Origin of the sequence: Zunongwangia pacifica (genome assembly GCF_023499215.1) — a bacterium.
Classification (GTDB): domain Bacteria; phylum Bacteroidota; class Bacteroidia; order Flavobacteriales; family Flavobacteriaceae; genus Zunongwangia; species Zunongwangia pacifica.
Genome location: NZ_JAKHSK010000002.1, coordinates 173014 through 230684, shown reverse-complemented (window position 1 = coordinate 230684; position 57671 = coordinate 173014). Strand labels below are relative to the sequence as shown.

48 protein-coding genes and 1 tRNA gene (2 of these 49 only partly in view) are annotated in these 57671 nt (G+C 35.7%); 18 read left to right on the top strand and 31 right to left on the bottom strand.

Going from position 1 to position 57671, the window contains the following annotated elements; genetic code table 11:
* On the bottom strand, positions 1–707 hold the 5' portion of the coding sequence (gene purD, locus L1967_RS02310; protein ID WP_249600099.1) for a phosphoribosylamine--glycine ligase. It extends 568 nt beyond the left edge of the window; only the first 707 of its 1275 coding nucleotides appear in the window; its start codon is at positions 705–707; its stop codon lies off the left edge, out of view.
* 89 nt (positions 708–796) lie between these two features.
* Here purD and L1967_RS02305 point away from each other — a divergent pair, with 89 nt between their 5' ends.
* Entirely contained in the window at positions 797–2107 is a 1311-nt protein-coding gene (locus L1967_RS02305; RefSeq protein ID WP_249600098.1) for a phenylacetate--CoA ligase family protein, read from the top strand.
* Here L1967_RS02305 and L1967_RS02300 read toward each other — a convergent pair.
* The 5 genes from L1967_RS02300 to L1967_RS02280 form a co-directional block, all read right to left on the bottom strand.
* Positions 2096–2869, bottom strand: coding sequence for a glycosyltransferase family 2 protein (locus tag L1967_RS02300; protein WP_249600097.1), 774 nt, complete (start codon positions 2867–2869; stop codon positions 2096–2098). The two genes, L1967_RS02305 and L1967_RS02300, sit on opposite strands and share 12 nt — an antisense overlap.
* Before the next feature lie 2 nt (positions 2870–2871).
* A complete protein-coding gene (locus L1967_RS02295) occupies positions 2872–3861 on the bottom strand; it encodes a UDP-glucuronic acid decarboxylase family protein (RefSeq protein WP_249600096.1) in 990 nt (329 codons plus the stop codon).
* A 68-nt stretch (positions 3862–3929) separates the two neighbouring features.
* Positions 3930–5618: a DUF6909 family protein gene (locus L1967_RS02290; RefSeq protein WP_420856392.1), complete on the bottom strand. Its 1689-nt coding sequence runs from the start codon at positions 5616–5618 to the stop codon at positions 3930–3932.
* A gap of 2 nt (positions 5619–5620) precedes the next feature.
* A complete protein-coding gene (locus tag L1967_RS02285) occupies positions 5621–7120 on the bottom strand; it encodes a GH3 auxin-responsive promoter family protein (protein ID WP_249600095.1) in 1500 nt (499 codons plus the stop codon).
* 3 nt (positions 7121–7123) lie between these two features.
* Complete coding sequence (locus tag L1967_RS02280; protein ID WP_249600094.1) at positions 7124–7993, bottom strand: M23 family metallopeptidase; 870 nt, start codon at positions 7991–7993, stop codon at positions 7124–7126.
* Positions 7994–8264: 271 nt separating this feature from the next.
* Between L1967_RS02280 and tatA the strand changes: the two genes are divergently transcribed.
* On the top strand, positions 8265–8477 hold the full coding sequence (tatA, locus tag L1967_RS02275; protein ID WP_249600093.1) for a twin-arginine translocase TatA/TatE family subunit: 213 nt from the start codon (positions 8265–8267) through the stop codon (positions 8475–8477).
* A 79-nt stretch (positions 8478–8556) separates the two neighbouring features.
* Here tatA and L1967_RS02270 read toward each other — a convergent pair whose 3' ends face one another.
* The 3 genes from L1967_RS02270 to L1967_RS02260 form a co-directional block, all read right to left on the bottom strand.
* Entirely contained in the window at positions 8557–9540 is a 984-nt protein-coding gene (locus tag L1967_RS02270) for a DUF4837 family protein (RefSeq protein WP_249600092.1), read from the bottom strand.
* A gap of 28 nt (positions 9541–9568) precedes the next feature.
* Complete coding sequence (locus L1967_RS02265; protein WP_249600091.1) at positions 9569–11167, bottom strand: lytic transglycosylase domain-containing protein; 1599 nt, start codon at positions 11165–11167, stop codon at positions 9569–9571.
* Positions 11168–11441: 274 nt separating this feature from the next.
* The gene (locus L1967_RS02260) at positions 11442–12626 is read right to left on the bottom strand and encodes a phosphoglycerate kinase (protein ID WP_249600090.1); all 1185 of its coding nucleotides are present in this window, start codon (positions 12624–12626) and stop codon (positions 11442–11444) included.
* Positions 12627–12701: 75 nt separating this feature from the next.
* Between L1967_RS02260 and L1967_RS02255 the strand changes: the two genes are divergently transcribed.
* Both L1967_RS02255 and L1967_RS02250 read left to right on the top strand, forming a co-directional pair.
* Complete coding sequence (locus L1967_RS02255) at positions 12702–13856, top strand: DNA polymerase III subunit (protein WP_249600089.1); 1155 nt, start codon at positions 12702–12704, stop codon at positions 13854–13856.
* Between the two features lie 67 nt (positions 13857–13923).
* Positions 13924–14259 (top strand): hypothetical protein, encoded by a 336-nt coding sequence (locus L1967_RS02250; RefSeq protein WP_249600088.1) that lies wholly within the window; start codon positions 13924–13926, stop codon positions 14257–14259.
* 71 nt (positions 14260–14330) lie between these two features.
* Here the strand turns inward: L1967_RS02250 and L1967_RS02245 are convergent, their stop codons facing one another.
* The 6 genes from L1967_RS02245 to L1967_RS02220 all read right to left on the bottom strand — a co-directional run bounded on the left by L1967_RS02245 (position 14331) and on the right by L1967_RS02220 (position 22073).
* Entirely contained in the window at positions 14331–14894 is a 564-nt protein-coding gene (locus tag L1967_RS02245; RefSeq protein WP_249600087.1) for an OmpH/Skp family outer membrane protein, read from the bottom strand.
* A gap of 279 nt (positions 14895–15173) precedes the next feature.
* Positions 15174–16001 (bottom strand): class I SAM-dependent methyltransferase, encoded by an 828-nt coding sequence (locus L1967_RS02240; RefSeq protein WP_249600086.1) that lies wholly within the window; start codon positions 15999–16001, stop codon positions 15174–15176.
* Positions 16002–16547, bottom strand: a complete 546-nt coding sequence (locus L1967_RS02235) for a hypothetical protein (protein WP_249600085.1) — start codon at positions 16545–16547, stop codon at positions 16002–16004.
* Positions 16548–16578: 31 nt separating this feature from the next.
* Positions 16579–18450, bottom strand: coding sequence for a tRNA uridine-5-carboxymethylaminomethyl(34) synthesis enzyme MnmG (gene mnmG, locus L1967_RS02230; RefSeq protein WP_249600084.1), 1872 nt, complete (start codon positions 18448–18450; stop codon positions 16579–16581).
* 16 nt (positions 18451–18466) lie between these two features.
* On the bottom strand, positions 18467–18907 hold the full coding sequence (ybeY, locus tag L1967_RS02225) for an rRNA maturation RNase YbeY (RefSeq protein WP_249600083.1): 441 nt from the start codon (positions 18905–18907) through the stop codon (positions 18467–18469).
* Complete coding sequence (locus tag L1967_RS02220; protein ID WP_249600082.1) at positions 18900–22073, bottom strand: hypothetical protein; 3174 nt, start codon at positions 22071–22073, stop codon at positions 18900–18902. Before L1967_RS02220 ends, ybeY begins: the two co-directional genes overlap by 8 nt.
* Before the next feature lie 240 nt (positions 22074–22313).
* Between L1967_RS02220 and gltX the strand changes: the two genes are divergently transcribed.
* Positions 22314–23831, top strand: coding sequence for a glutamate--tRNA ligase (gene gltX, locus L1967_RS02215; RefSeq protein WP_249600081.1), 1518 nt, complete (start codon positions 22314–22316; stop codon positions 23829–23831).
* A gap of 184 nt (positions 23832–24015) precedes the next feature.
* Here gltX and L1967_RS02210 read toward each other — a convergent pair whose 3' ends face one another.
* From L1967_RS02210 to L1967_RS02195, 4 genes are all read right to left on the bottom strand, one after another.
* On the bottom strand, positions 24016–24246 hold the full coding sequence (locus L1967_RS02210; protein ID WP_249600080.1) for a DUF6327 family protein: 231 nt from the start codon (positions 24244–24246) through the stop codon (positions 24016–24018).
* Complete coding sequence (locus tag L1967_RS02205) at positions 24247–24603, bottom strand: phage holin family protein (RefSeq protein ID WP_249600079.1); 357 nt, start codon at positions 24601–24603, stop codon at positions 24247–24249.
* A gap of 5 nt (positions 24604–24608) precedes the next feature.
* Positions 24609–24983, bottom strand: coding sequence for a YtxH domain-containing protein (locus L1967_RS02200; RefSeq protein WP_249600078.1), 375 nt, complete (start codon positions 24981–24983; stop codon positions 24609–24611).
* 130 nt (positions 24984–25113) lie between these two features.
* Entirely contained in the window at positions 25114–26793 is a 1680-nt protein-coding gene (locus L1967_RS02195) for a glutamine--tRNA ligase/YqeY domain fusion protein (protein ID WP_249600077.1), read from the bottom strand.
* Positions 26794–27229: 436 nt separating this feature from the next.
* Here L1967_RS02195 and L1967_RS02190 point away from each other — a divergent pair, with 436 nt between their 5' ends.
* The 4 genes from L1967_RS02190 to L1967_RS02175 all read left to right on the top strand — a co-directional run bounded on the left by L1967_RS02190 (position 27230) and on the right by L1967_RS02175 (position 29780).
* Positions 27230–28522 carry an APC family permease gene (locus L1967_RS02190; protein ID WP_249600076.1) on the top strand — a complete coding sequence of 431 codons (1293 nt, stop codon included), beginning with the start codon at positions 27230–27232 and terminating at the stop codon, positions 28520–28522.
* The gene (locus tag L1967_RS02185) at positions 28512–29273 is read left to right on the top strand and encodes a DUF4397 domain-containing protein (RefSeq protein WP_249600075.1); all 762 of its coding nucleotides are present in this window, start codon (positions 28512–28514) and stop codon (positions 29271–29273) included. Before L1967_RS02190 ends, L1967_RS02185 begins: the two co-directional genes overlap by 11 nt.
* A 24-nt stretch (positions 29274–29297) precedes the next feature.
* Complete coding sequence (folB, locus tag L1967_RS02180; RefSeq protein WP_249600179.1) at positions 29298–29654, top strand: dihydroneopterin aldolase; 357 nt, start codon at positions 29298–29300, stop codon at positions 29652–29654.
* Positions 29655–29709: 55 nt separating this feature from the next.
* Positions 29710–29780, top strand: a tRNA-Cys gene (locus L1967_RS02175).
* Between the two features lie 226 nt (positions 29781–30006).
* Here the strand turns inward: L1967_RS02175 and L1967_RS02170 are convergent.
* From L1967_RS02170 to rnr, 3 genes are read right to left on the bottom strand one after another with little or no spacing between them, the layout of a single operon-like run.
* Entirely contained in the window at positions 30007–30687 is a 681-nt protein-coding gene (locus L1967_RS02170; RefSeq protein ID WP_249600074.1) for a LysE family translocator, read from the bottom strand.
* A 30-nt stretch (positions 30688–30717) separates the two neighbouring features.
* A complete protein-coding gene (locus tag L1967_RS02165) occupies positions 30718–31392 on the bottom strand; it encodes a head GIN domain-containing protein (protein ID WP_249600073.1) in 675 nt (224 codons plus the stop codon).
* A gap of 17 nt (positions 31393–31409) precedes the next feature.
* Positions 31410–33614 (bottom strand): ribonuclease R, encoded by a 2205-nt coding sequence (gene rnr / locus L1967_RS02160; RefSeq protein ID WP_249600178.1) that lies wholly within the window; start codon positions 33612–33614, stop codon positions 31410–31412.
* Positions 33615–34044: 430 nt separating this feature from the next.
* On the opposite strand from rnr, the gene L1967_RS02155 reads away from it, so the two are divergent.
* From L1967_RS02155 to L1967_RS02145, 3 genes are all read left to right on the top strand, one after another.
* Positions 34045–34287, top strand: coding sequence for a putative signal transducing protein (locus L1967_RS02155; RefSeq protein WP_249600072.1), 243 nt, complete (start codon positions 34045–34047; stop codon positions 34285–34287).
* A 532-nt stretch (positions 34288–34819) separates the two neighbouring features.
* The gene (locus tag L1967_RS02150) at positions 34820–35254 is read left to right on the top strand and encodes an RpiB/LacA/LacB family sugar-phosphate isomerase (protein WP_249600071.1); all 435 of its coding nucleotides are present in this window, start codon (positions 34820–34822) and stop codon (positions 35252–35254) included.
* Between the two features lie 70 nt (positions 35255–35324).
* A complete protein-coding gene (locus L1967_RS02145; RefSeq protein WP_249600070.1) occupies positions 35325–35762 on the top strand; it encodes a GNAT family N-acetyltransferase in 438 nt (145 codons plus the stop codon).
* 3 nt (positions 35763–35765) lie between these two features.
* On the opposite strand, the gene L1967_RS02140 is transcribed toward L1967_RS02145, so the two are convergent.
* From L1967_RS02140 to L1967_RS02115, 6 genes are all read right to left on the bottom strand, one after another.
* Positions 35766–37403: a S41 family peptidase gene (locus L1967_RS02140; RefSeq protein WP_249600069.1), complete on the bottom strand. Its 1638-nt coding sequence runs from the start codon at positions 37401–37403 to the stop codon at positions 35766–35768.
* A 36-nt stretch (positions 37404–37439) separates the two neighbouring features.
* Positions 37440–37847 (bottom strand): ribonuclease P protein component, encoded by a 408-nt coding sequence (rnpA, locus tag L1967_RS02135; RefSeq protein WP_249600068.1) that lies wholly within the window; start codon positions 37845–37847, stop codon positions 37440–37442.
* 37 nt (positions 37848–37884) lie between these two features.
* Positions 37885–38874 (bottom strand): 2-hydroxyacid dehydrogenase, encoded by a 990-nt coding sequence (locus L1967_RS02130; protein ID WP_249600067.1) that lies wholly within the window; start codon positions 38872–38874, stop codon positions 37885–37887.
* 407 nt (positions 38875–39281) lie between these two features.
* Positions 39282–41153 (bottom strand): M1 family metallopeptidase, encoded by a 1872-nt coding sequence (locus L1967_RS02125; RefSeq protein ID WP_249600066.1) that lies wholly within the window; start codon positions 41151–41153, stop codon positions 39282–39284.
* A gap of 12 nt (positions 41154–41165) precedes the next feature.
* Positions 41166–42845: a S8 family serine peptidase gene (locus L1967_RS02120; protein ID WP_249600177.1), complete on the bottom strand. Its 1680-nt coding sequence runs from the start codon at positions 42843–42845 to the stop codon at positions 41166–41168.
* Position 42846: 1 nt separating this feature from the next.
* Positions 42847–43710, bottom strand: a complete 864-nt coding sequence (locus L1967_RS02115; protein ID WP_249600065.1) for an MBL fold metallo-hydrolase — start codon at positions 43708–43710, stop codon at positions 42847–42849.
* Between the two features lie 170 nt (positions 43711–43880).
* Between L1967_RS02115 and L1967_RS02110 the strand changes: the two genes are divergently transcribed.
* Positions 43881–45758 (top strand): cation:proton antiporter, encoded by a 1878-nt coding sequence (locus L1967_RS02110; protein WP_249600064.1) that lies wholly within the window; start codon positions 43881–43883, stop codon positions 45756–45758.
* Positions 45759–45924: 166 nt separating this feature from the next.
* On the opposite strand, the gene L1967_RS02105 is transcribed toward L1967_RS02110, so the two are convergent.
* Entirely contained in the window at positions 45925–46683 is a 759-nt protein-coding gene (locus L1967_RS02105; protein ID WP_249600063.1) for a YebC/PmpR family DNA-binding transcriptional regulator, read from the bottom strand.
* A 272-nt stretch (positions 46684–46955) separates the two neighbouring features.
* Positions 46956–48752: a translation elongation factor 4 gene (gene lepA, locus L1967_RS02100; protein WP_249600062.1), complete on the bottom strand. Its 1797-nt coding sequence runs from the start codon at positions 48750–48752 to the stop codon at positions 46956–46958.
* 454 nt (positions 48753–49206) lie between these two features.
* Between lepA and L1967_RS02095 the strand changes: the two genes are divergently transcribed.
* The 3 genes from L1967_RS02095 to murQ all read left to right on the top strand — a co-directional run bounded on the left by L1967_RS02095 (position 49207) and on the right by murQ (position 53020).
* Positions 49207–50466: a sugar MFS transporter gene (locus L1967_RS02095; protein WP_249600061.1), complete on the top strand. Its 1260-nt coding sequence runs from the start codon at positions 49207–49209 to the stop codon at positions 50464–50466.
* 158 nt (positions 50467–50624) lie between these two features.
* A complete protein-coding gene (locus L1967_RS02090; protein ID WP_249600060.1) occupies positions 50625–52166 on the top strand; it encodes a beta-N-acetylhexosaminidase in 1542 nt (513 codons plus the stop codon).
* A gap of 29 nt (positions 52167–52195) precedes the next feature.
* The gene (murQ, locus tag L1967_RS02085) at positions 52196–53020 is read left to right on the top strand and encodes an N-acetylmuramic acid 6-phosphate etherase (RefSeq protein ID WP_249600059.1); all 825 of its coding nucleotides are present in this window, start codon (positions 52196–52198) and stop codon (positions 53018–53020) included.
* A gap of 21 nt (positions 53021–53041) precedes the next feature.
* Here murQ and L1967_RS02080 read toward each other — a convergent pair whose 3' ends face one another.
* A complete protein-coding gene (locus tag L1967_RS02080; RefSeq protein WP_249600058.1) occupies positions 53042–53797 on the bottom strand; it encodes a DeoR/GlpR family DNA-binding transcription regulator in 756 nt (251 codons plus the stop codon).
* Positions 53798–54049: 252 nt separating this feature from the next.
* Between L1967_RS02080 and L1967_RS02075 the strand changes: the two genes are divergently transcribed.
* The gene (locus L1967_RS02075) at positions 54050–57115 is read left to right on the top strand and encodes a SusC/RagA family TonB-linked outer membrane protein (RefSeq protein ID WP_249600057.1); all 3066 of its coding nucleotides are present in this window, start codon (positions 54050–54052) and stop codon (positions 57113–57115) included.
* A gap of 5 nt (positions 57116–57120) precedes the next feature.
* Positions 57121–57671: the beginning of a SusD/RagB family nutrient-binding outer membrane lipoprotein gene (locus tag L1967_RS02070; protein WP_249600056.1), read on the top strand. 952 nt of this gene lie beyond the right edge of the window; only the first 551 of its 1503 coding nucleotides appear in the window; its start codon is at positions 57121–57123; its stop codon lies off the right edge, out of view.

Here is a 57671-nt window from a genome sequence, read left to right as displayed (position 1 = left end):
GCTCCCATTCCACCGGTATTTAAACCGGTATCACCTTCTCCTATTCGCTTGTAATCTTTAGCTGTGGGTAAGATTTTGTAATTTTTACCGTCGGTCAAAACAAAAACGCTAAGTTCTATCCCGTCCAAAAATTCTTCGATCACCACTTTTGCGCTGGCTTCTCCAAATTTTTGATTTTTCAGCATATTCTCTAATTCGGCCTTCGCTTCATTAAGATCATTTAAAATTAAAACGCCTTTTCCTGCAGCAAGGCCATCGGCTTTAAGAACGTAAGGGGCCTTTAAAGTTTCCAAAAATGTTTTACCGGCTTCTAAACTTTCTATGGTAAAACTTTCGTATGCGGCTGTTGGGATTTGATACATCGCCATAAATTCTTTGGCACGCTCTTTACTTCCTTCCAGTAATGCTCCGCGTTTAGAAGGCCCAACAATTAAAAGATCTTTCAACTCTGGCTCTCCCTTACAAAAATCTGTAATTCCTTTGACAAGAGGATCTTCAGGACCTACGACCAACATGTCTATATTTTTTTCAATAATAAAATCTTTAATACCAGAAAAATCTCCTACATTTAGGCTCACATTTTCCCCTACGTTTGCAGTTCCGGCATTTCCGGGAGCTATATAAAGTTTTTCACATTTTGGACTTTGTGCAATTTTGTAAGCAAAAGTATGCTCTCTACCGCCAGAACCTAGTATTAAGATTTTCATTTTTTTAGAAATATTTATTTTGGACTTCAAAAATAATTGTTTGTAAATTGAAGCACCAATAAAATCGAATAAAAAAGTATTGTTAAGTTTTGGATTGGTTTAAACTTTCGCTTCAGCTCAATAATTTTCCTGTAAACCGGGCCCGAAAAATGTTGGACGAAATCGACAATATTCCCGAGAGCCAATACCAAAAATATATCGAAACAAAAAAAAAGGAAATTGTTGATTATCATTTAAATAATAATAATTTCTATAAAAGTTTTATTGCGAATAAATCGGTTACAAAATGGGAAGATATTCCTATTATGCACAAAATCGATTTACAGCAACCATTAGAGGATCGTCTAAGTGAAAAATTTGATCTAAAGAATAGCTATGTAGGGAAAACCTCGGGAAGTAGCGGTCATCCATTTACTTTTGCTAAAGACAAACTTTGCCATGCCATGACCTGGGAAGGTTTTAACGATCATTATAACTGGCACGGGATAGATCTTAACAAATCACTGCAAGCCAGATTTTATGGAATTCCGTTAGACTTTTATGGCAATCTTCAGGAACGAATTAAAGATCAGATAAGCCTTAGAAGGCGCTTTAGTATATTTGATCTTAGCGAGGCCAAATTGCAGGGTTTTCTTGATCGTTTTAAGAAAAGTAAATTTGATTATCTAAATGGTTATACCAGCGCCATCCTGCTTTTTTCTAAATTCTTAAAGAAAGAAGAAATTGTACTTAAAGAGATTTGCCCTAGTTTAAAACTTTGTATTGTAACGTCTGAACGATTATTTGAAAAGGATAAAAAAATTATTGAAGAAGCTATTGGCGTGCCCGTGGTAAACGAATATGGTGCCAGCGAAGTAGGCCTTATCGCTTTTGAGAACCCTGAAGGGGAATGGTGCCTTAATCGTAATGATCTTTTTATAGAAATTGTAGATGAAAATAATAAAACTTTGCCACCTGGCGAAGAAGGAAGAATCGTAATAACTTCCCTATATAATAAAGCCCATCCTATAATAAGATATGCCATTGGCGACATTGGCATAATGTCTAAAAAAAGCACTCCAAAAAAGCCAATATTAGCCTCATTGATAGGAAGAACCAGTGATGTTGCAAAACTAGCTGACGGAAAAGTAGTTCCCGGACTTACATTTTATTACGTGACGAAAACGATTATCGACGATACCGGAAGCACCAAAGAATTTATAGTGACCCAAACGCAAATAGATTCTTTTGATATTGAATATGTACGCGATACCGATTTTAATGCTGAAGAAACTACCAGAATTGCTGAAGCGGTAGAAAAATACGTAGGGAAAAATTTGAAAGTCAACTTTAAAAGAAAACAAAGCCTAACCCGAAGCAAAAGCGGGAAACTTAAGCAGTTTACTTCTTTAATCGATTGATTTTAATTGCCTGGATTTCACAAAAAAATGTTCTCCTAAAAAGACCAAAATCCAATACATACTTTTTAGTTTGCCGTAACCCAGAACTTGATTGTAAACCTTGAAATTATAGGAAAGCATTTCAAATTTATTTTCTGAAACCGATCCTTTTCTTATTCGATATAAAGCCAGCGATTCTTCCATTCCATGGGCAGTTCCTCCTTTTCTAATCACTTCGATCCACATGGCCCAATCCTGTCTTTTTCGTATTTCAGGATGATACACTTTGCCAATTTTAGCTGCATTATACATCCCGGTAAGATTACCTATATAATTACTCCTTATCAATTTAGGGTAATTAACAAAAGGTAAGGCCTCGATAAATTCATTTAAAGATTCGCCTTTTTCATTAATGCGCTCATAACTACTAAAAACAATTTTTGCCTTATTTTCTTCGCAAAATTTAAGCTGCAGAGAGAGCTTTTCTGGTTTCCAAAGATCATCTGCGTCTAAAAACGCAATAAACTCTCCTAAAGCCTCCTTAATGGCTTTATTTCTTGAATACCCTGCCCCACGGTTTGTTTGATTTCTGAAGATTTTAATACGAGTGTCTTTATTTATATAATTCCGAATCGTATTAACAGTCGCGTCTTTTGAAGCATCATCTACAATAATAAGCTCCCAGTTTTTATAATCCTGAGCAATAACAGATTCGATTGCCATCGCAATAAATTCATTCGAATTATAAGCAGGCATGATCACAGAAACCAAAGGGCTTTGCATTGCTATTTTTTATTATGCTTACTAAAATCTTTATGCTCTTTCTTCAGTAAATCTTCTTTTGATAGATTTTTGAAGTAATTATAAGTAATTTTCATCCCTTCTTCCCTGGAAACTTTTGGTTCCCAGCCAAGAATATCTCTAGCTCTAGTAATATCGGGCTGACGTTGCAAAGGATCGTCTTGTGGTAATTCTTTGTAAACTATTTTTTGTGTTGTTCCGGTTAGTTTGATAACTTCTTCAGCAAAATCTTTTATAGTTAATTCATCTGGATTACCAATATTTACCGGTGCTACGTAATCACTAAAAAGTAGCCTGTAAATTCCTTCAACCTGATCGTCTACATAACAAAAAGAGCGTGTTTGCGATCCATCACCAAAAACAGTTAAGTTTTCTCCTCTTAACGCCTGACCTATAAATGCAGGAATTACCCGGCCGTCATTTAACCTCATCCTTGGCCCATACGTATTAAATATTCTTACAATTCGGGTTTCCAAGCCATGAAACCTGTGATAGGCCATCGTTAATGATTCCTGAAATCGTTTCGCTTCATCATATACCCCACGTGGACCAATAGTGCTTACATTCCCGTAATAATCTTCAGATTGTGGATGTACCAGTGGGTCTCCATAAATTTCAGAAGTTGAAGCAATAAGTATTCTGGCCCCTTTTTCTTTTGCCAGTCCTAAACAATGATGTGTTCCTAACGATCCTACCTTTAGAGTCTGAATCGGGATCTTTAAATAATCGATAGGACTTGCAGGAGACGCAAAATGAAGGATGTAATCTAATTTTCCGGGAACATGGATAAATTTGGTAACATCATGCTCATAGAATTCAAAATCCTTGTTTTTAAAAAGGTGTTCTATATTACGAATATCGCCCGTTATAAGATTATCCATTCCTATAACACGAAAGCCTTCCTTAATAAATTTATCACACAAGTGCGAACCCAAAAAACCTGCTGCTCCTGTAATCAATACAGTTTTGCCCATTTAATTTTTTTTAATCGATTTTAAAAATCACTTAGAAACCATTTTAGTTTCAATTTACAACAGGAGCTTTAAGAATTAAAGATTTGCTCCAGTATTTTTTCTGTAATTAAATACGTTGGTTTAACCCCTGTGGTTCCTAAACCACCCGAAGCTAACGTGCTTCCGGTTTCTAAAGGATTATCAGAGGCATAATACGCGTATCGTACCTGCACATCTTCAGCAATACTTTTTCTTAATTTGCTGGCGGCCTGTATGGCTTTTTGATAATGCGCTCCTTCCATTTCAAGACCACTTACGTTCCAAGTAGAATCATGGAAAAACTTAAGAATATCACGGTTTTGTAAAGATGTTCCTAAAACAGTGATCATACTGCCATCTACCACTTTTATTCCGTGTCCTTCAAGATCATCCTTTTTTAGTTCATTTTTAAAAGGATAATTATCGGCTGTACCTTCAAAAATATGAGCTGAAGGAATCATAATATCTCCCTTGCCCCCTTCTAAAATACCGGCTTTTCCCATGATGGAAACCGATTTTACATTCATTTTTATCTCGTCGCCATCAAGGATATAAGGTTTAAGCAGTTCATCCATCGTTTCGTAAGCCTGTTCTCCAAAGGCATAATCCATCACAATAATTACCGGCTTTTCTTCTTCTTTTAACGAGGTAAATTCTTTATTTCTGAAACCTTCTTCCAGTTTTGCGGTATCAAAAACCTGAACATCGATATTGGTACCGCTGCTATCTTCTATAAACTTCATTCCTTCAGAAATGGCTAATTTTGACACCTTTTGGCGAACCTGTCCATTAGATGGATCACTTAGCATTTCGTAAACCTGAAGAATATCTTTCTTTTTAATTTCAGCTTTTAGCGCTAAAGGTGCATAAAGCGTATTCATTACACTGTGCATATTCGCACTAATAATATGAATAGGGCGTTGTAGCAATTCTGCATCTACCAGATATTTCTTGATCTTATCTGCCCATACTTCGCCATGAATATGATGTCCTAAACGTTCTCTAAGAATGGGACTAAAGGTGATAATCCTTTTATCGTTATTTACGGTTTCCTCAATCGCCAGTTTTCCCATCCAGTAAATAATATGTAAAAACTGCTCTGGATTATTTGGCGTAGAAAACTTAGGGTAAATCTTAGAAACCTCGTAAAAGGTTCGGCCTAAAATATTGGCGGCATGGGTTAAAGCCACTTCACGCTCGGCCTTATCAATCTCTTCTTTAGAAAGCACTACGGCTTCCAGCTTTTTCCAGTCTCTGGTAACGCTACCATCTTCGTCGATAACCACACGTCTCATTATTTTATGAGATTCGATAAATAAGAAGGTTAAATGCGTAAGAATATCATAAATTTCAGATCGCCCACGGGTAATCTCAATATTCATTTGCTCTTCGTCTATGCGATAACAATTTCTTCGACGTTTTGGCGGAACAATGGGTTGAAAATGAGAATCACCATATCCTTCGTCACTGGTAAGATTAATATAACGGCATTGCTCAATCCCGATAGGGAGACGTTCTAAAACATATAATAACCCATTAAGTTCAGCTTTATCCTCGGCTACAGAACCATAAATTTCAGGTCGTAGCGCTAATAATCCTTCTCTTAAAGTTTCTCCCGAAACACCCATGGGTTTATAAAAACCTCTATTAAAAAGGTGTCTCATAGTAATATACATACGCTCTATCGCATTGGTACTTTCCTGCGCTCTCGTTCTTCCGTCTGTTTTCAACTTCACAATTTTTATTTTTTTATTAATGCTTCTAAAGCATCTGCAATTTTACGATCGTTTGATAATCTTGGCAACTTATTTTGCCCGCCTAATTTACCAATCGACTTCATATAGGCCTGAAATCCGTTTTTAGGGACTTTTGTAATTTTTACCGGCTGTAGAATATTCCCTTCAATTAAGTCGAAGTAATACAAGTTTTGCTGCTGAAGCGACTGGTCTAAGATATTCCTGAAATTCGTCAAATCATCAGGTTCTTTTTCAAATTCTATAAACCACTCGTGATACGGTAATTCTTCTGCGGATGGATTTACCTGAGGCGCCACCGTAAATTCGTTAATTCTGGCCTCTGTTTTTTCTGAAGCAATTTGCATGGCCTCTTCTACTTCTTTGGCTATCACATGCTCACCAAAAGCTGAAATATAATGTTTTATCCTACCCGAGACCATTACACGATAAGGCTTTAAACTGGTAAACTGAATGGTATCGCCAACATTATATGCCCAAAGACCGGCCGTTGTGCTAATAATCATCACATAATTTACGTCAAGTTCTACCTCTGCAATTGTAAGTCTTTTTGGGTTTTCATCAAAAAACGCTTCTGCTTTAATAAACTCGTAAAAAATGCCACTGTTAAGCTGCAATAACATTCCCTTTTCTTTCTGGCTATCCTGAAAAGCAAAAAAACCTTCAGAAGCGGGATATAATTCGATGCTATCTACTTTTCGACCAATAAGATTTTCAAATTTTGAGCGATAGGGTTCGTAATTAACACCCCCGTAAATAAAGAGGTCGAAATTCTTAAAAATATCACCTATTTTTTTACCGGTTTTACGTTCTAGTTTTTCAAAATACATTTGCACCCAGCTGGGGATTCCGCTAATCACGGTCATATTCAGGTTACGGGTTTCCTCGACGATGGCATCAACTTTGGTTTCCCAATCTTCTATACAATTGGTTTCCCAACTTGGCATTCGATTTTTCTGAAGATATCCCGGCACATAGTGCGCTACAATCCCCGACAACCGTCCCAATTTTACGCCGTTCTTTTCGGTAAGTTCGGGGCTACCCTGCAAAAAGATCATTTTCCCATCTACAAATTTCGCATTTCCGGTTTCAGCGATATAACAAAGAATAGCATTTCGTGCCGCTTCGATATGCGTAGGCATACTTTCTTTGGTAATCGGGATATACTTTGCGCCACTGGTAGTCCCAGAGGTTTTAGCATAGTATAAAGGTTTTCCCGGCCACAAAATATCCTCCTGGCCAACTACCATTTTATCTACATAAGCCCGTAAATTTTCATAATCTCTTACGGGAACATTTTCTACAAAATCGGCATATGTTTTTATGCGATCAAAATGGTGATCTTTACCAAAATTGGTGTCTTTCGCTGTAGCAATTAATTCATTAAAAATATGCTGCTGAACTTCGATAGGATTCGAAGACCAGGCATCAATTTTCTTTTTTACGACTTTAGCGAATATTTTAGCTGCAAAGGATTTTAAAGACATAGACTATTCAAAATCAATATAATCGGTTGGATTTACAGGATTTCCTTCGTTCCATAATTCAAAATGTAAATGCGGACCGGTAGTATATTCTCCGGTAGAACCGGCGGTGGCGACTACCTCACCAGCTTTTACAAAATCGCCCTGTTCTTTAGTTAAAGAGGCGTTATGTTTATAGACCGAAATCAGTCCATAATCATGCTTTATAATGATCACATAACCGGTTTCTGTGGTCCATTCTGCAAAAATAACCCGACCATCTGCAACAGATTTTACCGGTGAATTTTTAGGGACTACAACATCTACGGCATAATGTTTTTCTTCAGCATCATAGCCTTCAGAAATTGTTCCTTTAACCGGGGGAAAGAGGGAAAAATCAATGTTCTCTGTAGCTCCCGGCAAAATATTATATTTATCCTCTAAGGCCACTTCTTCCCTTAATAAACTATCGGCTTTGGAAGGTGGAATAACCTCAACTTCCATATTTTCCTGAGAAAATTTAGCAATAGAATCCCTATTAAGCTCTGAGGTTTGTAAATCTCCCGATAATACTCCTTTTATCGATCCCAAAAACTGATTATTTAGCTTTAAAACATTTTGTAAAGAATCGGTTTTGTAGGCTAATTGCGCTGCCTGCTCTTTTAATTGTGGCGAAGAATATCCGGGAATATATTCTCGTAAAGGTGTGAAGGCAATTATAAAAGTAGTGGCTGCTATTAATAAAATAGCACTCGTAGTTACCAGAACAAATACGTTTAAACGAGTTAATTTTAATGAATATCTTTCTTCAAAAGTATCTTCATTTAAAATTACCATTCGGTATTTATGAAGAAGTTTTCTGGTGAATTTTTTCTTATTTTCTTTCTTTTTAGACATACATAAAAACCTTAAACAAAGATACTGGAAAATTTATGCTTAACGCCAGTTTTAAATGATAATCGAAATTTGCTCTTTTTAGGGCATATTTTTGCATAAATCACAGCTTTTTTAATATTTCACAGATTAAATGCTCGCAAAAATAATGCAAAACAGCTTTCTTAATTACCCTTGCTATAAGCATTATAATTAACAAATTGCATATATTTTATCTATATTAACTTATATATTGGTTTATTCTTGTTAAGTTTGTAAATATAAATATCGAGTTATGAATGCATTTATGTTACCATTAGTTATAGGAGCACCACAGATCGTACTTATCGTAATTGTGGTTTTACTAATATTTGGAGGTCGAAAAATTCCAGAATTGATGAGAGGATTAGGAAGTGGGATTAAGGAGTTTAAGGATGCATCTAGAGATGATGACGATACCACTAGGAGTTCTGCTTCAGATGCTAAAAAAGTTGAAGACACCAAGTAGTTAAAAAAATAGCAATCAAAAAGCCCATTCTTAATTAGAATGGGCTTTTTTTATTGTCTTATCAATGCTGAAATTTGATTTATTTTGAGTCAAATTTTAAAGATTTTAGAATGGCATCCAGCTCGAATACATGATCTCTCTTACTGCTAGCGGGCCTAAAAATAAATCCTTCAGCAATAACATATCGATCATTTGCCTCATCACGAATGGCATAATTTACAAAAGGTCCTGCCATATATGCATTGTTCACTTCCCAGGTACCACGAGTTTCATACGCAAAATGCCCATCGATCGTGGTTTCGAACAAATAAGGAGCATAGGCTTCTTCAGTAATCATATAACTTCCTTCTACGGGTCCAGGAATATACTTTTCTCCAATACTATCGCGCATTTTCACAATATTGGCAATCACGCTAGAATCTTTATCAATGGTATTTAATGGTACCTGATATACCAAAATTTCCATTAGCCCTTTTGGTATCTCTTTTCTAATCCAGATAAAATTATCTTCTTGCGCAGCATAACGATACGCTGTTGGAAACTTCATAGAAACCCCAAATGTTTTTTCCAACTCTTCATCAGACTTTGGGGATTTGCCAATTCTACGTTGTTTTTCTTTAATTTCAGTAGCTTTTAATATATCGATAATACTGTCTGAAGACGCGTTGATCCTATCTATTAATTGTTGCTTATTTTCTCCGCTAATAATAATTCCTGTTTGTGGTGTAGCATATTGATCCTTAATAATAGCAAGGCTATCTTTACCTTTTTCGACTTTTATAAAAATTCGGCTTCTACGTACAAAACCAGAGAAGGTTTCTGGCGGAATCTGGCTTAAACTGAATAAAGGCTCATCTTGTGGTAAACCTTCGACCGGCGCTGCAAGATTATCTCTTAAAGCATCGCCTACCTGCCCTTCCCAAAGATTGTTGTCCATTACTACGGAAAGTTGGTTGATATTTCCCGAAGAATCTGCTAAAATACGCGGTGCCGGCTCATCAGATTTTTCTTTACAGGAAATAATAATTAAAAAGGAAAGCGCAAGAAATACTAATTTTTTCATTTTATTAGTTTTGAATTTAAGTTTGGTTCTAGCCTTTAGACACCTTAATCTTCATTCCTGGTTTAAGGCGCGTACTGCTCATGTCATTCCATGTCCTCAAATTCTGTACCGTAACGCCAGGAAACTTCTTAGAAATGCTCCATAATGAATCTCCCTGCTTTACTGTATAAAGTTTTGTGTCCCCTTTTGTAGTGGTTTTAGCACTACTAGAAGCTGTAGCACTTTGGGTGTTAGCCACTGGTTTTCTTGGATATATCGTTAAATATTGCCCTACTCTTATGTTGTTCCCCCTTATATTGTTCCACCGCTTAATACTGCTTACACCTACGCCATATTTTTGTGCAATTCTTCCTAAATAATCCCCGCTTCTTACTCGATATCTTATGCGATCTTCGGTTTCTATGTATTTTGGTAAAGGTTTTTGCCTATTTGCAATTTCCTGTTCTGCGTATTGATAAATTGCGGCTTCATTATTTACAAAAGCTCCGGTTTTTGTTCTTGGTAATCTCACCACATAATTTTTATCCTCTACAAATGGAATGATATCCAACTTATAACTTGGATTTAAAAATTGAAGTAATTCTTTATTTACCCCGGTAACTTTAGAAATATGATCGAAAGTCAGTAATTCTTTTACCTGAATAGTATCGGTCTGGAAATAAGGAATCTCCGGGCGTTTAGGCTGAAAATTATGCTCATCGGCATATTCAAAAATATACAATGTGGCCAAAAAGGCGGGTACATAACCTGCGGTTTCTCTTGGTAAATAACGTCGCATCGACCAATAATCTGTAGAACCTCCGCTTCTTCTAATGGCTTTTGAAACATTCCCTGGACCCGAATTATAGGAAGCTAACACCAAATCCCAATCTCCAAAAACTTTATAAAGGGTAGAAAGATATTTCGCTGCTGCCTCTGTTGCTTTTACGGGATCCATGCGTTCATCTACATAACTACTCACATTAAGATCGTGCATTTTTCCGGTAGTAAACATAAATTGCCATAGGCCTGTCGCCCCTACTCTGGATTTTGCCCTTGGATTTAAAGCCGATTCTACAATGGCCAGGTATTTAATTTCTAACGGAATATCGTATTTATCCAGTTCCTGCTCAAACATCGGGAAATAATAATCACTTAGGGCCATTAAGCGTTCCATTGCCTGTTTATTACGCTTTAAATACATCTTTATAACGCTCTCTAAACTAGGATTGTATTCTATATTAAATGGCGTTCTGGCGTTTAGTCTTGCTAAACGGGCTTTTAAGGTATCGGTAGGTAATTCGTCATAAACCACTTCGTCATAATCCTGTTCTGCTATAGATTTTTGAATGGTTTCATATAAATCTGAATTGGTAAGTTCTGCCCGCCAAACCGAATCGATTTTGGCTGCTTGTGGCATATCGGTAAGTGATACTTTAGAAGAATCCCTTATAACAGCCGAAATAGGCAGCTTTTCCTGAAATTCGGGATCTGGATCGGCAAGTATGATTTCTGTGCTATCCACCTTCTGAAAAATCTGTACTCTAAAATTGGCTTTTTCGACCTGTTTTTTAGATTTTCCTTTCTCCTGGGCACTCACAGCAAACACTGCAGACAACCCCAGTAATAAACATACCTGCTTCTTCATATCTAGTTTAGAACCTTTTTACCTGTTATTTTAGGAATTAATTTTTTGCTTTTAAACTTTTAATCCCCCATTGAGGGTTTAATTCCCCCCAGGGATTGCCTCGAAACCTCATAATCTGTTTCGGTTTAATACCTTGTGGGATTGCCTCAAGGTAATTGATTTTTTGATCGCTAACTAAGAACCTCGAAAGGTCATTTCGAGGTTCTTAAATTTAGTTAAAATATGATCAAAAAGTATACCTTATTTTATCAAAAATAAGTCATTCGAAGAACATTTATTTGCTAATGGCTTCGATACCTGGTAAAGACTTTCCTTCAAGCATTTCTAGCATTGCTCCACCACCGGTAGAAACATAACTAACTTTATCGTCAAAACCAAATTGTTTTACGGCAGCTACAGAATCCCCACCTCCAACAAGAGAGAATGCTCCGTTTTTAGTAGCCTCGGCAATTGCTTTTCCAAGTTCGATCGTTCCTTTTGCAAAAGTTTCCATTTCGAATACTCCTAACGGGCCGTTCCACAGGATTATTTTAGATTCTGCAATAACATTACTGAAATTTTTTAAAGTTTCAGGACCAACATCTAATCCCATCCATCCATCAGGAATATTATCTACCGCTTCTACCTGAGTGCTCGCCTGTTCAGAAAAACTATCTGCAATTACAGAGTCTACAGGAAGATGTACCTGTACCCCTTTTTCTTTTGCTTTTTTAAGGATCTCTAAAGCCAGTTCCTGCTTATCCTCTTCTACTAGCGAATTTCCTATTTTTCCTCCTTGTGCTTTAATAAAAGTATAGGTCATCCCACCACCAATTATCAGGTGATCTATCGCATCCAGAATATTTTCGATAACCGTAATTTTTGAAGATACTTTTGCACCTCCTAACACAGCGGTTACTGGTTTTTCTGTACTATTTAATACTTTATCTAAACTTTTAATTTCTTTGGCTAATAAATACCCAAAGCATTTATCTTCAAAAAACTTCGCTACAATCGTGGTAGAAGCATGTGCTCTATGCGCTGTACCAAAGGCATCGTTTACATAAATATCACCAAGTTCTGATAGTTGTTTTGCAAAATCTTCATCTCCAGCAGTTTCTTCGTCGTGAAAACGTAAATTTTCAAGTAAAAGAATCTCTCCAGATTGTAACTCATCTGCAGCTTTTTTTACGTCTGCTCCTACGCAGTCTTCAGCAAATTTTGGTTCTACACCAATAACTTCAGATACTTTACTAACGATGTTTTTTAAAGAGAATTTTGCTTCTTTTCCTTTTGGTCTTCCTAAGTGAGACATTAAAACAACGCTACCACCATCTTCTAAAATCTTTACTATGGTTGGTTTAGCAGCTTCAATACGGTTAGCATCAGTTACCTTAAGATCGTCGTTTAACGGTACATTAAAGTCTACACGAATTAAAGCTTGTTTATCTTTAAAATTAAAATCGTCTACTGTTTTCATAATTCTATTCTAGGTTTACTACAAATATAATTTTTTCCGAAGATATAAAACCGCATATAACCTTTATATTTGCCCATGCTTTTTTCAGAAATTGTAGGTTTACCACATATTAAAAATCATCTTACCACTACGGCAGATAACAACCGTATAGCGCATGCCCAATTATTTGTTGGAAATAGCGGTAGTGGCACTTTGCCTATGGCCATTGCTTACGCGCAATATCTGCTTTGTAAAAACCAGGGTGGTGAGAATCAAAATGGCAATTCTTCCTGTAATTTAAAATTCACCAATATTTCGCATCCCGATCTTCATTTTGCCTTTCCGGTGGCCACCAATCAAACAATTAAAAGTCATCCGGTTTCAGCAAATTTTATGGAAGACTGGCGTAGTTTTGTTCAGCATCATCCCTACGGAAGTTTAACCGATTGGTATGAGCATATTGGTATTGAAAACAAACAAGGGCAAATAGGTGTAGATGAAGCTCAGGATATTGTGAAATCACTATCCTTAAAAGCTTATGAAGGCGGCTTAAAAATAATGATTATCTGGATGGCCGACCGCATGAACACCGCAGCGGCCAATAAATTGCTGAAACTTATTGAAGAACCGCCCAACAAAACCATTTTTATACTTATTGCTGAAGACGAAGAGCAAATTATACAAACTATAAAATCGAGATGCCAAACGCTTAAATTTCCGCCATTAGCTGAAGCCGATATTGCTGAAAAACTGATCGCTTCTAAAAAGTTGGATACGCAGGAAGCGAGTTTGATTGCGCATCAATCTAACGGAAGTTACACCAGGGCTTTACATCTTCTGGAAAAAGATACGGCAGATGACCAATTTGAGCAATGGTTTATCGAATGGGTTCGTACCGCATTTAAAGCCAAAGGAAATAAGGCTACGGTGCTGGAATTGATTAGCTGGAGTGAAGAAATTGCCACGATGGGACGTGAAAAACAGAAAAGCTTTTTACTGTATTGCCTCGATTTTTTCAGACAGGCTTTAATGCTTAATTATAAGGCGGATAATCTTGTTTTCTTATCGCCTAAAACCAAAGGATTTCAGCTTAAGAAATTTGCGCCTTTTGTACACGGAAATAATATTTTACCCATTACAAAAGCCATTGAAGATGCCATTTACCACATCGAAAGAAATGCAAATGCCAAGATTGTTCTCACCGATCTTTCTATAAGGCTTACCCGTTTTTTACATATAAAAGCAGCTTAAAATGCCCAATATCGACCTTCATATCCCACTATTACTGATATTGGTCTTTCTTCTAATCACTTTTTGTATGTCGTTTTTCGAAAAAATTAGTGATTATTCGGGGACACGCTCTTTTATGGAAGCCCATTTTAAAAACACCTTTTTGGTCCGAAAAATAGCTTTCCTTTTACCGATTTTGGTCTTGGTAGAGCTGGTTGCGGTGATTTTACTGCTTTTGGCAATCCTTAATTACTTTTTTACATTCAGTTCCTTAGATTTTAGCCGATTTGCGCTCATTACTTGTGCTGTAAGCCTGATGATGTTATTATTTGGACAAAGAGTGGCTAAAGATTACCAAAGTTCAGCGGGAATTACTATTTATTTTATCCTGGTCATCTTAGGATTCTTTGCTTTGGGACAATAATTTTTTCAGAATTAATTCAACAAAAAAGCCCGATTAAAAAACCGGGCTTTCCACTATATAAATTGAATTTTTTATTCTGCTGAAGTCGTATCTTCTTCTGTTTTCTTATCGGAAGTTTTGCCAGACTTACCGCCGTAACTCTCATTTAATTCTTTCAGGATATCATCAGTAATATCTAAACCTTCTTTAGCATACATGATATTTGCAGATTCATTGCTTCCAAAGATATAAGTGTATCCATTTTCCTTTCCGTATTCCGCTACAAAATCTTTTACTTTTTCAACAACGCCATCAATAGCCTTATCACTATCATTTCTTAATTGCTGACCTATCATTTGCTGTTGTTGCTGTAATCTTTGTCCTTTTTGCTGAAGTTCCTGCTCTTTGGCCTGTCTTTGTGTAGCAGACATAGAATTCATGTTTTGCTGATATTCCTGAACTTCTTGCTGAAATTGTTGTTGTGGCCCGGTGATAAGCTGCGTTAATGAATCTCTACGTGCTTCAAACTTAGATTCCACATCCTTCATCTCCTTATAATCCTGAATTACTTTTGTAGTATCTACATAAGCCGTTTTTTCCTGATTACAGGAAATTAATGAAATTGCTACTGCTCCTATCGCGATTAATTTTTTCATCTTTTTAGTTTTTAGTGGCCGCAAATGTAAAAAAAGTATTTTAAGTATAAGCGGTATTAAAACAACTATGAAGAATATCTATTATGCTCACTGATGATTTGATTGAATAATTTTTGGATGATTTCTAAACTATAAATATATTTTATAGATAACAAAATAGTAATTATTAATAATTATTAAAAACCATCAATTTTAAAGCACTTCCTGTACCAGTTCTATTTTCAGGCAGGGTGTTTTATAAGAAACATAGAAAAACACTCTTAAAACGGCTAATTTTGATTATTTGAGTGTTTTTTTAAAGAAATAAACCATCGAACTGTATTCGCCTGTATTCGCCCCTGCAAGATTAGATTTTAATCCGTTTAAAAATGCAGAAAATAAATTTTGTTGTCCAGAGCGATGTTTTTCTGAAAGCATACTCACATAAAAAGAATCAAATTTTAATCCGGTGGAATTAAATAACTGAAATCCGTTTTCTAAAAATAAAGCCTGAATTCCTTTTTTAGAAAAATGCCAAAGATGTCTGGGCACATCATAAGCCGCCCAATGTTCTTTATAAATTTCAGCATCCTTACTTTTAAAATTAGGAACGGCAATTACTAAAATTCCGTCATCGTTTAGTAATCGATGAAATTCTTCAATTTGATGATCAAGATTTGGAACATGTTCTAAAACATGCCACATGGTGATCACATCATACTGATCAGAAATTTCTGATAGCTCTTTTTTAAGCTGAAGATTTTTCTTCTCAGCTTTTTCTCTTGCCACCTCACTTGGCTCTACTCCATCAACTTTAAAGTAACGTGAAGCCGCATTTAAAAAATCCCCGGTACCTGACCCAATATCTAAAAGTTTTCCGGCAGACTTTTCTTTTAAAATCCAACCTACTTTTTTCTGAAGCATATACGCTTTTACAATATTGTATATTTTATCGGTAAAAGATTTTGAAGCATCGGTATGGGAAATATAATCCTCACTTTCATAATACGCTGATAGATTATTGGGAACGGGTTCTGTTTTTAAAATATCATAATGTTTCCATTTCTCTAAACGATATTCTTCCCCACTTACTAAATAATCTTTGCTATAAATTATTGGATCCTCCACTTAAGATAATGCTTTAAAGTTTTTCTGATATTCGAAAAAATCGTTTTCTAATTGCCGAAGGTAATTTCGAACTCTGCTAGAATACAAAGAAGAAGTCGAAATATGATCGACTCCATCTTTATCTGAAATTTGAATGTTCACAAAGAATTTTACCGGTCCGGTATTATCTTTCTTATCTTTCCTCTTACTCGATTGATCATCTTCATTAATTCCTAAAATGCCATCAAAAAGTTTTTCGGCAATAGGTATATCCATATACTCTTCCCTATCATCTTTTATAGTAACGGTGATTAAAAACTCTTTTTCTAATTCAGGAAAAAGAACAACTTTAGATTTTACTAAATCATCTTCTCTATTTAAACCAAGATATTTTTTAAACCAGGATTTAGCAATAGGTCTTTGTAATTTTGTTTGAAAGAGATAATAATTAGAATGATCTTTCTTTTCTACGATTCTAGATCCCTGGATATCGGGAACCGAATGGGTGGTCACCTTACAAGATACCACTAAAAAATACAGTCCAATAATTATAAAACTTTGTTTCATTCAAAAAATGTTCCACGTGGAACGTTCAAAATTAACGTCCCATATAAACCAATAAAACGGAAATATCGTTCGGACTTACTCCGCTAATTCGTGAAGCCTGCGATACATTTGTTGGTTGTACTTTATTTAGCTTTTCACGTGCTTCGAAAGACATGGATTTTATCTTAGAATAATCAAAATTTTTAGGAATCTTTACATCTTCCAAACGGTTTAGTTTATCGGCATTATTCTTTTCTTTCTGAATATATCCCGAATATTTAACCTGAATTTCGGTTTGCTCAAGCATTTCAGTATCCAAATTATTTTCTTGAATGTACTCTTCTACTCCTGGAAATTTTCGCACATCATCCATAGCAATATTAGGCCTGGAAAAAATTTTAAAAATCTTATCAGACTGTTTCATTGGTGAAGAATTATAATCGGCCAAAACAGGATTTGCTTCTTCTGGAACTACACTGGTATCTTTTAGAAAAGAAACAAAAGCTAAAGATTTCTCTTTCTTTTCTTCCATTTTACGCATTCTACTTTCTGAAGCTAAACCTAATTTATAAGAACGCTCCGTCAACCTAAAATCAGCATTATCTTGTCTTAATAAGGTTCTATATTCCGCTCTCGACGTAAACATTCGATACGGTTCTTCAGTACCCTTTGTAATTAAATCGTCGATAAGCACCCCAATATAGGCTTCGTTTCGTTGCAGAATAAAAGGCTCTTTCTCCTGAACTTTTAATGCCGCATTGATACCGGCCATCATCCCCTGGCAAGCTGCCTCTTCGTAACCTGTTGTGCCGTTAATCTGTCCGGCAAAATATAAACCATCAACAAGTTTTGTTTCTAAGGTATGTTGCAATTGTGTTGGTGGAAAATAATCATACTCGATCGCATAACCCGGTCTAAAGAACTTCACGTTTTCAAAACCGGCAACAGATCGTAATGCATTAAATTGAACATCTTCTGGTAACGAAGTAGAGAATCCATTTACATAAACTTCAACCGTATTCCAGCCTTCTGGCTCCACAAAAAGTTGATGACGATCTTTATCTGCAAAACGATTAATTTTATCTTCTATAGACGGACAATAACGCGGACCTAAACTTTTAATTCTACCATTAAACATTGGAGAACGATCAAACCCAGAGCGTAAAATATCATGTACCTCGTTTGAAGTATAGGTCATATAACAGGAACGTTGTTTACTTAATGGTTTCGTTTCATCAGAATATGAAAATTTACCAGGGATTTCATCTCCCGGCTGTTCTACCATTTTTGAATAATCTAAAGATCGACCGTCCACTCTTGGCGGTGTTCCCGTTTTCATGCGTCCAGCCTCAAAACCTGCATCGATAAGATCTTTAGTAATACCTGTTGCAGCAGCTTCTCCTGCTCTACCCCCGCCACGTTGTTTATCACCTATATGAATTAATCCGTTTAAAAAAGTACCATTAGTACATACTACAGATTTGGCTTTTATTTCGATTCCTAAAGAAGTACGAACACCTTTAATACGACCATTTTCTATAATTAAACCGTGCACCATTTCCTGGTAAAAATCCAGATTTGGAGTTTGCTCCAAACGCAATCTCCAATCTTCAGCAAAACGCATACGATCACTTTGCACACGTGGACTCCACATGGCAGGACCTTTGGATTTATTAAGCATTTTAAACTGAATTGCACTGGTATCACTTACCAATCCGCTATAGCCTCCCATAGCATCAATTTCGCGCACAATTTGTCCTTTTGCTATTCCTCCCATAGCCGGATTACAGCTCATTTGCGCAATATTTTGCAAATTCATTGTAACCAATAATGTACTACATCCCATATTCGCAGCCGCAGCCGCAGCTTCACTACCGGCGTGGCCAGCTCCTACTACAATAACATCGTACTCCTTATTGAACATAAAAATGTATCGTTTTTTAAGATTGTTCCACGTGGAACAATTTAATTTTTTCACTTTCTTTTTCACGCATTAAAGCCGCATCTTCTTCAGATTTATCTTTATATCCGCAATAATGCAATACGCCATGAACTAAAACTCTCTTTAATTCCGTATCAAAATCTTCATTATATTCTTGTGCATTTTCGCGTACCCTCTCCGTACTTATATAGATGTCGCCGTTTAAAAGATTACCCATAGAATCATCAAAACTTATAATATCGGTATAGGTATCATGATCTAAAAATTTTTGATTGATGTCTAACAAATATTCATCATCACAAAAAATATAACTTATCTCCCCTAGTCGTTTTCCTTCCGAAGAAATTACACGTTCAATCCATTTTTTATAGATGTCTTCCTGCGCTAACGCAAAGTCATTCTCAGAATAAAAATTAATAATACCGTCTTGATTAATCATTAAAATACGTATTAACGCGTTGCTTCAAATTGGGCCGCAAAGGTAATGCTTGTCTATCTAAAATTTCAATAGTATTAAAATAATCTTTAATATCAATATCCACTTTAGATGACTGATTATCAAAATCACGCATATTTGTTTCACTTTCCCTTTCCTCCCGCTCTCCTTTTTCGTTTAAAGATTGCTTTAGATCCAACATTTTTTGATGAATCCTATCTAAAGTTTGCAACGAATTTTGATGAATTTCATTGTTTAAAATATCTTTTTCCAGCTTATCATAATCTTCATTTAATTCCTGAAGATCCATACCATTTTCCTTCAGGATCTTCTGTAAATTTTTCCTTATCTGTTCCTGCTGTTTATATATTTCAAATAATTTCGACTGCTCCCCTTCTTCCGTTTGCTGCTGGGTTTCATTTTTCTTATCCCCCATTTGCTGCATCATCTGTTCGCCTAGCTCCTTTTGCTTTTGAATAATGTCTTGCAATTGCGGTCCTGAACCTTCTCCTCCACTACCCGAAGAATTCATTTGCTGATTCATATTCTTCAAAATATCATCTAATAGAACCGCCAAATCATTAGCTCCCGTAATGGTATATTGCTGTGAAGATATGGCCTTAGATAACCGAACATCGGCAAGCTCCTTCAAAGAATTGTTGAGATTAAATGAAACGCGTTCTAAAAACTCAAAAACCTTTTCAGCTATAAATTCATTATTCAATCCTAAAGTAAATAAACTATCATCGATATGCTCAAAATTTTCCTTTAGCACATATTGCTCTTTAAGGTTTGAAGAAAATCCAGGATTGTCCGTACTAATTTCAGCAAATTCATTCATCAATTTCTCTTGCTCAAAAGAAAAAATAACCAAATTGTCCAATACTTTTCTTAACGCCTCTATATCCCCTTTTAAAGTTTGCATTTCCATATTCGCAGAATTTCTTTTCATTTTCTCGGCAAGATCCTTCATTTTTTGCCCTACTTTTTGCTGATCCGATTTCTTATTTGAATCATCTGATTTCTCATCATCTGAGTTTAAATTTTCTAAATCCTGCTCAATTTCTTTTTCAGCCTGTTTATCTCTCTTTAATGATTTTGGACGTTTTAACTCCCTATTCTTTTTATCTAATTGATTTAATTCTTTTTGAATTTCATCAAATTTATCGTTAATATCCTCTTGGGATTTTCCGATTTTATCAAGCTCTTTTTGTTCATTACCTAAATTATCCAGCTTATCCACTAATTGATTGTACTTCTGTTCTACATAGTATTGCTTCGTCAGTTCTACTAACTGCTCCAAACTACGCTTAGAAGCGTTTTTGTTTTTCGATAAATTCTCCAACTTACGCTGCAAATTGTCGTTCTCAATTTTATCAGAATATTCTTTTAATTCGTCCAAAAGCTTTTTATTATCCTTCAGTTTCTCCTCAGCATTTTCAAGCCGTTCTTTTAAATGGTTAGCATCATCATCTTTAGGATCTGCACTGTCTAATTTATCTTTAAAGTTTTTCGAAAACTTTTCCATCGATTCATTTTCACGCTCCTGTGATTTGATAAAAGATTCTAACTTTTGCTTTTGCTCATAATTAAATTCTTTGTTTTCCAATTCATCATTCAACAAATTATTTAATCGATCTTCTTGTTTAAACTTGTCCAATTCTTTAGACAAATTATCGATATTTTCTTCTTGATCTTGCAGGTTTTGGTCATTAATTTCTTCGGAAGTATTTTTGTAATACGTAAAATATTGCGAGGAACTTGACTTTACGCCATTCACCGCATCGTTATCAAATACCTGAAAAAAATATTCATAATTACTGCCTTCCTGTAATTGTAACTCTCCAGGAAAAGAAGCATAAAATCGACTTACAGTTCCTTTATTAAAATAAATTGGTTTTGCGTTGAATTTATCTTCTCCTACTTTACGATAACGCAAAAGCAAATTAGAAATCCCGTAATCATCGCTCAGTTTGCCAGCATACAGCTTTTTTGAAATATCCAAAGAATCTATCTTTTCCTCTACTTCGATACTTGGAGATTTATCCTTAATAATTTGGAGTTGAAAAGATAACGGCTCATAATATTTTAAATACGAATTTGAAGTTGATATCCTATAATCGGTAGATTGATTAAAAGCGTTTCTATATTCCCTTTGAACCTCCAGTAAAGTATCAGGGAATTGAAGATTAACAACATTAGTATTTCTATGCTCAAAATTCCATTTTAAAGACGTTCCTTCAGGAACACTTAAATTACCATCCCCCGTAATACGATCTGGATCACGTTTTAAATAATCAGGATAAACGATATCGATACTAAAATTAATCAATTTTGGTACCGGAACAACTTTCAGATTATAAGTTTTAGAGCTTATATTATTAGATTTTAACGTAAATTCCTGATTTTCAGAAAGGTTTTTAAAAACATAGCTAAAATGACCAGGAGCCGACTGCTTCATAAAATAGGCATCGTCACCAACCAAAATCTTTACATTTTCAGGGATTTCATTACCAAGCACCTCCACCGCCAGTAAAAAATCATCTCCTTCAATAACCTCTAAATCATCTACATTTAAAACAAAACTAAAAGGTGCCGGCTTTTCATAAACCTGATCATAATTTTTAATTCGCTTAAAAGAATTAAATAACCACTCCCCTCTTCCACTAATTATAAAAGCAAGAATTAATAATATTGGGATAAATGCTGCTAACATATAATTTCGAAATTCACCAAAATTTACTGCATTGCTAAATTTGTAAAACTTCAATTCAGCCGATTTTTGGCGAATAGCTGCTTCAAGGAATTCAGAATTTCCTTGCTTTTTTAATTCGATAAGATTGAGCAAACGATCATCAATTTCAGGAAAATACTCTCCTATTCGTACTGCTGCTTCTTTATCTGAAATGGCACTATTAAGATTTAAAACCTTGAAAAGTGGTAAACCGATTAAGAAAATTAACAAGCCGGTTTCAACCAAAATAAAAGAAAGAAAAAGAATGAATCGAATATTAGAACTAAACCAAATATAATTTTCACCAACCAATATTATGAGGAAAAATAAAAGTCCAAATAAGACAAATAAAGCAAAGCCCTTAATCAGAAGATTTAATTGATATTTCCTGATAAAAGATTGTAATTGGTTTTTAATTGCTTCAAATTCTGCCATAAAATTCGTCTTCAGTTTACCTATTTTTAGGATTAATTAAAAAAGAAAAAGCCATCAATTAAACCAGACTTTCGCTTAAATGTGCAAGGTCTTCTTTTTCTAATTGATTTGTCTAAATGTAATTAATATTCCCCATAAATAATAGCACACTAAAAAATGGAAAATTAGCAAACGGATTACTCGCATATTTTAGGATTGCATCATTTAGGTTGTATCTTTGCTACAAAAATAAAACCATTTATGTCTTCTAACGTACGCGTAAGATTTGCACCCAGCCCTACAGGGCCTTTACACATTGGCGGAGTAAGAACAGCTTTATACAACTATCTGTTTGCTAAAAAACATGGCGGTGATTTTATTTTAAGAATAGAAGATACCGACCAAAACAGGTATGTTGAAGGAGCAGAGCAATATATCATAGATTCTTTAAACTGGTGTAACATTCCTTTTGATGAAGGCCCGGGTAAAGAAAAAGACTGCGGTCCTTATCGCCAAAGCGAGCGCAAAAACCTTTATAAAGCCTATGCCGATAAATTAATTGAAAGTGGAAATGCTTATTACGCTTTTGATAGTGCTGAAGATTTAGATAAGCATCGAAAATCTCACGAAGTTGAAGGTAAAACTTTTATATACAACTGGCATAACCGGGAAAAACTGGATAATTCTTTAGCCTTACCGCAAGAAGAAGTTAAAAAAAGGATTGAAAATGGCGAACATTATGTAGTGCGTTTTAAATCTCCTAAAGACGAAATTCTAAAAATTTCAGATGAAATTAGAGGAAATATGGAGATCGATACCAATATCCTTGACGATAAAGTTTTATACAAAAGTGACGGGATGCCAACCTATCACTTAGCGAATATTGTAGATGATCATTTAATGAAAATCTCACACGTCATTCGTGGTGAAGAATGGCTGCCTTCTTTAGCGTTACACTTTATGCTATACCGTGCTTTTGGATGGGATGCCCCAAAATTTGCACATTTACCACTTATTTTAAAACCACAGGGTAAAGGAAAATTAAGTAAACGTGATGGTGATAAATTGGGATTCCCTGTGTTTCCTTTAGAATGGAAAGATCCTGAAAGCGGAGAAATTTCGGCCGGATATCGTGAAGATGGTTATTTTCCTGAAGCGGTTACCAACATGTTAGCTTTCTTAGGATGGAACCCGGGAACTGAACAGGAATTCTTTTCCTTAGCCGAATTAGCTGAAGCTTTTGATCTTAAAAGAGTACATAAAGGCGGAGCGAAATTTGATCCTGAAAAAACCAAATGGTTCCAACAGCACTATTTACAAGAGGCAGATAATGAAGTTATAGCTGAAGAATTTTTAGAAATCTTAAAGCAAAAAGAACTTGAAGCTACCAAAGAATACGCACAACATGTAGTGGAACTGGTAAAAGAAAGAGCCGTTTTTATTGAAGATATTTGGGAGCAGGGATTTTATTTTTTCACCTCCCCTACTTCATACGATCCTAAAAATACCAAAAAGGCCTGGAAAGACGATACCAATAGCCTTATGACCGAACTGATAGAAATATTAGAAAAGATTGAAGATTTTAAGGCAGAAATAATTGCTGAAAAAGTAAAGTCCTGGATCACCTCTAAAGAAATAGGTTTTGGAAAAGTGATGCAACCTTACCGAATTTCTCTGGTAGGCTCTTTACAGGGAGCAGATCTTTTTGAAATTTCTGAAGCTATCGGAAAAAAAGAAACTATAGATAGAATTAGAACAGCCGTGGAAACGCTAGGTTAAAATTCTGATATTTTTAGCAAAAATAAATAGGCTGTCTAAAAACTCAATTTTAGTCAACCTGAACTTGTTTCAGGTTCTCATAACGATTTTTAAATCAATGAGATGAGATTCTGAAACAAGTTCAGAATGACGTTTTTGGATGTTTTTAGACAGCCTCTTTTTAATATCTTTTAAGCGAGTTTCTTTACTTAGATGAAGTTACTACACGTTTTACTCCAAATATCTTCGCTACTGCCTTTAAAACAATTGCTTTTTGCATTATTGCGCCAAGGGCATTTCCTACTACGCGAATAGGAGATAAAGAATCCTTAACTTCTTCTAAGGTAAGTTTTATTTCCTCCTTATCAATTTGTGCCTGAAGTTTTAAAATTTTTAAATCCCTGTCTATTTCCTCAAAACTTGTATACTGTTTCATCTAGTCATTTTCATTAAAAATCTCGTTGGAGAACTTTTTTAGCATAAACGTAGTTAGCGGCTTTTTACCAAAAATTACAAACAAAACAATAAGAATTAAATAAAAAACACCAACTATAAAAAATCCAGCAGATGGCTCATCTAAAGCTGCGCTAATGGCAAATGCAATACCCAAAGATATAAATGCAAGGGCTGTGCTAAGCGCAAAAGCGACAATTAAAAACTTAATCAGCGATATTGCTGATTTTGTTGTTTGTTTAAATATTAAAAGCTTATAATATTCGGCATTACTATGCGTAAATGCCTTAACGTTATCATTAAGTTCGTCAATACTATTACTTAGTTTTTCAAACGCCATAAATATTATACCACTACTTTATTCGCTTTAGTTTCTGCTTCTTCCTTCTTTACTTCCTTTTGTAACTTCGCGTTTTGCTTTCTTAATTCTTCTAATTTAGATTCCATTGCAGAAAGGATATCATCTGCTTTGTGACTGGCATTAGAAAGTGTTTCTTCTAATCTTTCTTCAAAGTCCAATTTTGCCTTTTTCGCTTTCTCAGTAAGATTAGACGCTGTTTCATTATATTTTTTATTGAAACGATCCTGCGCATCCAAGGCATCTTTCTTAAGTTTCTTTCTGGTTTTTTCACCTTTATCGGGAGCATATAATAATCCGATTCCAGCTCCAATAGCTGCGCCGGTTACCAATGCTAACAATGTGCTTCCTGTATTTGCCATAATAAATTTAGTTTTTGATTAATACTTTCTATCAAATATACGGCATCAACAGGTTAGGCCCTGTTAATAACCGGTTAATATGTATTTTAGCAATACTAAAATATTCTTAAACAAGCACTTATCTAAAAATTTACTTTTGCATTTTGGCCCAACTATCCCTTAAGCCTACCGTTCTATTAAAAACCAAATGATCTTTAGTACTATCCCTATCGATACAGAAGTAACCTATTCTCTGAAACTGGAATTTATCTAATTCTTCAGCGGTACTTAAACTTGGTTCCACAAAACCAGTAATGGTATTTAACGAATTTGGATTTACAAATTCAAGAAAATCCCTATCCTTAACTCCATCGGGAGCTTCTTCTGTAAACAAGCGATCGTAAAGCCTAACTTCTGCTTTTAAGGCATGTTTTATGGAAACCCAATGCAATGTACCCTTTACCTTTCTTAAAGACTCCTCAGTACCACTACCACTTTTACTTTTAGGATCGTAAGTACAATGTATTTCGGTAATATTTCCGTCTTCATCCTTAACTGCATCTTCCCCTTTAATAATGTAAGCATTCTTCAATCGTACTTCTTTTCCTAAAGTTAATCTGAAGAATTTTCGGTTGGCGCTTTCTTTAAAATCTTCCCGTTCAATATACAATTCTTTTGAAAAAGGAACCTGTCTTGTTCCTGCCGATTCATCTTCGGGATTATTTTCAGCTTCTAGCCACTCTTCCTCTCCCTCAGGATAATTTGTGATTACCAGTTTAACAGGATCTAGCACTCCCATTACCCGTGGAGCAATTTTATTTAAATCTTCGCGTGCACAAAATTCTAAATGGGCAACATCTATCATATTTTCACGCTTTCCTACACCAATAGAATCGGCAAAATTTTTAATAGCCGCAGGAGTATAACCTCGTCTTCTTAAGCCAGAGATCGTTGGCATTCTGGGATCATCCCATGATGCTACAATCCCTTTTTCTACCAGCTGTGCCAGTTTTCGTTTACTTACTACCGTATGGCTAAGATTTCTACGTGCAAATTCACGCTGTTTTGGGATAAACTCTCCCGGTTTACTCACCTTGGCAATAAACCAGTTATATAACTCTCTGTGTGGTAAAAACTCTAGTGTACAAAACGAATGAGAAACCTGCTCTATAAAATCACTTTCCCCGTGTGCCCAATCGTACATTGGGTAAATTTTCCATTCGCCTTCTGTACGGTGATGTGGTTTATGTACGCATCGATACATAATAGGATCCCGCATTAACATATTACCACTGCCCATATCTATTTTCGCACGAAGCACGTGAGCACCTTCAGGAGTTTCTCCATTCTTCATTTGTTCGAACAAATCTAAATTCTCCTCTACGCTCCGGTTCCTATAAGGACTTTCTGTACCGGGTTGGGTTGGCGTCCCTTTTTGCTCTGCAATAGCTTCAGAAGACTGACTATCAACATAGGCATCTCCATTTTTAATCATTTCTACTGCCCAATCATATAACTGCTGAAAATAATCTGAAGCATAGCATTCTTTGGCCCATTTAAAACCAAGCCATGCCACATCTCTCTTAATTGCTTCAACAAATTCCCGTTCTTCTTTTATAGGATTGGTATCGTCGAATCTTAAATTTACAGGAGCATCATATTTTTCTCCCAAACCAAAATTTAAACAAATCGAAGAAGCATGTCCAATATGCAGATAACCATTAGGTTCTGGAGGAAAACGAAACATCAATTTTTCCTTTTTATAATCTGCTTTTAAATCTTCTTCTATAATTTGCTCAATAAAATTTAGAGACTTCTTTTCTTCAGCCATAATTTATCTAGTAACTATCATCGGGGCAAGCCCTCGAAGCGTTTAATTTGAATAATACATTTTTAAAACGAAACCTCCCTTTCCCGATAGCTATCGGGACGGGAATGGAACATTTAATCTCGATTATCGAGTAAAAAGGCAAAGTTATCAAAAATAAAATCCCCTTACCGAAGTAAAACAATTAGAAAATAAAAAATTTTACTACTCTCAATATGGGTTTCATTCTTAAAGATTTTCGTTGAAATCTACAATTCATAACCACTAACCTGCCATAAGATTATTGATGAATATGTTTATCGGGTTAAAATAAACCTAAACTAAAGGATATTACGAAACAAAACTTCAGCATTTATTAATTTTAAGCTGAATTTAATTCAGTTACTCATGAAAAATCGCAACTCCCGCCCTATTGTTGAATTTTTAGAAGTCCTGAAAAATGAGTGAAAATTCCTCTAAATTAAATCCGTTATCCGTTTGGGCACTCGCCGCCGGCGGAATGGTGGGCGGTGGTATTTATACCGTACTTGGTGTGGTAATTGCCGTTTCTGCACAATGGACGTGGCTGGCGTTTGTACTTACCGGCCTAATTGCCATTCCCTCTGCCTATAGTTATGTGTTTCTTACCAATAAATTTCACGAAGAAGGCGGTGCCTTTGTATTCCTCGAAAAGGTAGATGATAAAAAAATGGCCGGAAACCTAAGTTGGTTACTCATTATCGGTTATGTGTTAACCATATCGGTATATGCGTATGCGTTTGGACATTACCTCTCCTTTGCTTTTCACGGCGATCCCTTACTTATGCGATTGCTCGCCGCCGGAATTGTTATCGCTTTAATTTTATTGAATTTAGCGGGAGTAGGAAAACTTACCAATGTAGAGATCATTATCGTATCGGTAAATCTATTGGTTTTGCTGGCACTGGGAATTTATGGACTGGCTAACTGGGATACCTCACAACTTACCGCAGGGATTAGTCCACGGCCTATTTGGTCCAGTCTAATTGGTGGTGCTTCCATCTTTATGGCGTATGAAGGTTTTCAGCTACTCACTTATGAATATGATAAAATTAAAAATCCTGAAAAAAGTTTTATGCCTACCTTAATGAGTGCAGTCATTTTTGTGGTCATCCTTTATGCTGTAGTAGCACTTGGAGCCACGATGGTGGGTGGTGCTACATCTATGATTAGTTTTAAAGAAATTGCATTATCCATTTCGGCCGAATCGGCTTTTGGTAAAACCGGTCTTATCGTGATGACGGTTGCCGCGGGGTTTGCGACGGCTGCTGCGATTAATTCTACTTTATTTTCTACGGCGAATTTGTCTAAACGTATTGCTTCACAGAACGAACTTCCTTCGTGGTTTGACCATACCAACAGCAATGGTGTTCCCGACAGATCAATTATTTTATTAGGAACTTTAGCCGGACTTTTAGCTGTGGTGGGTTCATTAAGTTCCCTGGTGGAAGCTGCGAGTTTGGCATTTCTATTCACCTTTGGAATCGTTAACTGGATTGCTTACCGGGAATCTGAAAAAAGAAAATGGATCCCTTTGATGGGAATTATTATTGGGATTTTAGTGGGACTGGCGCTGATCTTTAGATTGGTCATTTCTAAACCCATTGCTCTGGGCGGAATTTTAGCATTGGTGCTACTTATCATCTTAGGAAGACCGTATTTATTAAAACAGAAAGAAAAAACGCAACAAAAAGCCCAACAAGATGAAAACTAAATGTATACTACTCTTCGTGGGAATGTTATTGCTTTATAGTTGTAATTCGTCCCAAAAGAAACCTTCAAAATTACGTATAGGCCAGTTTTTGTTTACAGATGAACCCGCTGAAATCAGTTTTATTAGAGATGGTAAATCATCCCTTAAGCAACAAATGCACTATACGGAACTGTCTGATTATCAAAATCTCGCTTCCGGAACTTATACTGTGGAAGTAAGGTCCAAAAACCAATTACTATTGAAGAAAAAAGTAGGTATTGGTACCAGCGGGGTTTATACCCTGATGGTGTACGGAATTATGCAGGAAAACCCGAAAACTAACGAGAAAACCGAAAAAACAAGATTACACGAAATTGTGGAAGGTGAAGAGGCCACCATGCCTAACGGAAATTTACCTCAACTAAAAATTTTAAATGATGAATTTGAATGCGGGAAAAATGAAGCAAAAATAAGATGGGTTCATTTGGCGGCCGGTGTAGAAGAGATTTCAGCAGAAGTTTTTTCAAATCAAGAAACAATTTCCAAAAAATTACCTTCACTTACCTATCCCAAAATGGCTAAAACAAAAGCACTTTCCCCACTTCAGCAAATCCTAAACTGGAAATTAAAAGGAAGTAAAGTAAAGGTTGCGGAAGAACAACTGTCTATTCAACCCCAAAAATTATACACTTGTTTTGTATTGGGCATCGAAGGGAAATATATTGACAGTTTAAAAGTTGTTACCGGAGAAACACCAAAGAAAAAATTTTAAAAGCTATTTTTGCAAAAAAATATTGTGGGAAGTATTAAATTAAAAAATATCAAGGTATTCGCGTATCACGGTTGTTTGGATGAAGAAGGAAAGATTGGAAGTGACTATCGGGTTGATCTTAAGGTAAAAGGTGATCTTTCTAATTCGGCAAAATCTGACAAGTTAGTAGATACTATCGATTACGTTCATTTAAACAATATCGTAAAGGAAGAAATGGCCATACGCTCTAAACTTTTAGAAAGTGTTGCTGAAAGAATTAACCATCGCGTACTAAAAGAAATTATAATGGTGCAAAAGGTAAAGGTTTCAGTATCAAAAATTAACCCGCCAATTGGCGGTAATGTCGCGATGGTTAGCGTAACCCGAAGTAAATCCAGGTAGATTTTTAGTTTTAGAACTTAAAATTTTTATTACATTTGCGTTCCCTAATTAAAAGGGCATCGTGGCCGAGTGGCTAGGCAGTGGTCTGCAAAACCATGTACAGCGGTTCGAATCCGCTCGATGCCTCTACAAAAAAAGGCTTTCCATCAATCTGGAAAGCCTTTTTTTATGGTTTCAATTTCTAAAAACTAAAGTTAAAATTATCGATTTTGATCATTAATTTTTCCATTTCAGCGAATAAATAATATCAGGAAAAATCTAAGAAGTACGTATCTGATTTTTTTTTAACTAGCCTAAATCTAATTCAATAAGGGCTTAAATAGTTCGATATTCCAAAAAAATACACTCCTTTTTAAGGAGTAATATTGTCGATTGTTTCTTTTATCTCTTTTACTTCACCTGGAAAAGCACCCTGTGAGATCAATACAATTCCAAAAATCACCAGCATAACGCTAATGCCTTTTTTCATAACATAAATTCTACTGGGAGTGAGTTTACGGTTAAGTTTTTTAGCTAGTAAAATCTTAAATACATCTACAATTAGGTAACTAATTAAAACAGTACTAAAAAACACTAAAATACGGTCACCTTCCATTTCTAATCTTGGTCCAAAAACAATGATTAATCCTAACCAGAAACCAAGGACACCAACATTAATAAAATTCAGTAAAAACCCTTTTAACGCTAATCCCAAATAATCACTTTTACCCAGTTTACGAATATCCGGGCTTTCTTCTTCTTGTGGCAAGGCCTTTTTGGTTTGGATAAAGGTCATGACCCCATAAGTAGCAAGAATCACACCACCAAAGATAAACAGTGCAGGATCGTCCTTTATTCTTTCCAGTAATTTGGTAGTACTAAGATAAGCAATCAACAAAAAAACGGTATCTGCTATGATTACACCAACATCAAAAGATATAGCCGCCCTAAAGCCTTTTATTGCTGCGGTTTCCAGTAATACAAAAAATACCGGTCCCAGCATAAAAGCCAGAAATAAGCCTAATGGCATGGCTGCTAAAATATCGTGTAGCATAAACTTTATTTAGAATGCAAAAATAAAAGATTAGTTTTTTCTCACTACTTTACCACCAAATAATGTGCTTTTATCAATCTCTTCTGGATCACCATACACGTTTACAGTACCTCCTGCCCTAACTTTAGCGGTTACTTTTCCAGAAACCGTTACATCGGCCACGCCACCTGCTTTAATATCTACGTTTAGATATTCAGATTCGAGGTTTTTGGCATAATACTTTCCACCGGTATTAATATTTACTTCCTGGTGTTTTACTTTTCCTGAAGGGGTTACTTCCCCGCCACTTCTTATAAGGGCAATGAGATTGTCAACTTCAAAATCCCCAGTAATATCACCACCTTCCTGAGCTTCTAATGTGAAAAATTCTGCATTAATTTTATCAGCAATAATCACTGAAGCATTTTGTTTTGCTCTTACTTCATCGATACTTCTGTAATAAAGCAACACCTGGGTATCATCGTCATCATCAAAAATATTATCGATCCCTAATTTAATTTTTAAGGTCGCATTTTCGATATCAAATTGTACATCCTCCCTACTCTCACCGGTTACTACAGCTTTGTTTTCATCAGAGCGTACTAATTTTACCGGTAAACCATCATATACAAATATCTTCTTAAAATCTGCAAGATCATGTTTTGTTTCCTGAGCGTTTACAGCTAATCCAAAAGCCATAAAAGCAATAATTAATAAATTTTTCATTTTTACAATTATTAAAACTATTCTTTAAAATCCTCTTTTAATCCTAACATAGTAAAATCTAAATGACGTTTTACCAGATCGGCATTTTTTACTTTTACATAAACCTCGTCACCTAACTGATAGGTCTTATTAGTTTTTCTACCAATAACAGCATAATGCTCTTCATTAAATTCGTAATGATCGTCTGTTAGATCACGTAAACGAATCATTCCTTCACATTTATTCTGTTCGATTTCCACAAAAATCCCCCAATCGGTTACTCCAGAGATCACACCCAAAAATTCTTCGTCCTGATGATCCTGCATAAATTTAACCTGCATGTATTTTATCGAATCACGCTCGGCATTTGCTGCAAGATTTTCCATCTCACTGCTATGATGACATTTTTCATCATACACGTCTTCACTGGCAGAATCTGCTCCATCCAGATAATGTTGCAACAAACGATGTACCATAACATCTGGATATCGCCTAATTGGCGAGGTAAAATGTGTATAGTAATCGAAGGCCAAACCATAATGACCAATATTTTCTGTACCGTAATACGCCTTACTCATCGTTCTAATCGCAAGTGTATCTACAAGATTTTGTTCTTTTTTACCCTGTACATCCTTTAAAAGGTTATTTAAAGAGCTGGTAACGCTTTTTCTATCGGTTAGGTTAAGGGAATGACCAAAACGACCTACAACGGTTTGTAAAGACGCTAATTTCTCTTCATCGGGTTCGTCATGACATCGATACACAAACGTTTTCTTCGGTTTTTGTTTTCCTATAAACTCGGCTACTTTTTTATTAGCAAGCAACATAAACTCTTCGATCAGTTTATTCGCATCTTTAGACGTTTTAAAGAAAACTCCTATAGGCTCGTTTTCTTCATCTAAATGAAATTTGACTTCAACTTTGTCAAAAGAAATGGCTCCCTGTCGCATCCTTACCGATCGCATTTTCTTGGCTAATCGATCTAATTCTAAAACCGCTTCTACAATCGCATTATCTACGGTGTAAGCACCCTCTTCTCGAATCGAAATATCCTCTGGGATCGTATTTTCTTTGGTTTCAATAATATGCTGTGCTTCCTCATAAGCAAATCTGGCATCAGAATAAGTGACCGTTCTTCCAAACCATTGATCTTTTACTTTCGCATTTTGATCTAATTCGAATACCGCAGAAAACGTATATTTTTGCTCATTTGGTCTTAGCGAACAGGCGCCATTCGATAAAATTTCCGGCAGCATTGGTACTACCCTGTCTACTAAATAAACTGAAGTAGCGCGTTCATAAGCTTCTTCATCCAAAATGGTATCGGGTTGCAGATAATGAGAAACATCGGCAATGTGAACACCAAGTTCTATATTTCCGTTTTCCAGTTTTCTAAAACTTAAAGCATCATCAAAATCCTTGGCATCTTTAGGATCGATTGTGAAGGTAAGTACATCGCGCATATCACGACGCTTTTTAATCTCTTTAGGAGAAATTGAAGTATCTATTTTATTGGCAAATTCTTCAACCTCTTCCGGAAATTCAGCCGGTAAACCATATTGGGCTAAAATCGAATGAATTTCTGTATTATGATGTCCTGGTGTTCCCAGCACTCTGGTAATAATCCCAAAGGGAGAATCGGCCCTTTTTGGCCAGTCATCAAATTCTACCAACACTTTATCCCCATCCTGTGCTTCTCCTAATTTATTCTTCTGAACAAAAAAGTCGGTATACATTTTAGGATCATCGACCACTACAAATCCAAAATCTTTTTTTAGCTGTAATACCCCCACAAAACTGGTTCGTTTACGTTTGATGATCTTGGTAATTTCTCCTTCAGATTTTTTTCTTCTTCGGTGTTTATAAACATAAATTTCAACCTCATCACCATGAAAAGCCGAATTTAGGTTTTGCTGCGGAATCATGATATCATCCTCAAATTCGTCTACAATTACAAAACCGTAACCTTTGCTAGACATATCGAGTACACCCGTGTAATAATTAGCCCCTTTTTCGATCATAAATTTACCACGATCTACCTGGTTAATTTCCTTTTTAGCGGCTAATTGGGCTAATTTTTTGGTAATTTGGTTTCGGCTGCTAGGATCGTCTACGCCTAACTTCGATGCAATTTGTTTGTAATTGTAAGCTTTCCCTGCATCCTTTCGCAGGATATCTGTAATCTTTTTATCAAGATTTCCCAGTTTTGCACTGGATTTATTGTTTTTCTTCTTTCGTTTCATTCTCATATACCGGTAAAATTAGTGTATATAACTGATTTTAGATGAAAATGAATGTAAAGTTTTGTTAAGTGATTTCGACAAAATTTACGAAAACTGTCAAAAATTAACGGTTTAGGGATAAAATAAACCTCATTTTCATACGTTAAAAATGTTATAGTTATCTTAATAATTTCTTAAATTTGCGATCTAATATTCAGAGAGAATTTTAGCTAATTTTAAACCAATGAAGTTGTTAGCCTCCAAATCTAGAAGATTTTTTCTGTTATTTTTCCTCATTTTTTTACTTGGGGTAATAGGATTCTTTGCCTATATCAACAAGTCATTAAATCAACGATCTGAACTAAATACGATAAGTACTTCTGTTCAGCATAAAATCACTCATTACAATTAATAAATAAAGTGTATCTTTAATTACCTATTAATCAGGTACATGAAAGATTATATTTACCTTCAAAGCTTTACGTATACGTACGAATGTCACGTTGTTAAACACCTTTTAGACAACGAAAATATCCTATATTTTATTAAAAATGAGACGATTATCGATCTTATTCCCCTATCCTCATTTGCGCTGGGCGGTATAAAACTCTACATTCACAAATCACAGCTAACTAAAGCAAAAAAAATTTTAGACCAAACTTTTAGGAAGAATAATCATCTTCGTATCGTTTAGTGATCTTTAGTTATTCACATTATATATAACCATTATTTTTCTTTTCATTTTTTTAAAACTTAAATGATGTTATATGATTGCGTGTTAATTTGTACAATAAAATTCTGACGAATAATTTGGAATTTCACTTGTGATTACTTGATAACAACTTATCAACAGGTGTTTAAAAACTTAAGTAGTTGATCTTCTTATGCTTTTAAGGTTTACTTAACAATTATGAAATTTTAAATTAACATATAAATTCTTAAAATTTTAAAATTCACAGGCTGTTTATAACCTGTTGTTAGTTGCTGAAAACTTGAAGAAAAATAACCGACTTATAATTTGGATATATGGTCTTATAGCCGGTATTGTAATTTTAATTGAATAAAACAAATTAGGTTTTTATTTTCTCATCAAAGGTTATTCACATGTTATTGTCAATACTAAAGGCTTGAAAATAAAGGCTCTTTAAAAAGTAATTAACAATGCATTATTCTTAGGTTAATAAGCACTTTTTATACCTTTGTAACTAGTTAATAAAACCAGAATTATGAAAATCTCCATTGGTAATGACCACGCCGGGACACAGTACAAGAACCTTATTCAGCTGTATTTGGAAAAAGAAGCCGGTATAGAAGTAAAAAATTATGGAACAAATACAGATGATAGCGTAGATTATGCCGATTTTGTACATCCCGTTGCAGAAGATGTTGAAAACGGAAAAGCAGATTTCGGGATTATCATTTGCGGTAGTGGTAATGGTGCCAGTATGACGGCCAATAAACACCAGAAAATACGTTGCGCGCTATGTTGGACGGGTGAAATCACCAAGTTATCAAGAGAACATAACGATGCTAATATTATAAGTATTCCGGCACGATTTGTTTCCACACAACAAGCGGTAGATATGGTAAAGATTTTTCTAAATACCGAATTTGAAGGTGGTCGCCACCAAACCAGGATCGATAAGATTCCCTGCCAGTAATTAATAAGAAATTATATTAATAGGTCCCGATTTTATATAAAATCGGGATTCATTTTTTTAAAGACTACTTATGAACATTCTTATAAAAACATTTAACGAGCTTAGCTTAAGCGAATTATACCATATTTTAAAATTACGATCTGAAGTTTTTGTTGTCGAACAGGATTGTGTATACCAGGATATCGATGGTAAAGATGATAAAGCTTTACATATTATTGGTGAAGAAAATGGTGAAATTGTGGCTTATACCCGTTGTTTTGATAAAGGATTTTATTTTGAACAAGCTTCAATTGGGCGTGTTGTGGTAAAAAAGGAACAACGAAAATATGGTTATGGTCACCAGATCATAAAAGCTTCTATACAGGCGATAAAAGAACGTTTTAATACCGATAATATTAAGCTTTCGGCACAACAATATTTAGTGAAGTTCTATGAAAGTCATGGATTTACGTGCGAAGGTGAAGGATACCTGGAAGATGGTATCCCGCATATCGCTATGAAAAAATAGGTTTTAATTTTGTAGAATCTTAGCATATTGGCCGGGATTGTTTAAAACTTCCCTGGCCTTTTTTATTTCCTGACTGTGAGCTACATGATTTTTATATAAACCTTCCTGGTAAAAATAATGTTTAATGATCTGGTCCTGTAAAACCGACTTGATTTCTTGCTTTTTATTGTCTAACTCTTCAGCCTTATTTTTATCGATCTCAGCAGAGATTTGTTTATAACTATCAAGGATATCTTGCTGGAAACCTTCAGATTGTGAAGTTATCAACAATTCTTCTAACTCCTGTTCAGTATTGGTTTTATAGTTGAAATCTGAAGTTTTTAAATAGCTTTTAAAATCATTAAAATCGGCATCGCTAAATTCATAGTTTACCGGATTATCAACAGCATGTTGATAATAGTAATTAGTAGCATAATTAAAAATAGCATTCTTCTCTAAAAGTGCTCTGGTAATGCTACTGTATTCTGAAGATTCTAAGCGAACATCAGGTAAAATTCCGCCGCCATCGTAAACCGTTCTTCCGTTTTTGGTCTTAAAAGCATTATAATCTTCCACTTTTGTACGAACGGCTTCTCCATTTTCATCGCGTTTACGGTAATCTAAAGCCTGTATACAGCGTCCGCTTGGGGTATAATAGCGTGAAATCGTAATTTTAAGCTGCGTGCCATACGCAATCTCTTTGGGGCGTTGTACCAAACCTTTTCCAAAAGTACGGGCACCAACAACCACTCCACGATCTAAATCCTGTATGGCACCAGATACAATTTCACTGGCCGAAGCACTTTGCCCATTCACTAAAACTACAAGTGGAATTTTAGTATCTATCGGTTCTTTTTGCGTGTAATATTCCTTGTTATATTTTTCGATTACCGATTTGGTACTGGTAATAAGTTCTCCTTTATCCAGGAAAATATTACTCACATTTATGGCTTCGCTTAGTAAACCACCCGGATTTCCTCTAAGATCAAGAATAATTTTATCGGCACCCTGACTTTTTAGGTCTTTTACTGCCCTACTGGTTTCTTCATAAGCTTTTTGGTTAAATCGGCTTAACACTACATATCCACTATTATCCTCTAAAAGGATATAAAATGGCACCGCTTTTAATTCAACCGAACTTCTTTTGATACTGGTTTGCTGGGTTTTTCCCTGCCTTTGGTAAGTAATATTTACTTCAGAATTAATAGAGCCGTTTAGCAAAGTTTGTGCACCTTCAGTAAAATCTGAGACCTTAGTATCACCAATTTTAGTGATTTTATCACCAGGTTTTAATCCGGCTTTATCTGCGGGATAATCTTTGTAAACATCAGTTATTAACAGGAAATCTTCATCGGGTTTTAAAGCAGCACCAATGCCGGTATACTCCCCTTCCATATTAATTCTGGAACTTTGTACATCCTGTTCACTCCAAAAGTTGGTATAAGGGTCTAACTCTGTTAACATCGATTTGATGGCTGTATCCATGAGGTCTGCCGGGCTGGTTTCATCAACATAATTCATGTTGATTTCCTTAAAAAGCGTAGTGAAAATTTCAATTTGTTTGGCGATTTCAAAGAAATCAGATTTAAAACCAAAACTTGTGAATAACACTACTCCACCAAAAGCTAAGATTAGTGCTTGTTTATAGAATTTCTTTTTCATCCTTTTTTTAATTTAAAGATGAAGTATGTATTCATCTTAATCGAAAACGCTTCTATTTTCCTTTTGTTTTAAGCGTTCCAGTAAGTTAATCATTAACCGCTCCATCTTTATTTGAGAAATGTCTTCACGGGAAAGATAAATAAACATCAATGCATATTGCTGTCTTGTCCCGGTCATAACAATATACTTATTTTTTCTGAAAGATTCTCGCATTAACCTTTTGATGCGATTACGCTGTACGGCAGTTTTTATAAATTTCTTCGGAACAGAAAATCCAGTTTTAAAATATCTATTTTTAGCTGAAATAGTTTGAGTATCCTGAAAATTGATAGGAATATAGACCAATCTAAGCGGATAATTCTTTATCGAAACCCCTTCAGCAAAAAGCTTATCGATAAGAATTTTACTTTTTAATTTTTCCTGTTTTTTAAAGCCTTCTTCCATGCCCCAAAAATAGGTATTGTAAATGGATATTTACAAACTAAACCTTAAGCTGATTGTTGGTTGCATTTCCTGCTTTAAAATCTTTAATATTCTGGATGGTAACTTCAGCAATTTGCTGTAATGCCTCTTTAGTTAAAAATCCCTGATGCGCGGTAATAAGTACGTTTGGGAATGAAATTAATCGCGCGATAATATCGTCTTTGATCACACTTTCAGAAAGATCTTTAAAAAATAATTGTTCTTCCTGCTCGTAAACATCGATCCCTAAATAGCCTAATTTACCAGATTTTAAAGCTTCAATAGTATCTACTGTGTTAATTAATGGGCCACGACTGGTATTGATTAACATCATACCGTCTTTCATTAATTTAAAGCTTTCTTTATTGATAATATGCTTGGTTTCTGGATTTAACGGGCAGTGTAATGAGATAATATCAGATTGTTCTAAAAGCTTTTCAAAAGAAACATACGTACCGCCCTGTTCTATAATCTCCTTATTTTCGAACTTGTCGTAAGCGATAATATTACATCCAAAACCTTTCATGTTTTTGGCGAAAATGCTTCCTATTTTACCAGTACCAATTACGCCAACTGTTTTCCCATGAAGATTGAAACCGCGTAAGCGTTCTAAAGAAAAATTACCTTCTCTAATTCTGTTATAGGCTTTGTGTGTTTTTCGGTTTAAAGTAAGGATTAAGGCGATGGCATGCTCGGCCACGGCTTCGGGTGAATAAGCCGGTACCCGATAAACATTAATCCCTAATTTTTCTGCTGCAGCCAGATTTACATTATTAAAACCAGCGCAACGTAATACCACAAATTTAACTCCGTTTTCAGCTAAAATCGCTAACGTTTCTTCGTCTAAATCGTCGTGAACAAAAACGCAAACCCCATCATAACCTTTGGCAAGATTTGCGGTGTCTTTGTATAATCGAACTTCAAAATATTTTAAATCGATTTCCTGTTGGTGATAAGGGTCAAAGAATTCTTTATCGTAAGATTTGGTACTAAAAAAGGCTAATTTCATATTCTTGAGGTTGGGGTTTTAAAAGTATAAAAATTGATTGGGCAAATGAAATTTAATCCCTCACTATAGAAATTAATTTTCCCAGGCTTGCCTCGAATTTTTTTTAACTTTTCCTATTTGATTATTTGTAATTTGTAATAATTCGTTGTTTTCGTCATTCCGTTCCGATAGCTATCGGAATTGATCCGGAATCTCATACTGTATTGAAAAACAAGATATTGTGATGAGACCCTGTCCCGATAGCTATCGAGGACGAGTTCAGGGTGACCACAACTTATAATGATCTATTGCGGACATTCAATTTCCTATTATCTAGTGGGATTACCCCGAGGTTCTTTCTTATCGGAGCTTTTCAAAGCAAAAAAAGTCCGGCAGCTGCCGGACTTTCCCTCTATATCAAACTATAATTATTCTGAATCTACCTGCCCGTAAGTATTATTACTACGGTTAACATCTGCCATAAGCTGAGATTCGTCGATTTCTATCGATTTTATATCGGCTTTGGGAGTATCAATTTGCAGTTCGTAAGTTGGATAAGCCCATGGCCAGTCTTCTTCTACAATGCGTTCTACATCGCCTTTAGCAGGTTTTTCCCAACGCATCATGCGCAATGGCATATAATATAATTTTTTGCTTCCATCGTTTAAGGTTACAGTAACTTCAACCGGCATTGGCATTAAACCTTTTCTTTCTAAGGTAACTTTAGTTCCGTTTTCAGCTTCTTCAACGCTATTAATTGCATAATCGATTTGATTCGTAGTTTCGGTCCAATCAGTCAAATACCAGTGTAATTCGGCTCCAGAAACCTTTTCAGCAACTCTTATAAAATCATTTGGTGTAGGATGTTTAAATTTCCATTCGTCGTAGTAACGATTTAAAGTTTTAGCTAAATTTTCCTGCCCGATAATATAACCAAGTTGTGCTAAGAACACCGCACCTTTACTATATGCAGCGATAGAATAAGCGGTATTAATATCATAACGATCCCCATGCGTGGTTTGCGGTTGCTCTAGCCCAGAAGTGGCAATATAATTGTAACCTCTATACGATCCGGCAGTTGGATTTCCTGAATTTTCCTTAATCGTTTTTTGCGCCAATCCAGAAATATAAGTGGTAAAACCTTCGTCCATCCATGGATGCTCAGACTCGTTAGTTCCTAATAACTGCTGAAACCAGGAATGGGCAAATTCGTGCGCAGTAGTTCCCAGTAAACTATTATAGTTTTCCCCACCGGTAATTAAGGTACACATGGCATATTCCATACCGCCATCACCACCCTGTATAACCGAGTATTGTGGCCATGGATAAGGACCAATATGCTCATTAAAGAACGCTAACAATTTTGCGGTTTCTGGCTGAATTTTTTTCCAGGCTTCAGTTACTTTTGGATCGTCTTTGTATAAAAAGTGCAGTGTTACTCCGCTTTCAGTTTCCAACTTATCATGAATAAATTCTGGATCTGCAGCCCAGGCAAAATCATGTACTTTTTCAGCTTTAAAATTCCAGGCTAATTTTTTGCCTTTTCGCTTTACTTTGGTACCCTCTTCTTCGTAACCGAAACCAATTTCTTCAGGATTTTGTAAAACACCTGTTCCACCAATAAGATAATCTTTATCGATATTTATGGTCACGTCGAAATCTCCCCAAACGCCATGAAATTCTCTGGCGATATAGGGATCGGCATGCCAACCTTCAAAATCATATTCGGCTAATTTAGGATACCATTGTGTCATAGAAAGTGCAACACCATCAGCATTATTTCTCCCAGATCTTCTAATCTGAACAGGTACCTGGCCTTCAAATTCCATTTTAAAGGTGGTCGATTTACCGGGTAAAATAGGTTCAGCAAGATGTACAACAAGAATAGTTTCTTGGTCTTCTGTCTCTACTTTTTTACCATCCTGAGTTAAAGAAGTGGCTCTTAAATAACCAATTTCATCATCGCTAAGTTTGGCAATTCTACTCTCGTAATCTGGATTTTGGCGATCCCCTTTATTATTCACCATTCTTGAGTCTGGATCTTTGATATCCTGTAAACGGCGATCCATTTCGCTTCCCGGTTGGAAAGCGTTAAAGAACATGTGATAATATACTTTGGTTAATGTATCTGGTGAATTATTGGTATAAACCAGCTCCTGAGTACCGGTGTACCGGTAATTTTCAACATTCATGTCTACGTCCATATCGTAGTCTACATGCTGTTGCCAATAGCAGGTATTATTTTGTGCCTGTGAAAATGTAGTAACCAAAAAGGCGAGGCTAAAAATTAGTTTTTTCATAAATATGGGTTATTATTTAGAAACTTTAGATGCTAAAATTAGTGCATTATATAAATTAGCAATTTTTCCAGAGGTAGAAAGTTCACTAAATTCCTGTGTGTTTAATCGATCCCCACCAACAATTACATTAGCCTGAACCGGCAAACCACTATCCATAATGATCTTTTTAACCTGTGGCGCTGTTAATTTAGGAAAATATGATCTAATCATTGCAGCAATTCCTGCAACTTCAGGTGAAGCCATAGATGTTCCCTGTAAATACTCATATTCATTGTTTGGTGTTGTAGACCAGATTTTATTTCCTGGAGCAAATACATCCACATTTTTCTTTCCGTAGTTAGAAAAATTGGCTACCAGTTTAGCACCATAATCATAATTTAAAGCACCAACTGTTAAGAAGTTATCACTAATTTCTACAGGATTATCTGGGGTTTGATCGTTTGGATAGACCATTTTTTCATCCAGATTTAAGCTTTCATTACCTGCGGCATTTACAATTAAAACATCGTGATCTGCGGCGTATTTAATAGCATCTCTTACCCAATCTGGATGTGTTGAAAAATATTTACCAAAGCTGGTATTAATTACTTTAGCACCATTATCTACAGCATATCTAATGGCAAGCGCAATATCTTTATCGTACTCATCGCCATTTGGTACAGCTCTTACCGCCATTATCTCAACATTCTGGGCTACACCGTTCATACCAATACCGTTATTTCTTTGTGCGGCAATGATCCCGGCAACATGCGTACCATGTTTTATATTTTTTTTATCGGCTTCAGGACCCATCACGTTGTTATTTCCGTAATTACGATCATTAAGGTCGTCGGGATTATCCCCAACAATTTCTCTTCCGTTAAGGTCTGGATTTAAGTTGACTTTAACCTGATCTGAATAATAATCGAGCGCCCCATCCAGCTCTTCAATCGCTTTTGGGATATTTTCGTTTACATTCTGCTGAATTTGAAGCAACATGGCTTTATACTGGCTTAAAGGTTGTGCCGTAGCCTGCATTGCTTTTAATTCATCCATGGTGTAATCTTCTTTTCCTAGTTGAGAAGAAACTGCCTGATGCGCAGCGACCAATTGCGATTTTATTTGCTGGTATTGGGCCAGGTTTTGTTGTGCCTCTGTTAGTTTTTTGTTGTATTCAGCTTCAGCATCTTTGAAAAGAATAAATTCTTGGCGATTGGCTTCACTTATGTCACTGGCCGATTTTCCTTCGTATTTAGGTTTTAATTTTTTGTAAATTCTAACAAATTCTAAGTTTTCATCTACGGCATCTCCTAAAAAGTTCCAGCCATGAACATCGTCGATATACCCATTATTATCATCGTCTATTCCGTTTCCAGGAATTTCATCTTCATTGGTCCAAATTACATTTTTTAGATCTTCGTGTTCGATATCGGTACCACTATCGATCACAGCAACGATCACTTTTTTACCTTTTTGATTTTTAATGATTTCTGAATAAGCTCTATCCACACTCATTCCCGGAATGGTATCATAGATCAAATCGGCTTCGGGCCAGTTTTTAAACTGAGCATCGGTAAGTGCCGTTACTTTAAGCGGGATCGTATCGATATTCGCGATTGGAGTTGAAACAATTGCAGGAGCACTACTCCCACAAGACGCAAGAATGGCTGCTGAAGTAGCAGCCAATAATGGTTTATAAAATGGAATTTTCATTTTAGTTAAATAATTCATTAAACGTGTATGTTTGATCATGTCTCACACCTTTTTCAGTGTGTTTTACGGTTATAACTTCATTGTGCGCATCATGTTGCATAAAAAGATAAATTTCTTCATCTGCGGCTTTATCTAAAAAGGTTTTCTTTTCTGGCAAGGTTAATAACGGGCGGGTATCGTATCCCATTACATAAGGTAAAGGAATGTGTCCTGCCGTTGGAAGCAGATCTGCCATAAAAACCAGTTTTTTTCCTTTATATTCCAAATGAGGTATCATTTGTTTGTCGGTATGGCCATCTACAAAGAGTACGCCAAAACCAAGCTCTGGAATAGCTGAAAAACTTTCATTATTCTTTCTATCTACAAAGTGAAGCTTTCCACTTTCTTCTATAGGCAAGATATTTTCTTTTAAAAAAGAAGCTTTTTCACGGGCATTTGGTTGTGTTGCCCACTGCCAGTGATCTTTATTGCTCCAGTATTTTGCATTTTTAAAAGCTGTTTCGTAACCGGTGCGGTCTTTATTCCATTGTATGCAACCACCACAATGGTCAAAATGGAGATGAGTGGTAAATACATCGGTAATATCATCTCGATGAAATCCATATTTTTTTAAAGACTTATCGATAGAATTATCGCCCCACTGGTAATAATAACTAAAAAACTTTTCACTTTGCTTATTGCCCAGCCCTGTATCGATAAGGATTAATTGATTACCATCTTCGATTAAAAGACTTTTGGCGCCAATATCGATCATGTTATTGCTATCTGCAGGATTGGTTTTTTGCCAGATACTTTTAGGGACTACGCCAAACATAGCACCGCCGTCCAGCTTAAAATTTCCTGCTTCGATGGGGTATAATTTCATAAATCACTAAATTTTCACAATATATCGCAAATTATTAAATCAAATGCTCAAAAGCGTTTAATTGGGCTGATTTAACATGAGATTACAAATATTCTCAGTTTATGACCAGGTTATGAACAAACTAAACTATTTTTAATATTTTTAGCTTTTAATACAAACCGAAAAGATTAATGTTAGAGTTAGCAGGTATAGTAATTTTAGGAATATTGGCACAGTGGGTGGCATGGAAATTTAAAATTCCTGCAATCCTTCCGTTAATTTTAATTGGACTTTCTGTAGGGCCAATCGCAACTTTGTTTACAGAGGATGGAAGCAAACTTATAGAACCTATTTGGAACGGTGAATCTGGATTGTTTCCGGGAGAAAGCTTATTTTATTTTGTTTCCCTGGCAATAGGTATTATCCTTTTTGAAGGAGGTTTAACGCTTAAAAAAGGCGAAATTTTAAATGTAGGCTTTGTTATTGTGAAGTTAATTACGGTTGCTGTAATTATAACTTTTATAGGCGCCGGGATAGCAGCGCATTATATTTTTGACCTTAGCTGGCAGATTTCGTTTTTATTTGCTTCATTAATTATTGTTACGGGGCCAACGGTAATCACGCCTATTCTTCGTAACATTCCGCTTAAAAAAGATGTCTCCACTATTTTAAAATGGGAAGGAATCCTTATCGATCCTATAGGGGCGCTTTTTGCCGTTTTGGTATTTGAGTTTATTAGTGCCGGAAAAGGAAAAGAATATACGCCAACTGTATTATTGGAATTTGGTAAAATTGTGCTCTTTGGATTTACTTTTGGATTCACCTTTGCCCATGCGCTGGCCTACAGCATCAAGAAAAATATTATTCCGCATTATTTATTAAATGTCCTTACACTTGCCGCAGTACTAGGCGTATTTGTGTTATCTGACCAGTTTGCTCACGAAAGCGGACTTTTAGCAGTAGTAGTGATGGGAATGGTGATGGGGAATATCAATTTACCAAACTTAAAAGAGCTGTTATACTTCAAAGAATCTTTAAGTGTTCTTTTAATTTCCATTTTATTTATTCTGCTAGCTGCAAATATTAATATGGACGATTTGTATTTAGTATTCACCAGTAAGGCTATTTGGTTATTTGCAGTTATTGTTTTTGTTGTACGGCCACTGGGAGTGTTTATAAGTAGTATAAATTCTTCCCTTAAATTCAATGAAAAGCTGTTTATAAGCTGGGTAGGACCTCGCGGAATCGTCGCTGCCGGTATTGCTTCTTTATTTGGGATAGAACTTGCCAATCAGGGTGTAGAGGGAGCTGAATATATTACTCCCCTTGTATTTATGATTGTGCTGGGAACAGTGTTGTTAAATGCTACTACCGCTCGTTTTTTCGCACAATTAATAGGAGTGTTTTTAAAGAATTCTGAAGGGATTTTAATTATTGGCGCATCTTCAATTTCCAGAATTATTGCAGAATATATGGTAGATAATGGTAGGCATGTGGTATTAGTGGATAACAATGGGATGAATGTTAGAAAAGCTAAAGGCATGGGATTAGATGCGATTGAAGAGAATGTATATTCTGAAGATTTAATAAATAATATTGAACTTAATGATGTAGGTTATTTAATGGCAATGACCAGTAACAGTGAGATCAATAAAAATGCGATAGAAAAATTTAAAAAGCATTTTGGTGAAAATGGATCTTTTAGAGTGGTTTCTCCGGAAGAAATGCAAGATCCTGAAAACAATCCAAAAGAAGGATTGTTCTCACAAACCGATGATTATGTGAAATTAACCAATTTGGCCAGGAAATATCCAACAATACACGAAATTGAATTAAATTCTAAAGAGCATTATGAGGGTTTAATAGAGATATCTAAAACCGATCCGGATATTATTCCACTTTTTGTAAAAAATAATGAGGGGAATTTAAATATCATTCCTTCAAATAGTAAAGAAGTGGAAATCGAAGAAGGTTTTAAGCTGGTGTATCTTGGGAAACGAATGGAAATAGAAGAAAGTTCGAATACACGAGATGCCGAAGACACGAAAGGTAAAACTCAGGCAGACTAATCCCTCATTGAGGATTTAATTCTCCCAAGGCTCTAATTAACGAATAGGGTTGCTTAGAAATTCAATATAAAAACGCCCAATTTCAACTATCGAAATTGGGCGTTTTTTCATTATCTTTTTTCTCGTTTAAGATATACATTAAAAGGCTTTTAAACTTTTAAAAAAGTTAGTCTTCCTCCATTGCATCTATAAGTTCGTCTGTAATTTCGAGATTATGATATACATTTTGAACATCATCATCGTCTTCAAATTTTTCGATGAGGTTTAAGATCTTTTTCGCGTCCTCAACCGGAAGTTCTACCGTGTTTAAGGGAATTCGTTGTACTTCAGAAGACTTTGTTTCCATTTCTAATTCTTCCAGTTTAGAAGACATGAGACCAAAGTCATTAAAATCGGTATAAATCGTCATCAGGTCGTCCTCTTTTTCGATTTTTGTCCCTCCGCCTTCAATAAGTTCAAGCTCAAATTCTTCAAGGTTTATTTCAATTTTTTCTCTTTCAAGCACAAAAACCCCTTTTTTATCAAATAAAAATTCTAACGAACCATTAGTTCCCAGACTTCCTCCATTTTTAGTAAAAATTGATCGTACAGAGGCTACAGTTCTATTGGTATTATCTGTGGTGCATTCTACAAAAATTGCAATTCCGTTAGGGCCATATCCTTCAAAAGTTACGGTTTCGTAATTATCGGCATCTGCACCACTTGCTTTTTTAATTGCGCGATCTATGGTATCTTTGGGCATATTCACCCCTTTTGCATTGCTTATCGCGTTACGCAAGCTTGGATTAGCTTCAGGATCTGCACCACCACCTTCTTTTACCGCAACACTAATTTCTTTAATTGCCCGGGTAAATTGTTTTGCACGTTTTTTATCCTGCGCTCCTTTACGGTGTTTTATGTTTGCCCATTTGCTATGTCCAGCCATTTTCCTCTTCTTTTTAGTGTTTTTTACTCAATTTTGCTTCAATTTTACTCGATTTTGGTCAAAATGAAGCCATTTTTACAAATTTAAGGAATTGAGATGCAATGCTAAAATTCGGATTTTTACAGGTTCGAGTAAACATATTCTAATGAGAAGTTTTTACAGCTTAAGTGGTTCAAATGATTTAAAATGTCAGAAGAGTTTATAAAAAACTAAAAACCCTCATAGCTTAAAAACTATGAGGGTTTTTGATATAAATCAGCTTTAAGCTGGTATTAATCGTTTAGTTTTAAAACGGCCATAAAGGCTTCTTGAGGAATTTCTACGTTTCCAACCTGGCGCATACGTTTTTTACCCTTTTTCTGCTTTTCTAAAAGCTTTCTTTTACGAGAGATATCTCCACCATAACATTTCGCAGTAACGTCTTTTCTAAGCGCTTTTACGGTTTCTCTGGAGATAATTTTTGCCCCAATCGCTGCTTGAATAGGAATATCAAACTGCTGTCTTGGGATCAATTCTTTCAGTTTTTCACACATCTTCTTACCAATATCATACGCATTATCCTGGTGTAATAAGGCCGAAAGTGCATCTACTTTATTTCCGTTAAGTAGAACGTCAACTTTTACCAGTTTAGAAGTACGTAGCCCAATAGGAGAATAATCGAAAGAAGCATAACCACGAGAAACTGTTTTTAAGCGATCGTAAAAATCGAAAACAATTTCTGCCAAGGGCATATCAAAAGAAAGTTCAACTCGCTCTGTCGTTAAGTAAGATTGGTTGGTAATTTCACCGCGCTTTTCAATACAAAGGGACATTACGGGACCAACATAATCTGCTTTGGTAATAATGCTTGCCTTAATAAATGGCTCTTCTACCCGGTTTAAAGTTGAAGGTTCTGGTAAATCTGAAGGATTATTAACTAAAATAATCTCATCTGGATGCTTATTGGTATAGGCTTGATAAGACACGTTAGGTACAGTAGTAATTACTGTCATATCAAATTCACGTTCTAATCGCTCCTGAATAATCTCCAGGTGAAGCATTCCCAAGAATCCACATCTAAAACCAAATCCTAATGCTGCTGAGCTCTCTGGAGTAAACACCAAAGAAGCATCATTAAGCTGAAGTTTTTCCATAGAGGCTCTAAGTTCTTCGTAATCTTCAGTATCTACAGGGTAAATGCCGGCAAATACCATAGGCTTTACATCTTCGAATCCTGCAACTGCTTCAGTAGTAGGATTTTTAGCATCGGTTATGGTATCTCCCACTTTTACCTCTCGTGCGTCTTTAATTCCAGTAATTAAATAACCCACATCTCCGGTTTTAATTTCCTGTTTTGGATGCTGAATAAGCTTTAAAGTACCAACCTCATCTGCCGAATAATCTTTACCCGTTGCCACAAACTTAATGTGCTGGTTCTTTTTAATGCTTCCGTTAATTACTCTAAAAAAGGTTTCTACCCCACGAAACGGATTGTAAACCGAATCAAAAATCAAGGCTCTTAATGGCGCGTCAACTTTACCACTTGGCGAGGGAATTTTGGTGATAATAGCATGTAAAATTTCTTCAATACCAATTCCTGTTTTGGCGCTTGCAGGAATTACATCTTCAGGTTCACAACCTAAAAGATCTACAATATCGTCTGTAACTTCTTCTGGATTGGCGCTTGGAAGATCTACTTTATTTAAAACAGGGATAATTTCAAGATCGTTTTCTAACGCCAGGTAAAGGTTAGAAATTGTTTGTGCCTGTATGCTCTGCGCAGCATCTACTACCAGTAAAGCACCTTCACAGGCAGCAATAGACCTGGAAACCTCGTAAGAGAAATCTACGTGCCCCGGGGTATCGATTAAATTTAGCGTATACTGCTCACCTTCATGAACATAATCCATTTGGATTGCATGACTTTTAATAGTGATACCACGCTCCCGCTCCAAATCCATATTATCTAAAAGCTGTGCCTGCTTTTCTCTTTCTGTTACCGATCCTGTAAAGTCTAAAAGTCTATCGGCTAGTGTACTCTTTCCATGATCGATATGGGCGATGATACAAAAATTACGAATGTGTTTCATGCAATTGTGAACATTAATTGGTTTTAACCTACAAGGCTTTATTCGCTGAGTTTTAAACTCGAATTTTAAAATTATTAAGCGTTTTTCAATATCTTAAAGCTTTCTAGGCTTTTTAAAGTAAACGCGATCCAAAAATCCAAAATAAAAAACAATCAGAAAATAGCAATTTTTGACAGTATGGTTATAAAATTTTTGGGCTGCAAATATAGTGTATTTCAAATACCTTATAGAAACTTTAGAAAGCTGTTTAAAAATTCAGGAATTTGAAGAGTTCAGTGCATAATTCTAAATAAAAATTTAAGTTATGTTCTTTTTAATTATAAAAAAAGTTAATAAAGTGTTTAAGTTTTATAAAAAAGTTTCTTTTTTTTGTAAGAGGCTTTCTGTAAAATTTTAATGATTTGAATTTAAGCTTTTTTAATATGCTAATTTAAAATACGGGTAAATAAATATTATGAGCAATAACTCGAATACTTCAGGAACCAGCAGGTCGATCATTATTATAGGAATCTTATTTTTTATTTTTGGGTTTGTCACCTGGTTAAATTCAGTATTAATTCCTTATTTAAAAACAGCGAACGAGCTGAATAACTTCCAGTCGTTTTTTGTAGCTTTTGCTTCTTACATTTCGTATTTTGTTATGGCAATTCCATCGGCAAAAGTTTTAGAAAAAACAGGTTTTAAAAAAGGAATGGGGCTTGGATTACTGGTAATGGCCGTTGGTGCTTTGATATTTATCCCTGCTGCAGCCTCCAGAACGTATGCTTTATTCCTAACAGGATTATTTGTTCAGGGTACAGGACTGGCCTTGCTACAATCTGCTGCCAATCCTTACATCACCGTATTAGGACCTATTGAAAGTGCGGCAAAGCGTATTAGTATTATGGGAATTTGTAATAAGGTAGCCGGGATTTTAGCGCCTTTAACCATTGGTGCTATTTTACTTAAAAATATGGATCAGATTGAGGCAAAACTGAGCACTTTAACCGGAGCCGAGCGTGAGGCCGAATTAGATTTGCTTTCTTCTAGGGTAGAAATGCCTTATATCGTAATGGCAATTGTTCTTGTGGGTTTAGCCGTACTTATTTATTTTTCCTCTTTGCCTGAAATTGAAACCGATAAAGAAGATGAAACCTTAGCAGAAGCTAATAAAAACAAAACAAGTGTTTTCCAGTTCCCTAATTTGCTTTTGGGAACTTTGGCCATGTTTTTATATGTTGGGGTAGAGGTTATCGCCGGTGATACAGTAATTACTTATGCCAAAGACGGGCAGGGAATACCGTCTGAAGCAGCTTTACAATTTACCTCGTACACTTTAGCAGCGATGATCGTGGGTTATTTAATAGGTACCGTAACCATTCCAAAATATATTAGTCAGGCAAAAGCTCTTCGAATTTCAGGAATCTTAGGTATTCTGTTGGGATTAGCTGCAATTTTTACAGATGGTTTTGTTTCGGTACTTTGTATCTCGATGTTAGGACTGGCAAATGCAGTAGTTTTTCCGGCTATTTGGCCTTTAGCGTTAGACGGTTTGGGAAGGTTTACCAAAATAGCGTCATCCTTTTTAATTATGGCGATTGCAGGTGGTGCGATTGTACCTTTAGCCTATGGTTCTTTAGCCGATAGTTTTGGACTTCAGCAGGCCTACTGGGTGGTGATTCCATGTTATTTATATATCCTTTTCTTTGCGGTTAAGGGGCATAAAATTAGATAAGAAACCATAAAAGGTTTAAAATAAAATAAACCAAATGCCTGTAAAAAAGGTAATGAATATATCAAGAGAATTAAGGCTAGGTGAGACTGCTGTTTCGCCAATTAAAAATTGGAAAATCAAATGTTTAGCCTAAATTTATTCATTTAAAAAATATAAGTATGAAACGTTCTTTCTTTTCTGTTTTCCTTACATTCTTCATTTTTATAGGTGCTTACGCTCAGGATAAACCCGCTATTATTCCAATGCCTTCCAAAATTGAATGGAAAAATAGCGAATTTCAGTTTCCGTCTACCATAACTTTTTATGCAGATGCCGAGGCCGAAAAAAGTTTAAAATGGCTTAAAACTTTATTGAATACTACGGGAAGTGAGCTTGAAAAAGCTTCAGAAAAGGAAGCCAACGTTTCGTTAAAAATCAATAAGGATCTTTCTTCTTCTTTAGGAAAAGAAGGATATCAACTTAAAGTTACTTCAGAAAAAATAACGATAGAAGCGGTTACCAATGCCGGACTTTTCTACGGAATAACCACACTTAGACAATTGTTTCCTGCTGAAGTAGAATCTGGTAAAATTACCGCGGCTTTTAGTATTCCTTCGGTGACTATTTCAGATAAGCCTTATTATGAATGGCGCGGGAGTATGCTTGATGTTGCCCGAAGCTTTTTTGATTTGGATTATCTAAAAAAGCATGTAGATCGTATGGCGCTGTATAAATTAAATCGTTTTCATTTGCATTTAAGCGACGATCAGGGTTGGAGGATTGAGATTAAAAAATGGCCAAAATTAACCCAAATAGGAGGACAGTCTGCCGTAAATAATGGTCGTGCCGGATTTTTAACACAAGAGGAGTATAAAGATTTACAGGCTTACGCAAAAGAGCGAAATGTAATGATTATTCCTGAAGTGGATATGCCGGGACATACTTATGCCGCCTTGCAGGGCTATCCAGAATTAAGTTGTGAAAATTTTGAAAATCTGAATCCAAAACGTGCAATACCACCAGCTCCTTTTCACGGAACCGACGTTGGGTGGAGCAAGTTTTGTATGGAAAAACCGGTGGTTTACGATTTTATTAGCGATGTTATTGCCGAGCTTGCTGAAATTACCGATGGTCCTTACCTTCATATCGGAGGTGATGAAATCGAAGATGAACACTATAAAGAATTTGTAGTGAAAGCTGAAAAAATAGTCCGTGAAAATGGTAAAACAGCCATTGGTTGGGAAGAAGTTACTCAAGCTAAGGTAGACGATCCGTTTATTAGTCAGCGTTGGACGGGAGCCACCAAAAGCGTTGTGGATACCAGAATTATCGAATCAATTTGTAAAAATTTCTATTTAGATCACGGTAATATTCCCAATCAGCCCAATACGTATAGCTGGTGTAAAAAAGACGGAGTTTCTTTAAAAAACGTTTACGATTTTGTGTCTGAAAATAAGAAAGCCATAGGAGTAGAAGGTGCCCTATGGACAGAGCTTGTACATAGCGATGCCACTGCAGACGATCGCCTTTGGCCACGCAATATTGCTGTTGCCGAGGTGGGTTGGTCTTCGCCTAAAAAGAAAGATTATAGCGAATTTAAAAAGCGTTTAGGTACACATGGGAAACGCCTGGATTACCTGGGAATCAACTTTTATAAGACGCCAGATGTGCCATGGAATACAACAAAAATTAAAGGAGTATTTTCTACAGTAGAAAAATAATCGGAACTTGCGAGAGTTAATTTGATACGATGGAGAGTAAACAACCCGATACCGAAAAGCAATCAAAATATAATGATCTTGAGAAGATGAGCACGGCAGAATTGCTGGCTAGCATCAACAAAGAAGATCAAACCATTGCTATAAATGTACACAAACAGTTACCAGCTATAGAAAAACTGGTAGATGTTATTGTTGAAAATATGAAAAGAGGAGGTCGGTTATTTTATATTGGTGCCGGCACCAGTGGAAGATTGGGGGTGTTAGACGCATCAGAATGTCCACCTACTTTTGGCGTAACCCCAGATATGGTTATTGGTTTAATTGCCGGTGGAGATACGGCTTTAAGAAATGCCGTAGAAAATGCAGAAGACGATACTACACAGGCATGGAAAGATCTTCAGGAATATCAAATTTCAGAAAACGATATTCTTGTAGGTATTGCAGCTTCAGGGACCACACCTTATGTGATTGGCGGAATAAAAGAAGCCAGAAAACGTGGAATTTCGACGGGATGTATCGCCTGTAGCAGTGGAAGCCCTTTGGGAGACGCATCAGAATTTCCTATTGAAGTGGTTACCGGCCCTGAATTTGTCACTGGAAGTACCCGGATGAAAGCGGGTACCGCACAAAAGATGGTTTTAAATATGATTACAACCAGTACCATGATAAAACTAGGTAGGGTAAAGGGTAACCGTATGGTCGATATGCAGCTTTCTAACAAAAAACTGGTTGGCCGTGGTACACAAATGATTATGGACGAACTTCAGGTACCTGAAACTGAAGCCAAACAATTATTGCTGAAACACGGAAGTGTTAGAAATGTATTACTGAATTACGAAAAAGAGCTGAAATAATATCGAATTTCGGCAGTTAGCTTAGAGTAATTTTAAGCCTGCTTTTTGGTATTTTTCAAGACTTTTATCTGAAGGATCTAATTCGGTTACCAGCGTATCTACCTGAGTAAGGTCACAGATTTTGTAGCGGTTGATGGTATCTAGTTTTTTAGAAATACTTAGTGATACTATTTTCCTTGAAGCACTCACCATTGCTTTTTTCATTTGGGCAATTTCCCAGTCAATTTCAGTAATCCCCTTATCTAAATCCATATAACCGGTACCTAAAAAACAGATATCCGCAGTAATTTCAGTTAAGGTATTTATGGAACTTCCGCCGGTAGCTAATTGTGATCCCTTAGATAATTTCCCGCCAATTAGATGTACTTCGCTTAGCATCGAAGAATTATTAAGTAATTCTACCGCCATAGGAAGACTGGGAGTAAAGAAGGTAAGATTCATTTTTTGCGGAAGTAATTTTGCCAATTCTAAATTGGTAGACCCCCCTGTTATTAACACAACATCGCCATGATTTAAAAGGGAAATTCCTTTTTTTGCGATAATCGATTTGTTTTCGTACTCATAAATTTCCCGGTTTTGATCGGAATGAATATTGAAACCATTTGATACGGCACCACCATGAACTTTTTTAAGTAGTTTCTGCTTATCCAATTCCATCAGATCCCGTCGTACGGTATCCATAGAGACGTTAAGAATATTGGTTAAATCGCTTAGTAGTACTCTATTATGTAAATGAACTTCGTTCAGTATAATCTCGCGTCTTTCTTTTTTTTTCATTTACTGGATGTATTTATAAATCGCTAATTAAGCCTTTTGTATTGGGTTAATAATCGTATAAATCTATAAAAAATGTTAAAAAATTATTTCATCTTAAAATTATGTAAATTTTATTTATTGCAATTTTTAACGGCATAAATTATATATAATTTGCATATAAATTGCATTTATTTTTAATTTTTGCAGTTTCTTATTGCTTTTAGTTAATTTTAATAATAAGTTTGTTTCATAACTAATTGTTAACGAACTACTATGAAAGGACAATTTAAGAAACCATTCTTGTTGCTATTTTTATTGTTTTCAATACAAATTTGGGCACAGGATAAAGAAATTTCAGGGACAGTTGTAGATGAAGATCAAATTCCACTTCCTGGAGTGAACGTTCGGGTAAAAGATTCGAACATGGGTACAGTTACAGATTTTGACGGTAACTTCAGTTTATCTATACCAGATACTGATGGAGTGGTTATAGTATTTTCCTCAATAGGTTTTACTACTCAGGAAATAGCGGTGGGAAATAAAACTTCCTTTACTATTTCTATGGAGGTTGATACTGAAAGTTTAAATGAAGTTGTTGTAACATCATTTGGTATTGAACGGCAGAAAAAGGCATTAGGATATGCCGTACAAGAAATTTCGTCAGATGAAGTGCTTGAAGGAAATAAACAAAATGTGGTGAGTGGACTTCAAGGTAAGGTTTCCGGGGTTACTATTGGTAATTCTGGAGGAGCTCCGGGTTCTTCTTCGGTAATCTTAATTCGTGGAGGTACTTCCATTACGGGAGACAATCAGCCGTTGTTTGTGGTAGATGGTATTCCTATTGATAACTCAACAGGGTCCAGTTTAACAGTTGCTAGTATTAACCGTGCTGCCGATCTTAACCCAGAGGATATTGAAAGTATATCTGTACTTAAAGGTCCTGCTGCAGCTGCATTGTATGGTATACAAGCCGCAGGAGGTGCAGTAATTATTACAACTAAAAAAGGGAAAGCAGGGAGTAGCACTATATCCTATTCTGGAACATTCTCTGTAGATAATGTTTTAGGAACTCCAGACATTCAGCAAAAATATGGACAGGGTAAGCAAAATTTAGGGCCAGAAGGATTTAGTTACATTGAACAATCAGAATTTAGTTTTGGTTCTGAAGTTTCTTCAGGTACACAAACTTATGATCATATTAAAGATTTTTACCAAACAGCCATTACTCAAAATCATAATGTAAGTTATTCCGGAGGTACAGAGAAAAGTACAATGTATTTATCGATTGGCGATTTATCTCAGGAAGGTGTGATCGATGGTACCAGTTACGATAAAACATCCTTTAAAATTAATACGTCTTCTCAAATAAACGATAAACTTACAGTAGGTGCTTCAGCAAACTATATTGTAAGTGAGATCGAAAGTACAAGACAGGGAAATGCCAGTGGTAGTAGTTATGGGAGCTTACTTTCTTACCCCATAAATATCGATATTCATGATTATTATAATGAAGATGGTTCTCAAAAAATGTTTTATAATGATCAAACATTTGATAATCCATATTGGAGTTTAGAAAATAGCCCTAACGATAATAAAGTTAATCGCTTGTTGGGAATTGTGAATGCCAGCTATGATTTTTTAAATGGTTTTAATATTTCCTATAAACTAGGAACAGATTATTTTAGAGAATTTAGTAAGCAGGTAATTGGTACAGGTTCTCTTATTGAGAATAGGGCAGAAGGTTATATTAGCCAGTTTGAAAGAGAAAATCGCAGAACAACTTCTAACTTGATTATAAGCTATGCAAAGGATATTACCGATGATTTTTCAGTAGATGCTTTGGTAGGAAATATGGTAGAGGATCTTAAAGTTCATACCGTATATACGTATGGTGATGGTTTTATGGCACCAGGAATATATAGTATAGGAAATGTTTCTAAAGAGAATCAGTCAATTTTAGAAATAATTAGAAGAAGAAGAGCTGTAGGTGTTTTTGGCGAAGTAAAATTTGCCTGGAAAGACGCGTTATTTTTAAACTTTACGGGAAGAAATGACTGGTCATCGACCTTACCTAAAGAAGATCGTTCATTCTTTTATCCTTCCATAGGAACCTCTGCAGTCCTTACAGATTTGTTAAGCCAGGGAGGGAACGATATTACTTCAGATAACGGATTATCTTATTTAAAACTGCGGGCAACCTGGGCTCAGGCTGGTAAAGATGCGCCAATTGGAAAACTTGAAAGCTTTTTAGGAACCAATATTAATTCATTGGCAAGTTCAGCGTATACCTATAATGGGGTAGATATCGGTAATCCAGAACTAGAACCGGAATTTACGGATAGTTATGAAATAGGTTTTGATTCTCGGTTTTTTAAGAACAGGATCGGTTTGGATATGAGTTTTTATTATATGAAATCTAAGAATCAAATTCTGAATGATATTCGTGTTCCTCCTTCAGCAGGTACATTTTATACGACCCTAAATGGTGGCTCTATAGAAAATAAAGGGATAGAAGCTTTACTTACTGCAAAACTATTCTCACGAGAAAGCGATTTTCAATGGGATATGACGTATAATTTAGGAGTTAATAAAAGTGATGTAAAACAATTACCAGGACAATTGGATAATGTTTATCTATCAGATTCCTGGACCTTTAGCAATACTGCAGCCGGAGCGGCAATTCTTGGAGGCTCACTTTTTGGGCTTAGGGGAGATAAACCAGTAAGAAATGAGAATGGAGAATTAGTAATTGGCGCAAATGGTATACCTGAATTTGAAACGGTTATTTTTGAAGATGTAAACCGATTACCCGAGTGGACATTAGGTATTACTAACAACTTATCGTATAAAAACTTTAATTTATCCTTTTTATTGGATATTGTACAGGGACAGGATGCTTATAATGCTACCAAATCGGCACTGACTTATTATGGCCTGGCGGAAAACACCCTTAACAGAACAGGTAATAATCTAAGGGTAATAGAAGGCGTATATGCAGATGGCTCTCCTAATACCACAGAAATAACAGATCAACAATACTTCCAAAATTATTACTCTCAAAACGCAGAAAACTTTATTGAAGATGCCTCTTTTGCCAGGTTACGCTATGTAACATTAGCATACGATTTACCAACTGTTTTTCTGGATAAATTCAATATTGTTTCAGCACAATTATCGGTAACCGGTAGAAATCTATTTACGATTACCGATTATTCAGGGGTGGATCCCGAGGTAAATACATACGGAGCAGGAATTCAGGGAGCGGGTTCTATGGGAATAGATAACTTGGGGACACCAAATACCAGAGGTTTTGATGTAGGATTACGATTTAAATTTTAAAAATTATGAAGAAGATTTATAAATATATATTTGCAGCTTCAATCTTAATAACATCTTACTCTTGTAGCGATGATTATTTTGATGTAAACAGCTCAGAAACACAACCTACAAATACAGGTTTAGCACCACAATATCGTATAGAAGGAGCTATAGAAAATACGGTAGCGACTGCTCAATATCGAGGTATTCGTGAAGTTTTGGGAGTAGTGCAATACGGTTCGCAAAATACTGCGGCCTATTATTCTGAATCTTGGAACACCTACCTTACAACAGGAAGCTATTTTCTTTGGCAAAATGTGTATGTGTATGCATTACCTAATACAGCCGATTTAATTTATTTGGGAAAAGAATATGACTCTCCCCACTATACCGCTGTAGGTAAAATATTAAGAGCCTATATTTTTGGAATGGCTACAGATCAATATGGTTCTATAGTTACAGATGATAGTTATAACCCTGAACGTACAATTAAATTAGAACCAGAGTTTGTAACACAGGAAGAGGTTTACGAAAGAATCTTTTTGTTATTAGATGAAGCTATTGCAGAATTAGATAT

Coding starts and splice junctions, on each gene's coding strand:
- tatA (WP_249600093.1), top strand. CDS start 8,265: ATGAATGCATTTATGTTACCATTAGTTATAGGAGCACCACAGATCGTA.
- L1967_RS02145 (WP_249600070.1), top strand. CDS start 35,325: ATGAACATTCTTATAAAAACATTTAACGAGCTTAGCTTAAGCGAATTA.
- L1967_RS02270 (WP_249600092.1), bottom strand. CDS start 9,540: ATGAAAAAATTAGTATTTCTTGCGCTTTCCTTTTTAATTATTATTTCC.
- murQ (WP_249600059.1), top strand. CDS start 52,196: ATGGAGAGTAAACAACCCGATACCGAAAAGCAATCAAAATATAATGAT.
- L1967_RS02150 (WP_249600071.1), top strand. CDS start 34,820: ATGAAAATCTCCATTGGTAATGACCACGCCGGGACACAGTACAAGAAC.
- L1967_RS02120 (WP_249600177.1), bottom strand. CDS start 42,845: ATGAAAATTCCATTTTATAAACCATTATTGGCTGCTACTTCAGCAGCC.
- L1967_RS02090 (WP_249600060.1), top strand. CDS start 50,625: ATGAAACGTTCTTTCTTTTCTGTTTTCCTTACATTCTTCATTTTTATA.
- L1967_RS02095 (WP_249600061.1), top strand. CDS start 49,207: ATGAGCAATAACTCGAATACTTCAGGAACCAGCAGGTCGATCATTATT.
- L1967_RS02245 (WP_249600087.1), bottom strand. CDS start 14,894: ATGAAAAAATTAATCGCGATAGGAGCAGTAGCAATTTCATTAATTTCC.
- L1967_RS02260 (WP_249600090.1), bottom strand. CDS start 12,626: ATGAAAACAGTAGACGATTTTAATTTTAAAGATAAACAAGCTTTAATT.
- L1967_RS02205 (WP_249600079.1), bottom strand. CDS start 24,603: ATGGCGTTTGAAAAACTAAGTAATAGTATTGACGAACTTAATGATAAC.
- L1967_RS02250 (WP_249600088.1), top strand. CDS start 13,924: ATGTCGTTTTTCGAAAAAATTAGTGATTATTCGGGGACACGCTCTTTT.
- L1967_RS02265 (WP_249600091.1), bottom strand. CDS start 11,167: ATGAAGAAGCAGGTATGTTTATTACTGGGGTTGTCTGCAGTGTTTGCT.
- L1967_RS02300 (WP_249600097.1), bottom strand. CDS start 2,869: ATGCAAAGCCCTTTGGTTTCTGTGATCATGCCTGCTTATAATTCGAAT.
- mnmG (WP_249600084.1), bottom strand. CDS start 18,450: ATGTTCAATAAGGAGTACGATGTTATTGTAGTAGGAGCTGGCCACGCC.
- L1967_RS02210 (WP_249600080.1), bottom strand. CDS start 24,246: ATGAAACAGTATACAAGTTTTGAGGAAATAGACAGGGATTTAAAAATT.
- L1967_RS02165 (WP_249600073.1), bottom strand. CDS start 31,392: ATGAAAAATTTATTAATTATTGCTTTTATGGCTTTTGGATTAGCTGTA.
- L1967_RS02285 (WP_249600095.1), bottom strand. CDS start 7,120: ATGTCTTTAAAATCCTTTGCAGCTAAAATATTCGCTAAAGTCGTAAAA.
- L1967_RS02190 (WP_249600076.1), top strand. CDS start 27,230: ATGAGTGAAAATTCCTCTAAATTAAATCCGTTATCCGTTTGGGCACTC.
- L1967_RS02155 (WP_249600072.1), top strand. CDS start 34,045: ATGAAAGATTATATTTACCTTCAAAGCTTTACGTATACGTACGAATGT.
- L1967_RS02125 (WP_249600066.1), bottom strand. CDS start 41,153: ATGAAAAAACTAATTTTTAGCCTCGCCTTTTTGGTTACTACATTTTCA.
- L1967_RS02080 (WP_249600058.1), bottom strand. CDS start 53,797: ATGAAAAAAAAAGAAAGACGCGAGATTATACTGAACGAAGTTCATTTA.
- L1967_RS02255 (WP_249600089.1), top strand. CDS start 12,702: ATGCTTTTTTCAGAAATTGTAGGTTTACCACATATTAAAAATCATCTT.
- L1967_RS02195 (WP_249600077.1), bottom strand. CDS start 26,793: ATGGCTGAAGAAAAGAAGTCTCTAAATTTTATTGAGCAAATTATAGAA.
- L1967_RS02115 (WP_249600065.1), bottom strand. CDS start 43,710: ATGAAATTATACCCCATCGAAGCAGGAAATTTTAAGCTGGACGGCGGT.
- L1967_RS02105 (WP_249600063.1), bottom strand. CDS start 46,683: ATGGCTGGACATAGCAAATGGGCAAACATAAAACACCGTAAAGGAGCG.
- L1967_RS02185 (WP_249600075.1), top strand. CDS start 28,512: ATGAAAACTAAATGTATACTACTCTTCGTGGGAATGTTATTGCTTTAT.
- L1967_RS02200 (WP_249600078.1), bottom strand. CDS start 24,983: ATGGCAAATACAGGAAGCACATTGTTAGCATTGGTAACCGGCGCAGCT.
- rnr (WP_249600178.1), bottom strand. CDS start 33,614: ATGAAACGAAAGAAGAAAAACAATAAATCCAGTGCAAAACTGGGAAAT.
- L1967_RS02110 (WP_249600064.1), top strand. CDS start 43,881: ATGTTAGAGTTAGCAGGTATAGTAATTTTAGGAATATTGGCACAGTGG.
- L1967_RS02075 (WP_249600057.1), top strand. CDS start 54,050: ATGAAAGGACAATTTAAGAAACCATTCTTGTTGCTATTTTTATTGTTT.
- rnpA (WP_249600068.1), bottom strand. CDS start 37,847: ATGGAAGAAGGCTTTAAAAAACAGGAAAAATTAAAAAGTAAAATTCTT.
- L1967_RS02170 (WP_249600074.1), bottom strand. CDS start 30,687: ATGCTACACGATATTTTAGCAGCCATGCCATTAGGCTTATTTCTGGCT.
- L1967_RS02295 (WP_249600096.1), bottom strand. CDS start 3,861: ATGGGCAAAACTGTATTGATTACAGGAGCAGCAGGTTTTTTGGGTTCG.
- L1967_RS02235 (WP_249600085.1), bottom strand. CDS start 16,547: ATGAAACAAAGTTTTATAATTATTGGACTGTATTTTTTAGTGGTATCT.
- ybeY (WP_249600083.1), bottom strand. CDS start 18,907: ATGATTAATCAAGACGGTATTATTAATTTTTATTCTGAGAATGACTTT.
- gltX (WP_249600081.1), top strand. CDS start 22,314: ATGTCTTCTAACGTACGCGTAAGATTTGCACCCAGCCCTACAGGGCCT.
- L1967_RS02220 (WP_249600082.1), bottom strand. CDS start 22,073: ATGGCAGAATTTGAAGCAATTAAAAACCAATTACAATCTTTTATCAGG.
- L1967_RS02130 (WP_249600067.1), bottom strand. CDS start 38,874: ATGAAATTAGCCTTTTTTAGTACCAAATCTTACGATAAAGAATTCTTT.
- lepA (WP_249600062.1), bottom strand. CDS start 48,752: ATGAAACACATTCGTAATTTTTGTATCATCGCCCATATCGATCATGGA.
- L1967_RS02280 (WP_249600094.1), bottom strand. CDS start 7,993: ATGTCTAAAAAGAAAGAAAATAAGAAAAAATTCACCAGAAAACTTCTT.
- L1967_RS02140 (WP_249600069.1), bottom strand. CDS start 37,403: ATGAAAAAGAAATTCTATAAACAAGCACTAATCTTAGCTTTTGGTGGA.